General features: G+C 60.6%; 57 protein-coding genes (2 of these 57 only partly in view). 30 read left to right on the top strand and 27 right to left on the bottom strand.

The features are described from left to right. Together cysS and BRA42_RS09410 are read left to right on the top strand one after the other, a co-directional pair. Window positions 1-550, top strand: the end of a protein-coding gene (gene cysS, locus BRA42_RS09415) for a cysteine--tRNA ligase (protein WP_292407029.1). 710 nt of this gene lie to the left of the window's left edge; only the last 550 of its 1,260 coding nucleotides appear in the window; its start codon lies beyond the left edge, outside the window; its stop codon occupies window positions 548-550. A 240-nt stretch (window positions 551-790) separates the two neighbouring features. Continuing rightward, window positions 791-2,020 (top strand): trans-sulfuration enzyme family protein, encoded by a 1,230-nt coding sequence (locus tag BRA42_RS09410; RefSeq protein ID WP_292407025.1) that lies wholly within the window; start codon window positions 791-793, stop codon window positions 2,018-2,020. Window positions 2,021-2,088: 68 nt separating this feature from the next. Here the strand turns inward: BRA42_RS09410 and BRA42_RS09405 are convergent, their stop codons facing one another. Both BRA42_RS09405 and BRA42_RS09400 read right to left on the bottom strand, forming a co-directional pair. Beyond that, complete coding sequence (locus BRA42_RS09405) at window positions 2,089-3,552, bottom strand: RNA-guided endonuclease InsQ/TnpB family protein (RefSeq protein WP_292407023.1); 1,464 nt, start codon at window positions 3,550-3,552, stop codon at window positions 2,089-2,091. A gap of 256 nt (window positions 3,553-3,808) precedes the next feature. Then, complete coding sequence (locus BRA42_RS09400) at window positions 3,809-3,955, bottom strand: hypothetical protein (RefSeq protein WP_292407019.1); 147 nt, start codon at window positions 3,953-3,955, stop codon at window positions 3,809-3,811. Window positions 3,956-4,104: 149 nt separating this feature from the next. Between BRA42_RS09400 and BRA42_RS09395 the strand changes: the two genes are divergently transcribed. After that, on the top strand, window positions 4,105-4,965 hold the full coding sequence (locus tag BRA42_RS09395) for a methanogenesis marker 8 protein (protein ID WP_292407016.1): 861 nt from the start codon (window positions 4,105-4,107) through the stop codon (window positions 4,963-4,965). Window positions 4,966-5,026: 61 nt separating this feature from the next. Here BRA42_RS09395 and BRA42_RS09390 read toward each other — a convergent pair whose 3' ends face one another. The 14 genes from BRA42_RS09390 to cutA form a co-directional block, all read right to left on the bottom strand. Beyond that, window positions 5,027-7,492, bottom strand: a complete 2,466-nt coding sequence (locus BRA42_RS09390; protein WP_342772131.1) for a PAS domain S-box protein — start codon at window positions 7,490-7,492, stop codon at window positions 5,027-5,029. Between the two features lie 446 nt (window positions 7,493-7,938). Then, window positions 7,939-9,735 (bottom strand): ABC transporter ATP-binding protein, encoded by a 1,797-nt coding sequence (locus tag BRA42_RS09385; protein ID WP_342686063.1) that lies wholly within the window; start codon window positions 9,733-9,735, stop codon window positions 7,939-7,941. Next, window positions 9,732-11,546, bottom strand: coding sequence for an ABC transporter ATP-binding protein (locus BRA42_RS09380; RefSeq protein WP_342771337.1), 1,815 nt, complete (start codon window positions 11,544-11,546; stop codon window positions 9,732-9,734). Before BRA42_RS09380 ends, BRA42_RS09385 begins: the two co-directional genes overlap by 4 nt. Before the next feature lie 92 nt (window positions 11,547-11,638). Continuing rightward, entirely contained in the window at window positions 11,639-12,415 is a 777-nt protein-coding gene (locus BRA42_RS09375; RefSeq protein ID WP_342770806.1) for a class I SAM-dependent methyltransferase, read from the bottom strand. Continuing rightward, window positions 12,412-13,206, bottom strand: a complete 795-nt coding sequence (locus BRA42_RS09370; RefSeq protein ID WP_342686060.1) for a class I SAM-dependent methyltransferase — start codon at window positions 13,204-13,206, stop codon at window positions 12,412-12,414. Before BRA42_RS09370 ends, BRA42_RS09375 begins: the two co-directional genes overlap by 4 nt. Before the next feature lie 12 nt (window positions 13,207-13,218). Beyond that, window positions 13,219-13,389 (bottom strand): hypothetical protein, encoded by a 171-nt coding sequence (locus BRA42_RS09365; protein WP_342686059.1) that lies wholly within the window; start codon window positions 13,387-13,389, stop codon window positions 13,219-13,221. Continuing rightward, complete coding sequence (locus BRA42_RS09360; RefSeq protein ID WP_342686058.1) at window positions 13,364-14,005, bottom strand: ABC transporter ATP-binding protein; 642 nt, start codon at window positions 14,003-14,005, stop codon at window positions 13,364-13,366. Before BRA42_RS09360 ends, BRA42_RS09365 begins: the two co-directional genes overlap by 26 nt. Then, window positions 14,002-15,045 (bottom strand): iron ABC transporter permease, encoded by a 1,044-nt coding sequence (locus BRA42_RS09355; RefSeq protein WP_342770807.1) that lies wholly within the window; start codon window positions 15,043-15,045, stop codon window positions 14,002-14,004. Before BRA42_RS09355 ends, BRA42_RS09360 begins: the two co-directional genes overlap by 4 nt. A gap of 49 nt (window positions 15,046-15,094) precedes the next feature. Continuing rightward, complete coding sequence (locus BRA42_RS09350; protein WP_342770808.1) at window positions 15,095-16,261, bottom strand: ABC transporter substrate-binding protein; 1,167 nt, start codon at window positions 16,259-16,261, stop codon at window positions 15,095-15,097. Between the two features lie 613 nt (window positions 16,262-16,874). Further along, the gene (locus BRA42_RS09345) at window positions 16,875-18,038 is read right to left on the bottom strand and encodes an ABC transporter substrate-binding protein (RefSeq protein WP_342770809.1); all 1,164 of its coding nucleotides are present in this window, start codon (window positions 18,036-18,038) and stop codon (window positions 16,875-16,877) included. Between the two features lie 492 nt (window positions 18,039-18,530). Then, a complete protein-coding gene (locus BRA42_RS09340) occupies window positions 18,531-18,812 on the bottom strand; it encodes a DUF1894 domain-containing protein (protein WP_342771336.1) in 282 nt (93 codons plus the stop codon). Beyond that, on the bottom strand, window positions 18,797-19,267 hold the full coding sequence (locus BRA42_RS09335) for a DUF1890 domain-containing protein (RefSeq protein ID WP_292405302.1): 471 nt from the start codon (window positions 19,265-19,267) through the stop codon (window positions 18,797-18,799). Before BRA42_RS09335 ends, BRA42_RS09340 begins: the two co-directional genes overlap by 16 nt. Next, on the bottom strand, window positions 19,264-20,007 hold the full coding sequence (gene fdhD / locus BRA42_RS09330) for a formate dehydrogenase accessory sulfurtransferase FdhD (RefSeq protein ID WP_292405305.1): 744 nt from the start codon (window positions 20,005-20,007) through the stop codon (window positions 19,264-19,266). Before fdhD ends, BRA42_RS09335 begins: the two co-directional genes overlap by 4 nt. Then, window positions 20,007-20,324 (bottom strand): divalent-cation tolerance protein CutA, encoded by a 318-nt coding sequence (gene cutA, locus BRA42_RS09325; protein WP_292405309.1) that lies wholly within the window; start codon window positions 20,322-20,324, stop codon window positions 20,007-20,009. The genes fdhD and cutA overlap by 1 nt, the downstream gene beginning before the upstream one ends. A gap of 236 nt (window positions 20,325-20,560) precedes the next feature. On the opposite strand from cutA, the gene BRA42_RS09320 reads away from it, so the two are divergent. The 5 genes from BRA42_RS09320 to BRA42_RS09300 all read left to right on the top strand — a co-directional run bounded on the left by BRA42_RS09320 (window position 20,561) and on the right by BRA42_RS09300 (window position 26,076). Beyond that, window positions 20,561-21,709, top strand: coding sequence for an LL-diaminopimelate aminotransferase (locus BRA42_RS09320; protein ID WP_342770526.1), 1,149 nt, complete (start codon window positions 20,561-20,563; stop codon window positions 21,707-21,709). After that, window positions 21,706-22,998 carry a diaminopimelate decarboxylase gene (gene lysA, locus BRA42_RS09315; RefSeq protein WP_292405314.1) on the top strand — a complete coding sequence of 431 codons (1,293 nt, stop codon included), beginning with the start codon at window positions 21,706-21,708 and terminating at the stop codon, window positions 22,996-22,998. Before BRA42_RS09320 ends, lysA begins: the two co-directional genes overlap by 4 nt. A 16-nt stretch (window positions 22,999-23,014) precedes the next feature. Further along, a complete protein-coding gene (locus tag BRA42_RS09310) occupies window positions 23,015-24,298 on the top strand; it encodes a nucleotide-binding protein (RefSeq protein WP_342770525.1) in 1,284 nt (427 codons plus the stop codon). A 105-nt stretch (window positions 24,299-24,403) separates the two neighbouring features. Further along, a complete protein-coding gene (gene radA, locus BRA42_RS09305) occupies window positions 24,404-25,378 on the top strand; it encodes a DNA repair and recombination protein RadA (RefSeq protein WP_342770524.1) in 975 nt (324 codons plus the stop codon). Beyond that, a complete protein-coding gene (locus tag BRA42_RS09300; RefSeq protein ID WP_342770523.1) occupies window positions 25,372-26,076 on the top strand; it encodes a phosphoglycolate phosphatase in 705 nt (234 codons plus the stop codon). The genes radA and BRA42_RS09300 overlap by 7 nt, the downstream gene beginning before the upstream one ends. Here the strand turns inward: BRA42_RS09300 and BRA42_RS09295 are convergent. The 3 genes from BRA42_RS09295 to BRA42_RS09285 form a co-directional block, all read right to left on the bottom strand. Beyond that, window positions 26,052-26,309 carry a PRC-barrel domain-containing protein gene (locus tag BRA42_RS09295; RefSeq protein ID WP_292405327.1) on the bottom strand — a complete coding sequence of 86 codons (258 nt, stop codon included), beginning with the start codon at window positions 26,307-26,309 and terminating at the stop codon, window positions 26,052-26,054. The genes BRA42_RS09300 and BRA42_RS09295 overlap by 25 nt on opposite strands. Before the next feature lie 258 nt (window positions 26,310-26,567). Then, window positions 26,568-26,777, bottom strand: coding sequence for a histone family protein (locus tag BRA42_RS09290; protein ID WP_292386548.1), 210 nt, complete (start codon window positions 26,775-26,777; stop codon window positions 26,568-26,570). Between the two features lie 144 nt (window positions 26,778-26,921). Continuing rightward, window positions 26,922-27,800 carry a CBS domain-containing protein gene (locus tag BRA42_RS09285; protein ID WP_292405329.1) on the bottom strand — a complete coding sequence of 293 codons (879 nt, stop codon included), beginning with the start codon at window positions 27,798-27,800 and terminating at the stop codon, window positions 26,922-26,924. Between the two features lie 48 nt (window positions 27,801-27,848). Here BRA42_RS09285 and BRA42_RS09280 point away from each other — a divergent pair, with 48 nt between their 5' ends. Continuing rightward, window positions 27,849-28,814, top strand: a complete 966-nt coding sequence (locus BRA42_RS09280; RefSeq protein WP_292405332.1) for an NOG1 family protein — start codon at window positions 27,849-27,851, stop codon at window positions 28,812-28,814. Here the strand turns inward: BRA42_RS09280 and BRA42_RS09275 are convergent. Beyond that, entirely contained in the window at window positions 28,762-29,673 is a 912-nt protein-coding gene (locus BRA42_RS09275; RefSeq protein WP_292405335.1) for a presenilin family intramembrane aspartyl protease PSH, read from the bottom strand. The genes BRA42_RS09280 and BRA42_RS09275 overlap by 53 nt on opposite strands. A gap of 57 nt (window positions 29,674-29,730) precedes the next feature. On the opposite strand from BRA42_RS09275, the gene BRA42_RS09270 reads away from it, so the two are divergent. The 5 genes from BRA42_RS09270 (at window position 29,731) to BRA42_RS09250 (ending at window position 33,971) form a co-directional block, all read left to right on the top strand. Then, on the top strand, window positions 29,731-30,045 hold the full coding sequence (locus tag BRA42_RS09270; RefSeq protein ID WP_292405338.1) for a hypothetical protein: 315 nt from the start codon (window positions 29,731-29,733) through the stop codon (window positions 30,043-30,045). Window positions 30,046-30,094: 49 nt separating this feature from the next. Then, window positions 30,095-31,096, top strand: a complete 1,002-nt coding sequence (fen, locus tag BRA42_RS09265; protein WP_292405341.1) for a flap endonuclease-1 — start codon at window positions 30,095-30,097, stop codon at window positions 31,094-31,096. A gap of 343 nt (window positions 31,097-31,439) precedes the next feature. Continuing rightward, window positions 31,440-32,939, top strand: coding sequence for a DUF2193 domain-containing protein (locus tag BRA42_RS09260; RefSeq protein ID WP_292405344.1), 1,500 nt, complete (start codon window positions 31,440-31,442; stop codon window positions 32,937-32,939). A 15-nt stretch (window positions 32,940-32,954) separates the two neighbouring features. Beyond that, the gene (locus BRA42_RS09255) at window positions 32,955-33,170 is read left to right on the top strand and encodes a DUF2180 family protein (protein ID WP_292405346.1); all 216 of its coding nucleotides are present in this window, start codon (window positions 32,955-32,957) and stop codon (window positions 33,168-33,170) included. Between the two features lie 57 nt (window positions 33,171-33,227). Then, a complete protein-coding gene (locus BRA42_RS09250) occupies window positions 33,228-33,971 on the top strand; it encodes an MIP/aquaporin family protein (RefSeq protein ID WP_292405350.1) in 744 nt (247 codons plus the stop codon). Window positions 33,972-34,015: 44 nt separating this feature from the next. Here the strand turns inward: BRA42_RS09250 and BRA42_RS09245 are convergent, their stop codons facing one another. Further along, window positions 34,016-35,632 (bottom strand): thiamine pyrophosphate-binding protein, encoded by a 1,617-nt coding sequence (locus BRA42_RS09245; RefSeq protein ID WP_292405353.1) that lies wholly within the window; start codon window positions 35,630-35,632, stop codon window positions 34,016-34,018. After that, on the bottom strand, window positions 35,613-35,813 hold the full coding sequence (locus BRA42_RS09240; protein ID WP_292405356.1) for a rubredoxin: 201 nt from the start codon (window positions 35,811-35,813) through the stop codon (window positions 35,613-35,615). Before BRA42_RS09240 ends, BRA42_RS09245 begins: the two co-directional genes overlap by 20 nt. 318 nt (window positions 35,814-36,131) lie before the next feature. Here BRA42_RS09240 and BRA42_RS09235 point away from each other — a divergent pair, with 318 nt between their 5' ends. From BRA42_RS09235 to BRA42_RS09170, 14 genes are all read left to right on the top strand, one after another. After that, window positions 36,132-36,590, top strand: a complete 459-nt coding sequence (locus BRA42_RS09235) for a Na+/H+ antiporter subunit E (protein ID WP_292405359.1) — start codon at window positions 36,132-36,134, stop codon at window positions 36,588-36,590. Continuing rightward, window positions 36,587-36,850: a cation:proton antiporter gene (locus BRA42_RS09230; protein ID WP_292405361.1), complete on the top strand. Its 264-nt coding sequence runs from the start codon at window positions 36,587-36,589 to the stop codon at window positions 36,848-36,850. Before BRA42_RS09235 ends, BRA42_RS09230 begins: the two co-directional genes overlap by 4 nt. Next, window positions 36,838-37,152: a monovalent cation/H(+) antiporter subunit G gene (gene mnhG / locus BRA42_RS09225; RefSeq protein ID WP_292405364.1), complete on the top strand. Its 315-nt coding sequence runs from the start codon at window positions 36,838-36,840 to the stop codon at window positions 37,150-37,152. Before BRA42_RS09230 ends, mnhG begins: the two co-directional genes overlap by 13 nt. Further along, window positions 37,149-37,394, top strand: a complete 246-nt coding sequence (locus tag BRA42_RS09220) for a hydrogenase subunit MbhD domain-containing protein (protein ID WP_292405366.1) — start codon at window positions 37,149-37,151, stop codon at window positions 37,392-37,394. The genes mnhG and BRA42_RS09220 overlap by 4 nt, the downstream gene beginning before the upstream one ends. Beyond that, complete coding sequence (mbhE, locus tag BRA42_RS09215; RefSeq protein WP_292405369.1) at window positions 37,391-37,666, top strand: hydrogen gas-evolving membrane-bound hydrogenase subunit E; 276 nt, start codon at window positions 37,391-37,393, stop codon at window positions 37,664-37,666. The genes BRA42_RS09220 and mbhE overlap by 4 nt, the downstream gene beginning before the upstream one ends. After that, window positions 37,663-38,094: an MnhB domain-containing protein gene (locus tag BRA42_RS09210; protein ID WP_292405373.1), complete on the top strand. Its 432-nt coding sequence runs from the start codon at window positions 37,663-37,665 to the stop codon at window positions 38,092-38,094. The genes mbhE and BRA42_RS09210 overlap by 4 nt, the downstream gene beginning before the upstream one ends. Then, entirely contained in the window at window positions 38,091-38,468 is a 378-nt protein-coding gene (locus BRA42_RS09205; protein WP_292405376.1) for a cation:proton antiporter subunit C, read from the top strand. The genes BRA42_RS09210 and BRA42_RS09205 overlap by 4 nt, the downstream gene beginning before the upstream one ends. Next, window positions 38,465-39,970, top strand: coding sequence for a monovalent cation/H+ antiporter subunit D family protein (locus tag BRA42_RS09200; RefSeq protein ID WP_342770522.1), 1,506 nt, complete (start codon window positions 38,465-38,467; stop codon window positions 39,968-39,970). The genes BRA42_RS09205 and BRA42_RS09200 overlap by 4 nt, the downstream gene beginning before the upstream one ends. 1 nt (window position 39,971) lies before the next feature. Beyond that, window positions 39,972-41,462, top strand: coding sequence for a proton-conducting transporter membrane subunit (locus BRA42_RS09195; protein ID WP_292405382.1), 1,491 nt, complete (start codon window positions 39,972-39,974; stop codon window positions 41,460-41,462). Further along, window positions 41,459-43,258: a proton-conducting transporter membrane subunit gene (locus BRA42_RS09190; RefSeq protein WP_292405385.1), complete on the top strand. Its 1,800-nt coding sequence runs from the start codon at window positions 41,459-41,461 to the stop codon at window positions 43,256-43,258. The genes BRA42_RS09195 and BRA42_RS09190 overlap by 4 nt, the downstream gene beginning before the upstream one ends. Before the next feature lie 277 nt (window positions 43,259-43,535). After that, complete coding sequence (gene nfi / locus BRA42_RS09185; RefSeq protein WP_292405387.1) at window positions 43,536-44,252, top strand: deoxyribonuclease V; 717 nt, start codon at window positions 43,536-43,538, stop codon at window positions 44,250-44,252. Between the two features lie 158 nt (window positions 44,253-44,410). Continuing rightward, a complete protein-coding gene (locus BRA42_RS09180; RefSeq protein WP_342770521.1) occupies window positions 44,411-45,601 on the top strand; it encodes an FprA family A-type flavoprotein in 1,191 nt (396 codons plus the stop codon). An 87-nt stretch (window positions 45,602-45,688) separates the two neighbouring features. Next, window positions 45,689-46,711, top strand: a complete 1,023-nt coding sequence (locus tag BRA42_RS09175; RefSeq protein WP_292405393.1) for a phosphoribulokinase — start codon at window positions 45,689-45,691, stop codon at window positions 46,709-46,711. A gap of 83 nt (window positions 46,712-46,794) precedes the next feature. After that, on the top strand, window positions 46,795-48,252 hold the full coding sequence (locus BRA42_RS09170; RefSeq protein ID WP_292405396.1) for a TrkH family potassium uptake protein: 1,458 nt from the start codon (window positions 46,795-46,797) through the stop codon (window positions 48,250-48,252). A 25-nt stretch (window positions 48,253-48,277) separates the two neighbouring features. Here the strand turns inward: BRA42_RS09170 and BRA42_RS09165 are convergent, their stop codons facing one another. Then, window positions 48,278-48,898: a hypothetical protein gene (locus BRA42_RS09165; protein ID WP_292405398.1), complete on the bottom strand. Its 621-nt coding sequence runs from the start codon at window positions 48,896-48,898 to the stop codon at window positions 48,278-48,280. 229 nt (window positions 48,899-49,127) lie between these two features. Between BRA42_RS09165 and cfbC the strand changes: the two genes are divergently transcribed. Together cfbC and BRA42_RS09155 are read left to right on the top strand one after the other, a co-directional pair. After that, window positions 49,128-49,946, top strand: coding sequence for a Ni-sirohydrochlorin a,c-diamide reductive cyclase ATP-dependent reductase subunit (cfbC, locus tag BRA42_RS09160; protein ID WP_292405401.1), 819 nt, complete (start codon window positions 49,128-49,130; stop codon window positions 49,944-49,946). Next, the gene (locus tag BRA42_RS09155; protein ID WP_292405405.1) at window positions 49,906-50,985 is read left to right on the top strand and encodes a nitrogenase component 1; all 1,080 of its coding nucleotides are present in this window, start codon (window positions 49,906-49,908) and stop codon (window positions 50,983-50,985) included. Before cfbC ends, BRA42_RS09155 begins: the two co-directional genes overlap by 41 nt. A 126-nt stretch (window positions 50,986-51,111) precedes the next feature. Here the strand turns inward: BRA42_RS09155 and BRA42_RS09150 are convergent, their stop codons facing one another. From BRA42_RS09150 to BRA42_RS09135, 4 genes are all read right to left on the bottom strand, one after another. Then, window positions 51,112-51,282, bottom strand: coding sequence for a hypothetical protein (locus BRA42_RS09150; protein ID WP_292405407.1), 171 nt, complete (start codon window positions 51,280-51,282; stop codon window positions 51,112-51,114). Window positions 51,283-51,392: 110 nt separating this feature from the next. Next, window positions 51,393-52,118, bottom strand: coding sequence for a M48 family metallopeptidase (locus tag BRA42_RS09145; RefSeq protein WP_292405410.1), 726 nt, complete (start codon window positions 52,116-52,118; stop codon window positions 51,393-51,395). Beyond that, window positions 52,115-55,072 (bottom strand): type I restriction endonuclease subunit R, encoded by a 2,958-nt coding sequence (locus tag BRA42_RS09140; protein WP_342770520.1) that lies wholly within the window; start codon window positions 55,070-55,072, stop codon window positions 52,115-52,117. The genes BRA42_RS09145 and BRA42_RS09140 overlap by 4 nt, the downstream gene beginning before the upstream one ends. Further along, window positions 55,069-56,292, bottom strand: partial view of a restriction endonuclease subunit S gene (locus tag BRA42_RS09135; RefSeq protein ID WP_342771335.1) — the 3' portion only. The gene runs 114 nt beyond the window's last position; 1,224 of the gene's 1,338 nt are visible here — the last part of the coding sequence; its start codon lies beyond the right edge, outside the window; the stop codon is at window positions 55,069-55,071. Before BRA42_RS09135 ends, BRA42_RS09140 begins: the two co-directional genes overlap by 4 nt.

Genomic DNA, 56,292 nt, shown 5'->3' with positions numbered 1-56,292 from the left:
GGAATCGATGGAAGGAAAGCACCCGATGGTCAGGTATTGGATGCACACGGGATTCCTGACGGTCGAAGGGAAGAAAATGTCGAAATCGCTCGGCAACTTCATCACCGTCAGGGACGCGCTCAAGACCTGGAATAAAGACGTCCTGAGATATTATATTCTGCTGTCGCACTATCGGTCCCCGCTTCAGGCCACCGAAGAGGGAATAGCACATGCGGCGCGGGCGCTCGAACATATCCGTGCGGCTGCAAAAAAAGATGCCGGAGAGGACCGGGAAGGAAGAAAAGCGTTCATCGATGCCATGGAATCGGACCTCAACACACCGATGGCGCTCGCCGCCGTCCAGAAACTCGCCGCGAACGGGGATATCGGGGCTTTGAAAGAGTTCGGGGAGATCCTCGGAATAAATTTCCTGCGCGAGGCAAGCGTGCCCATACGCGTCCTTCAGGAGATCCGGGCGGAACTGCGCGCCAAAAAACAGTTCGAGGTCTCGGACATGATCCGCGAGCGGATGACGGCCGCCGGGATCACCGTAACCGACCCGTCGCTCTGATCGCGGTCCCGGCGGTGCGCCGCCGAACGCTGGCATCTCTTATTTCCCCATTGTCGGGCGCCCGGAACAGGACGCGGCAATAATTGCCCGAAATTGAGGAACTATCCCTTCTCCCTTCCAATACGGGAGTGTAACAACAAGCCTCTACCGGAATGCTCCGGGGATCTCCCTCCGGCGGCCCGTGATGATACTCGCGTGGCCGGCGGTTTTGGGCGAACGACTTTTTAGGATATGATACGAGTGACAGAAAAAAACACCCCCCACCGGGGACTTATGACCGACGCGGTCCATGCCGGGGAGACCCCCGATCCCGTGACGCGAGCGTCGGCTCCCGGCATCGTCACGTCGACAACGTTCCTCGCCGATGCCGGTGCTTCGTTCTCCGCCGAAGATTTCGGAGATGCAACTCCCTATCTGTACTCCCGCTGGAAGAACCCGACCGTGGATCAGCTGGAGCAGAAACTTGCCGCCCTCGAGGGGGCGGAGGCGGCCGTGGCGTTCGGAAGCGGCATGGCAGCCGTCACCGCGCTGCTCCTGTACAACCTCTCCGCGGGAGATCACCTCGTCATCAGCGACGTATCCTATGCCGCGACGGCGGAGATGACGAACGAACTCATCCCACGTCTGGGCATATCGGTCACGAAGGTCGACATGTCCGATCCGGAGAACCTCCGGGATGCACTCCGCCCGAATACCCGGCTCGTCTATGCGGAGACGCCGGCAAATCCGATCCTCCGTCTGACCGATATTGAAGCCGTCGCCGGCATTGCACATGAGAACGGGTCGAAGGTCGCCGTGGACGCCACCTTCGCCTCGCCCATAGGCATCCACCCGCTCGAACTTGGCGCCGACTATGTGATCCATTCCCTGACCAAGTACATCTGCGGGCACGGGGATGCCATCGGAGGTGCGGTTCTCGGGAACAGAAAAGACATGGCCGGCATCAGGAAAGAAGTCGAGATCCGGACCGGCGGAATATTAAGCCCGTTCAATGCCTGGCTCATCCAGCGGGGCGCATCGACCCTCCCCCTCCGGATGAAAGCCCACGAAACAGGGGCCCTTGCCGTTGCAAAGTTCCTGGAGGATCACCCGAAGGTGACCCGGGTCGTATATCCCGGCCTTGCTTCGCACCCCCAGCATGCTCTGGCGGCGCGCCAGCTCAAAAACTTCTCCGGTATGCTGACGTTTCAGGTAGCAGACGGTGCAAACGCTGCAAAGATCCTCGCCGACCGGCTCTCGATCATCCATTACGCCGTCTCGCTCGGCCACGTACGGAGCCTCGTCTTTTACCTTCCCACGGACGAGATGCTCCGGACCTCCTTCCGGATGACCCCGGCGCAGGAACGGTCGTACCGGGCGTTCGCGGGCGACGGGATCTTCCGGCTCTCGGTCGGTCTTGAGGACCCCGAGGACCTCTGCGCGGACCTTGAGTATGCCCTTGCAGGGGTCCCGTCAACTACCCCCCGCTAACGCAGCGACTGTAATTCTTGTCCAGCCAAACCAGGTCTGCTTGCAGGGGTCCCGTCAACTACCCCCCGCTAACGCAGGGGGCTTGCGGCTGGGGCCCCTTGCGGGGCACAGGGCTGCACTTTAATGTGTGCGAAGGTTGACGGTTCAAAAGACGTCCTTATTCGCACGGGACGGTTGACGCGGCCCCTACCGATTATCCGTGGGACCACGGAATCGCACCTAGCGGTGCTCACGCTCCCTTCGGTCGACGAATCCCTGGCTACTTTTCTCAAATGATTCAGAGCACCGTTGACGTCGGCATTGATCAGAGTATCCCGGGCACTCTGATACAACCCTCTCTTGACCCGCCGCGTTCTCCCGTAGGGAGGTTTCCGGATCGGGTCAAGGTTCAGAGCATCGACCTGCGAGGTGTAGGCTTCCGAGTGCGTATCGTCGAACCGGATCCCGAACAACTCGCACTTGCTCTTCAGTTTCTGCCGGAACTTGGGATAGGGGACCTGCACGAAGTTCTGGTTCCCCCGCTTGCCGTGATTGATCTTGTCCTTGATCCCGTCCCAGCGAGGGAGGATCACGGTGCCGATCCGGTGCTGGAGGGCATAGTTCACGATCCAGACTGCATATCGGTTCATCGCTTCCCCGATCCGGCAGTCCCGCTTTTTCAGCAGCCGGGCCTGCCGCTTCGTGATCCCACCGATTTTCTGCTTGTCCTTGATGCTCTGCAACCGCGCATTCTCCTTGTTGTACCACCGGTTAATTGACTTGATACGCTTACCGCCAAGAATGACGGCAGCCCCGGTGGCAGTGTCAACCATCGTCGCAAAGTTGGTGAGCCCGAGATCGATAGCGAGGTACTGGTTCGGATCAAGGTTTTGAGGCTGGTTCGGTACGGTGTAGCAGAACTCGATCTTGTACGCCTTCCCCCCGTTGACCGGCAGGATCGCGACTTCCCGGATCTGGTGCGGCTTGATGCACGGCGGGATCGGGAAGGTGAGTTCCTTCCCCGTCAGGCCATGCTGCTTCCTGAACGTGAGGGACATGCCGAGCGTCACGGACCCGTTGCGGATCGTCAGGTGCGCCCGGGGGAACGCCAGCTTGAACCGCCCATCTTTGGGGAGGTAGTGGGGAGGACTCGGACAGTACTCGAGCTGCCCCGTGCGATACAACTTCAGCAGTTCAAAGTAACTCTTGTATGCCTCTTCGACCGACCGGAGAGTCTGCTGGGCATTGTCGTTGTGCAGGAGGCCGAAGTTCTCGTTCGGCTTGGATTGAGCGTAGTTGCTGCACGCTTTGTAGGGGAAGTCCTTCTTCCGGGTAAACGGGAGGTAGGATCCGACCAGGATGTCAACCCCCGAGGTGAGATCCGGCCGGATCCCTTGAAGGATCTGGGTGTTTTCCTGGTGTGTAGCGTAGTGTTGCCGGACGTTGTACAGTCCTACGTTATACATGCTCTTGGCATGGTACGCGAGCGTATCGAGAATCTGGAACGTCTTCCGGGGAAGATGGAGATAATTGCTGACCACTCGCAGTGCCATTGATTCTAAGATTTGCCGCTCAGCGGTCTATAAGCTAACTCCCGCGGCGCGAAAGTGTACGGGGCTTGCTACGGGCAATTTCTCCCCCTGCTTGCGCAGGGGGCCTCCTTGCCCGACGAGGTGAATACGAAGGGTTGATCGAGACGCAGGCACGGGAATGGGGGATTCCCGTTGCCCCCCAGCCCGGTTTGCCAGCCTCACCTCTTCCCGGGGGCAATCTTTCAGAAAACGTCGGCGGACGGGACCGGCCCGTTGCTCAAAAACAGATCTGCAGTTCCATAAGTGCGATCGCGATGCTCACAACGATCACCGCCCCGTAGAAGACCACCGATCCGATCTCAAGCCAGGAGGTCCACCGGTTGCGTCTTTCAGCGGGGTCCGGACTGCCTCTGCTGCGGGTCATAATAGGTGGTTATGCCGGGTTCGACGATACTCCTTGGCGATGCGGCAATAATTGACGGCAATTTTCGGGGGGATCAACCGGTCAATTTGGCCGCGGGACCGAGCTTTTTAAACCGGGAAACGGATACCCCTACAGGCAGGCATCCTATCATGACAGAGGCACGTGACGAACATATTATAGAAGCGATCGGGAGGAGCCGCATCGTCATTCGCGGGGGAGAGGTCGTCGAGGTCGGCGAAGCGCGGATAAAAGAATGCCCCCTTGCAAAACGGTTTGCCCTTCCCGTTCCTGAAATCACGAAAGACGCCGTGAAAGCAAACATCGAGAACCGCATCAAGACCTGGGGGATGTGTACGCCGGAGCGGGAGGTGCTGGACACCCGGGAGTTCGTCGGGTTCGGGGCGTCCGAGATCCTGAGTTTCGGTCTTTTTGCCGGATTTATCGATGCGGTCGTCCTTGCCTGCGACGGTGCCGGGACCGTCATCGTGACAACACCCGCCCTCGTACAGGGGATCGGCGGGAGAATGTCCGGTCTCGTCGCAACAACCCCTTACCCGGAAGTGATCCGGCGAATCGAGGAGAGCGGCGGGGTTGTGATCGATAAGGCCCACGCACGCCTGGACCAGGCCGCCGGCGTCGAACGTGCCTACGAATTGGGGTATAGCAGCGTTGCGGTGACGGTCGCGCGGGCCGAGGATGCAAAGAATATCCGGAGGCTCTATCCGGACGCCGTCATCTTCGGGGTTCACGTCACGGGGCTGACCCCGGACGAAGCAGAGGTATTCGCCGCCTCGGCGGACATGATGACCGCCTGCGCCTCGAAGACCGTCAGGGAGATTGTCGGCCGGAACGCTTCTCTGCAGGCCGGTATCTCAATCCCGATCTTTATTCTCACGGCGAAGGCAAAGGACCTGGTCCTCGAAAAGATCCGCCGGAGCAGCGAGGGGGTGCTGATCAAACCCACGAGTCTCCCGGCGCTCGGGGAACGGCAGCCGGACCCGCTTGTCTGACAATCCAGAACCGCTGATGCCTTTGACTCCCCTCCCATAGGCGGGTCGCCCCGGGGAGGCTTTACCCGCCCTCCTCCCCGTCCGGGCGCTCGTCGTCGTCTTCGTCGTCCCCGGAGGGGAGAACTTCACGGAGGGTAAACCGGAACGCCGCGCCGAGATCCGGCCGCCCCTCGACCCGGTCTTCCACCCGGATAGTGCCGCCGTAGCGTTCGATGAGAGTGCGGACGATGAAGAGCCCGAGCCCGTCGCCGCACCCATCGACCCGCCCGCGCTCGAACCGGTGGAAGATCGACTCCTTCATCCCGTCCGGGATGCCCGGCCCGGTATCCTCGACCGAGACCAGCACGCTCTCGCCGTCATACTCTTCTACCCGAATGGCGACCCTGACACCCGATCCGCCGAACCTGACGGCATTCCTGATGAGGTTCGTGAACACTTCCGGGAGGAGGTCGTCCCCCCAGATCTGACAGGAGGCGCCGCCGAACTCAATCGTAACACCCGGGAAGGCCGCCGCTTCCTTCCGGATGACGGCGCCAAGGTCGACCGGCCCGATATCGGGCGAATCATGATGGATGCGGCGGATCGTGGTGACGTTGCCGATGATCTCGGCGCTCTTGCGGATGCTGCTCTGGAACTTTCGGGCATACGGTGCAGCCTCTTCCCCGAGCGTCTCGAGGAGGAGATCGGCGTAGAGGCTGGAAACGTTCTCGGCATTCTTGATGTCGTGCGTCATGATGTCGAGGTAGAGGTTCGCCTCCCGGTTTGCCGCTTCCAGTTTCTTGTGGAGCATGCCCTTCAGGATGCCCGACCCGATCTCTTTACCTATCGTCTCAAGGAGCGTCCTCTCTTCGCGAGAGAAGGACTCCTTTTCCCTGCTCGCCACATAGACCGCCCCGACAACGACCGATTCGGCGATGAGAGGGATACACGCGAGCGCCGAGACTTCGAGCTCTTCGAGCAGCCCCGCCTCGATGGCGTTCTGGTCGGACTGCCGCTCGATGTAGCGGGGCTGGCCTGCGATGAAGATGAAGTTGAACGGCCAGTGATGGACCCGGAGGATGCGGTTTTGAGGCATATACGCCGGCGGCACGCCACGCTGATACTGCAGCAGGGCCCTTTTGCGCTCGGCATCGAGCATATAGACGATGCCGACGTGGAGACCCATCAGTTCAAGCGTCTTATCGAGCGACTCCTCCAGGAGTTCGGCAAGGGAGAGGGAGGAGGCAGAGACACTGATGATCCGGTTGAGTACCATGAGTTGCTTGTTCCGGACCCGGATCTCTTCTTCGGCACGTTTGCGCTCGGTGATATCCATCACGCTGGCAATCGAGCCCCGGAACCGGCCGGACCCGTCGGTGAACGGGGACACAAACACCAGTGCGGTGATGCGGGAGCCCTCCTTCCGGACGAAGTCGCACTCGAACTGTTCCCGGCTGCCGCCCTTCAGGCGACGCAGGCGGTCCTGCATCACGGCAACACAGGAAGGAGGAAGGTATGAATAAAGCGGCGTCCCAATCATCTCTTCCGGGGCATAGTCGAGCATCTCCGCCATCCGGGGGTTGACAAACGACGTGCAGGCATCCGGATCGGACACCCAGATCCCCTCGCTGAGGCTCTCCACGACGAACCGGTATTTCTGCTCGCTCCGCCTGAGCGCCTCTTCCGCCCGCTTCCTGCCGGTAATATCGAGAATCCCGGCAATACAGCCCCCGAAAGCGCCGGCGGCGTCGACGACCGGCGACGTGACCGCGAGCACGTGGACGCATCTCCCGTCGCTATGGCGGAGATCCAGTTCGAACTCACGCCCCTGATCGATCCCCCGGCAGAACGGGTTCTTTGCGGCCGGGTCGGGAACGCCTGCGGGATCGAAGAATCCGGCGACCGGCAACCCGACCAGGCGCGCCGCCGGATAACCGAGGATCTCCTCCATACGCGGATTTGCGAAGGTGATGATACCGGCCCTGTCCACGGTGAGGACACCCTCGTTGAGGTTCTCGACCAGCCTGCGGTACATCGCTTCCGAGTGCTGGAGCGCACGTTCCGCCTGCACACGCTCCTTCGCGTACCTGACGGCCCGACAGAGCAACTCCGCATCCATCTTATCTTTGACCAGGTAATCCTGCGCGCCACGCTGCATCGCACGGAGTACGGCGGGATCGTCGCCTTCCGCGGTCAGCACGATGATCGGGGTATCGGGCGCCGCTTCCCGCAGCCGGTCAAAGACCGCCGTCCCGCGGCCGCCCGGGAGGTCGAGGTTAAAGAGCACGACTCCAGCGCCCCCCTCCGATATCGCGGCAAGCCCGTTTTCGGGGTGTTCGCAGTGCACCAGTTCAATCTCGCTCCCGCATTCCCCGAGCATCTCCCGGATGCGCCGGGAGTCGCCGGGGCTCTCCCCGATCAACAGCACCCTCAGCGGTCCGCTCAGGGTCTCGCTCATATACAGGGCCCGATACCCGTCCGCATCAGCCGTCAATTCAGATATCCCTGCTGAAGTCGGTTGCCGCCGCGTTTCACGATCATCTGCCATGAGGATGTTCTCCGGACACGCATTGCTCTGTTCTTCCGTATGGGGGACCGGCAGACCAGGGATATCCCGGCGGGATACGACCCGACCGCATCCCTGGCGGGCAAAATCTGCGATCCATTCTCTTAATAGTAGGTACCGTTCTGGAGGATTTATACCTCCTTTTTTTAATCTCTGGAGTGAGAGAGCCAGACGGGGAGATCTCCCCCACGGATGGATCGTGTCCCTTTCCATCTTCGAACCCGGGTCGAAGAACTCCGCACCCTCCTTTGTCGAGAAGGCATCTCTGGAAACAATTGGAATACCAGGGCTGGGTGTTCTCAACGGTCCCGGATTCGCGGAATGGCGGCGATGGAGGAAACCCGGCACGTCAATGCCCCGATAGCGATAGACCTGCTGACTTACGGAATATTCCGGGATGACCCTCTGATAAATACCGGCGCCCGGTTTTACGGCGCTCCATCTACCGGCTGCGCAATCTCGACCTGAGACGCCATCAAGCGGGAGAAGGCCCCGCCGCTCTCCATCAATTCATCGAACCACCCTGTCTCCGCAACCTGCCCCTCTTCCAGCATGATGATCCGGTCGGCAGACCGGATCGTCGAGGGCCGGTGCGCCACAATGAGTGTCGTCCTCCCCCGGCTGACCTCCCTGACGGCTTTGCGAACGTTCATCTCCGACTCGGTATCCAGGCTGGACACGGCCTCGTCCATCACCAGTATGGGAGCGCCCTTCAGGAACGCCCTCGCGATCGCGATGCGTTGCCGCTGTCCGCCCGACAGCGTGGCCCCCCGCTCCCCAAGCACCGTGTCCCACCGGTCGGGCAGCGCCGTGATGAAGTCGAGAGCGAAGGCTCGACGAGCCGCATCTTCAACTTCGGCGTCCGTGGCGTCGCCGCGACCGATGCGAATATTCTCCCTCACGGAGATGTTGAAGAGATAAACGTCCTGCGGGACGTAGGCGATCATGCCCCGAAGATATTCCTGCGGGAAGTCGCGGATGTCGTGGCCGCCGACCCTGACGGAGCCGGCCGTCGGGTCCCAGAGTCTCAGCAGCAGGTAGGTACACGTCGACTTCCCGGCGCCGGAGCAGCCCACCAGGGCGACGGTCTCTCCCGGCGACACCCCGAACGTCACTCCCCTCAGCACTTCGGGCAGCTTCGGAGCATAACGAAAACGGATGTCCTCGAAATTGATCGTCGGAACGATCGGCCCTCCGGGCGGGGACGCGACACGGTCGATCACCGTGGGCTGCGTGTTCATTATGTCCATGACTCGTTCGGCCGCGGCGGACGTCTGGCTCAGCTGCCGGGCGATGTTCATCAGGTGCATGACGGGCATGAACGCCATCGCCGCAAGGACCGTGGCGGCCGGATACAACGCCATATCCATGTGCCCCTGCGTCGTCAGCCACCCGCCCAGCGCGACCGTGACGATCATCCCCGCCGCCAGCAGGGCGTCGCCGGACCCGCGCTCCAGGCCGCTGCGGCCTTCATAGGAGACGTATGCGTCCGAGTATCGCTGCTGGCCGGTGTCCAGCCGTTTTGTCGCCTGCTCCATGGCCCCGAAGGTCACGATCTCCCGGAGGCCCTGCACGCCGTCGATCACGTCCGCGCTCATCTCCCCTGCGGACGCCCGATACTCCCGGCCCTGCTCCTCCGCCCGCCGGGCGAACCAGTCGGGTACGGTCACCGCGGCAACGAGGAACGGTGCCAGTGCAATCATGAGGCTCCAGTGGATCGCCCCGATGACGAGCAGCGTGATGGGAGTCACCACGATCGCCTGCAAAAATTCCGGCAGCGTGTGTGCGATGTAGAGTTCGAGCAGGTTGACGTCGGAAAGCGCCGATCTCGCCAGATCCCCCGATCGCCGCTCGATCACGTATGCGGGCGCGAGTTTGTCGAGTTTCTTGTACAGCGCTTTGCGGATTTCAGCAAGCGATCGGAAGGCTATGACGTGGGACCAGTAGATGTTGACATTCGAGAGAATAAACTGCATGACGGTGAAGAGGACAAGCAGGGTGATCGTCATCCATTGATCGGCGATCGCGGCTCCCGTGAGCACCGCGCCCACCAGGTATGCGCCGGCCAATGCCGCCAGTATGCCGAGCGTCTGTATGATCACGCTGGCGATCCGTACTTTTTGCAGGGGCAGCCGGTATGTGCCCAGCAGGCGATCTATGACCCGGACTTTCCGGAATACCCGGCCGACGGGCAGGCTGTGATCACCGTGGTGCTCGTGGCTCATACGCATTCCCCCTCGGCCATGAGCAGAGCGTGGTAGTTGCCGTTGCAGCGGCTGAGGTCGGTGTGGGACCCCGACTCGACCATCCGACCCTTCTCCATCACGTAGATCCTGTCGGCGTCGCGTACGGCCGAGAGCCGGTGAGAGATGACGATGGTCGTCCTGTCGCGGGAAACCCGGTCGACAGCCTCCCGGATCAGGGATTCATTGGCGACGTCCACGCTGGAGGTCGCCTCGTCCAGCACGAGGACGGGTGCGCCCTTCAAGACGGCCCGGGCTATGGCAATGCGCTGGCGTTCGCCGCCGGACAACTTTACGCCCCTCTCCCCCACCACGGTATCGTAGCCCCGGGGGAGCGCGGCGATGAACTCGTGGGCCAAAGCGGTTCTGGCCGCGCTCTCCAGGTCCTCCCGGGAGGCGCCCGGCTTTGCCAGCAGGAGGTTGTCGCGTACGGTGCCGTGAAACAGGTACGTGTCCTGGGACACGACGGAATACATGGCACGCAGGTGTTCCGGCCGGATGCGCCGGATGTCCTCGCCCCCGAGCCGGATCACCCCCTCCTGAGGATCGAAAAACCGCAGCAACAGCGACGTCACCGTCGTTTTACCGCTGCCCGAGCGGCCGACAATGGCCACTTTTTCTCCGGGCTGCACGGCAAACGAGAGGTTGTCCACGGCGGGAGCATCCCCTTCCCGGTACCGGAACGTGACGCCCTCAAAGACGATCGCCGGCTCCAGCTTCTTGGGGGCGACGGGATCGGCCGGCGCGGGGGCAGGGGGGACGGCCTCGAAGATATCGAGAACCCCCTCGGCAGCGCCCATGCCTGCAAACGAGAAGTGGATCGTCTGCCGGAGATCGGCCACCGGCCGCAGCGCTTCCCTGACCAGGAGGAGCACGAAAAGCAGGCCTCCTGCCGAGAGGCTGCCTGCATCCATGCGCAACGCGCCGATCACGATAGCCACCGTGCCGCCTATCGCCGCGATCAGCCCCAGGGGCACGCCCCAGAGGACCTCATCCTTGAGTATGCCGATCTCCGCATCGTACAGGGTGTTCGTCTTCCGGTACAGCTGCTCGCCGTGCCGCTCGCTGGCGTTGAACGACTTCAGCGTGACGATGCCCTGGATGTTGTCGACGTATTCCGCGAAGAGACGCGGCATGGCGACAAACCAGACGCGGATCCCGGACCCGACTCCCCGGTAGATGGCGAGCGGCTGGAGCAGCGAGGCGACCATCATCGCCCCGACGACGAGGCCGATGATCACGTCGACGTAGAGCAGGATCGCCATGATCGAGAGGCCTGCCAGGGACGACACGATCACCTGCGGCAGGAACCGCCCGTAATAGTTCTGAAGGGCTTCCGCTCCGTCGACGATCGTCGCCTGCACGACGCCGCTCTTCTGGGTGAGCATCCAGCCCGGGCCGAGTTCGTACAGCTTGCGGTACATGCGCCGGCGGAGCGATACGGCAATGTTGGTCGCGGCCCTGGCTGCTACCCGGTCGTTGGCCCAGATCATCGCCCACCGGAGGGCAATGACGAGAGCCAGCCCGGCAAAGAGGGGTATCGATCCGGCAATCGGCCTGCCGGAGAAGACGGCCTCGATGATGAGCGCGATGAGAACGCCCTGGGCTATGTAACTCGATGCGATCAGGAGGCCGAGCGCAATGACGCTCCACAGCCTGCCGTACTCTCCCCTGCCCATCGCCAGCACCCGGGGGTCGAACAGCCGCATGTGGCCGGCGCCGCTCGTCACCGAGAGTCCGCGCCTGGATTCTACCTTCGTATACTCTTCGACGATCTTCGACTCTTCAGTCATCCCGTACACCTTTCGCGCCGGACGTCGTCCGGCGAAATCACTCCGTGAGGTTGTAGGAAATGCGGGCGGCGATTACCGAAACCCGCGATCGTTCATTTCGTGCCGCAAACAGCATAGTAATTGTACTTGTAACTGATCTTATACCGAAACGGCATGTGCCTTTTCTGGATCTCGATCAGGTCGGCCAGGTTCTCCGTCCCGATACCCCGTAGCCCGGCATTCTCCATGTACGCCCGGATCGTATCCGCCGATATGCCTCTCGAGTGGGGTAACGTCGAGTTCAGTTCTGGCGAATACCTGTCCTTTGATATGTCGTTCCTTTCGACGACCAGGATCAGGAAGTCCCCGATCTTCCGGCGCAGGCGCGTCTCCAGACTGCCGTCGTTCCATAAGCTGTCTACGATCGCCAGCGTTCCCCCCTCCTTGAGTGCCCGTGTCCAGCCGGTTACCGCGTTCTGGGGGTTCGGCAGCGTCCACAGCACGTGTCTGGTCACGACAGCGTCGAACGAGCTGTTTTCGAAGGGAGGGGTCTCGGCATCGCCGATCATGAACCTCGCGTCGACTCCGCGGCCGGCCTGCGCCATCGCCTTTGCTTTCGATGCGGCCCGATCGAGCATTTTTTCAGAGAGGTCGATGCCCGTCACCGTATGACCCATCCCGGCAAGCAGCAGGCTGATCTCCCCCGTGCCGCACCCGACGTCCAGCACGTTCAGCCGCTCCCCGGGGAGGATCCGCTCAAACAACGCCTTCCAGAAGGCGACCTCTTCATCGCTCTTGATGCCGTGACCGTGATAGTTGTCGTACCGCTGCGATGAGTAATCCCATCGTTTCGCGATCTCGCCCTTGATCTGGTCCTCGCTTAACGTCATGTTTCATCATCCTCGTCGTGGTTCTTCGGGGTAATGCCCGACACCAGGTAAGTCGGGTGATCATTGGCATATTTCATGTACCAGGGCAGCCGTCTTCTCTGTGCAACCCTGATCGGCTCGAGGTCGGTAACGGTGATGCCGGTCGCGCCGGCCCCGGACAGATATGCGACGATCTGCTCCTTCTCGACCCCGTGCGGGTTCGGGAGGCCGGCGCTGACGTCTTCGGTGTAGTCATAGGTAAAGGGGTTCTTACCGTACCTGACGAATCGGTAGGTGTGGTAGGTCGCCGCAGAGACCTTCGGAAGCAGGCCTTTCGTGACCCATTTGCCGTCGATGATGACGATCGTCCCGCCCGGCCTCACGACCCTCACCCATTCCCGCACCGCTTTTTCCGGGTCGACCATCGTCCACAGGACATACCGGGCGGTGACGCAGTCGAAGGTTCCGTCCTCAAACGGGAGGTTCTCCACATCGCCCTCCAGGAACCTGACGGCCGAACCGCCGGCCAGTGCCTTCTTCCTGGCGACCTCCATCATCCCCCGGCTGAAGTCGACGCCGGTGACGCTGTAGCCCAGCTCCGCCAGCAGCAGCGCGATGACTCCGGTTCCCGTGCCGACGTCCAGTATCTTCTTCGGCCCGGACCCGATCGCCCGCGATAGATTCTCTTTCCACAGGAGTCTCTCCTCATCGCCGCCCGATCCCGGCGCCGTGTCGTAGAACCGGCTCCCGTAGTCCCAGTACCTTCGCACTCCGTTCTTGACCCTTTCCGGTTCTTTCCTATCCGTTTCCATGCTATCAACTCATCATTTTCCGGAACCGCACCTTCTGACGGAATTGATCGGTATGACCTGCGGTATCCCTTCATCGTCGATGGTCACCCGGGCATTGACGCCGTAGACGTTCCGGATCATCTCTTCCGTGATCACCGACTCCGGACTTCCCGTCGCCTCAACCATCCCGTAGTTCAGCAGCACGATCCTGTCCCCGTATCTCGCAGCCAGGTTGAGGTCGTGCAGGGCGACGACCGTCGTCATGTTCGTGTCTTTTTGTGATCGTCCTGATCAGGTCGAAGAGTTCGAGCTGGTGCTGGAGGTCCAGCGAGTTCGTGGGCTCGTCCATGAGAAGGACCGCCGGTTTCTTGGCGATCGATTGGGCGATGGAGACCATCTGTTTCTGCCCGCCGCTGAGCTCGTTCAGGGGCACCTTCGCCAGCTCTTCGATCCCCAGATTTTCCAGCGCATCCAGCGTCAGCGAGAGGTCTTCGTCGGTGACCGTCCAGCTGAGCGAGTTCAGCCTCCCCAGCAGGACCGCCTCGAACACGGTCAGCGCCGCGTTGCTGGAAGAGTCCTGGGGCAGATAGCTGACGGCCTGCAGGAGATCGTCGTTTCCGTATGCCTTCAGGTCTTTCCCGTCCAGCAGGATGGATCCTTCCGGCTTCAGTATCCCGCAGAGACACCTCAGCAGCGTGGACTTCCCCGCGGCGTTCGGCCCGATGACCGCCGTGACCATCGGCTCGGCAATGATGCACACATCGTTCAGGACCGGGTCGGCCCTGTAGCGAAACGACAGGTGCTTTGCCTCCAGCTTCACCAGTATCCCCTCTTTCGCGAAAAGATCAGCCAGATAAAGAACGGTATCCCGATGAACGACGTGAGGACGCCGATGGGAAATATGATGCCGGGCACGACGAGTTTGCTCAGGATCGAGGCGATAGAGAGCATGAGGGCCCCGAACAGGGCGGAGAGCGGCAGAAAGAACCGATGGTCCTCGCCCACGAGCATCCGGGAGATGTGCGGCACAACAAGGCCGACAAAGCCGATGCTGCCAACGAAGGCCACCGCTGTGGCCGTGAGGACCGAGATCAGGACAAAACCCTTCAGCCGCAGCCGCTCAACGTTGACCCCGAGGCTTTTTGCCTTATCTTCCCCCATCCGGAGCGTCGTGAGTTTCCAGGTGTCGATCATGACCACCGGGACGACCACCAGCAGGATCACGGCCATGATGCCGAGTTTGGTCCAGGTGGCCTTCGTCAGGCTGCCGAACATCCAGAATACGATCGCCTGGATCTGCTCGGGGTTTCCAAGGTACTGCATCAGCATCAGCAGCGAATCGAACATGAACAGCACCGCGATCCCGGCGAGCACGATCGTCTCCGTCGACGCCCTCTTCAGCCGGGCCGCCGCGTAGATCATCATGCAGCAGAGGAGGGAAAAGACGAAGGCGTTGGCCGGGACCAGCACCGTCTCCGCGAACGGTACCACGCCTACGCCGAGCACGACCGCCAGCGCCGCGCCGAACCCCGCAGCCGACGATATGCCCAGCGTGTACGGGCTCGCCAGCGGGTTGTTCAGGATGGTCTGCATCATAGCACCCGCCATGCCGAGCGCCGCACCGATCACGACGGCCATCAGGGCGACGGGCAGCCGGAACGTCCAGACGATGGCATAGAGGGATGAATCGCTTGTTCCGGGAGAGAGGATCGTCGAGACGACGCTGTCAAGGGACAGGGAGGCCGGTCCCGTCATGACGTCGACGATGACGGCAAGAACGATTACGGACGCAGTCAGAAGCAGGAAAAACAATTTTTGTCCCGCTATCTCACCGTATATCGACTTCGCCTCGACGTTCATGTTTTAACGCTTCTCCTCAAGACAACACGCCTCGCCCGCACATGCCCTTTCAGGAATAGCGATAGACGAACGTGCCGCTGTAGTCTACGGGCATGAACCTATCGTGGTACTCCCTGAGGACCGCATCCGGGTCGACGTCCCCGAACAGGTCCGGGTAAAACCACTTGGCGAAGGCCTCCAGCGCCGCGAAGTTGTAGATGCTAAAGCAGTAGCCGTGATAGATCCCGTAAACCTCGTGATTTTTAACGGCGTTTATCGTGTCCCACCCGGGACGCTGAACGAACCCGGTCATGGTGCTCCGGGCCACCTCCGGCGTCGTGGTGTATCCGAGCTTCAACGAACCGGGGGTAGACCAGTTCCTGCCGGTCAGTATGATGGTGTCGGGATTCCGGCTGATGAGATACTCCGGGCTCAGCGCCTTGCTTGTACCGGCCAGAAGAGGTTCCGCGATGTTCTTCCCGCCCGCCTTCTTCACGATCGAGCCCCAGCTCACGTCGCCGTAGGAGATGCCGTAGTCTGAGGGGTCCTTGCTCGCACATTCGATGTAGACGCTGGGCCCGGTTCCGTTAACGGTAGCCAGGCGTGAGTACACGATGCCGGTCTGCTCGTTGTAAAAGTCCACGATCTCTCGGGCCCGATCTTCTCTATCCAGGATCTTTCCCAGCAGCAGCATGCTCTTCGTGGAGTTCACCATCGGGTCCATGTAAAAGTCCACGAAGACCACGGGGATTCCCGCCAGCTCCAGTTTGGCCAGAGCATCCCTGGTCGCGTCTCCTGCCCACATGAATTGCCAGTTATGCATGATGACGACGTCGGGCTTGAGCGAGATCACCTTCTCGATGCTGAACGTACCGTCGTCCAGCGACCCGACATCCGGTATCTCGGCCAGCTGCGGATACTTTGCCACGAACACAGCGTATTCGTCCCCGGCGTTCTGCTTGATATCCCTGTCCCAGCCGACGATCTTCTCGGCGAAACCGTCCCCTACGATCGCCGCGAGTTCGGCCGTCTTCGAGGACTCCGTCAGTACGATCCGTTCCACCGGAGCGTTCAGCGTCACCGTCCTGCCGGTCATGTCCGTGACGGTCAGCCCGGATTTTTCCGTGCTGTCGACAGGTTTATCGAACGTATTCCCGTATACGGCAAACCCTATCGCAACGACGACCACAATCACGACGCTAACCACCGCGATTATGCTGTAATTGATTTTAACCATGAGATCACCACGATATCGATTGATATTCCGACCGTTGTGAAAGCTGACGGCAATTTGCTCGATTCGCTTGCCCGTCCTAGTATATCAAAAGAAGAGTATTAATATTTTTTGTATAAATAACAAAATGTATTGGAAATGATTATTATATTATCCTATAATATCATTGATTATTCAATAGTTCATATCAACGATGCCTCCGATAACGGCTGAGATCATCCTTCATCGATACAACCAAAACCGGCGGAGCAGGAACAATGGCCCGGTCAACCGGAGAGATGAAAAACACCCGAAGCAGGAAGACCAGGCAACTTCGATCCAGAGACTTATAAGAAGCACTCTGCGGCGGAACACTTTTCAGCGGATCGAGGCAGTTAAGAAGATCGCTCCATACTACAGGCGATACGAAAATCCATACCCGGGACTGATTCGCCCGGATGCACCGCCATGATCGGGAGAGCGCTGGGATGACCTCGATGAGAGCGATTGCGGACGCGATCAAAAGCAGGAAAGAGAATCTCTTTCCCGCGACCCCATCGTATATCCATTTTGCCTTGAATTTCATTTTTAACGCTTTTCCTCAAGGCAGCACACTTCGTCGGTACGCACGTGCCCTTCAGTAATAACTGCAGACGAACGTGCCGCTGTAGTCGATGGGCATGAACCTATCGTGGTACTCTTTGATCGTGGCATCCGGGTCGACGTCCTTGAACTCCTCCGGATAGAACCACTTGGCAAAAGCTTCCAGCATTATGAAATTATACACACTGAAGGTGTAGCCCTGATGAATGGCATAGATCTTTTGGTTTTTGACGGCATTGATCGAATCCCATCCCGGGCGCGCCAGGTATCCGTCCATCGTCCTCCGGGTATCCTCCGGCGTTGATGTGTACCCCATCCTTATCGATCCCGGCGTAGACCAATTCCTGCCCGTCAGTATGATGATATCCGGGCTCTTGCTGATGAGATACTCCGGGTTGAGTGGTTTGCCGCTTTTTCCTAATAACGGCTCGGCAATATTGTCGCCGCCGGCTTTCTTCACGATAGATCCCCATCCCGCATCGCCTTCAGTTATATCGTACTCGGACGGGCCCCGATATCCTTGTTCGACGTATACGCTGGGTTTGGTTCCGTTCATGGTAGCCAGGCGGGAATAAACGGCATCGACATGGTTATTGTAAAAGTCCACGATCTCTCGGGCCCGATCTTCTCTATCCAGGATCTTTCCCAGCAGCAGCATGCTCTTCGTGGAGTTCACCATCGGGTCCATGTAGAAGTCCACGAAGACCACGGGAATTCCCACCAGCTCCAGTTTGGTCAGGGCATCCGCAGTCGCATCTCCGGCCCATGTAAATTGCCAGTTATGCATGATGACGACGTCGGGCTCAAGCGAGATCACCTTCTCGATGCTGAACGTACCGTCGTCCAGCGACCCGACGTCCGGTATCTCGGCCAGCTGAGGATACCTGGCTACGAACATGGCGTATTCGTCCCCGGCGTTCTGCTTGATATCGTTGTCCCAGCCGACGATCTTCTCGGCAAAACCGTCTCCTGCGATCGCCGCGAGTTCGGCGGTCTTTGAGGACTCCATCAGCACGATCCGCTCAACAGGACTGTTCAGCGTCACCGTCCTGCCCTCCATGTCCGTGAGGGTCATCCCGGATTTTTCCGGGCCGGCAGGTTTATTGAACGTATTCCCGGATACGGCAAACCCTATCGCAACGGCGACCACGATCACGATGCTGATCGCCACGACTGTGCTGTAATTGATCTTTACCATGAGATCACCACGATATCGATTGACGTTCAGCCGTCATAGGGGCTGACGGCAATTTGCTTATGATGCGCTTGCTTTCCCTGATGTAGGGACAAAGGGCATTAAAAACTTTCATATAATTGTCAAAACGTGTTATTAATTTAAATATGGATATGTTTTAGTGTTATATCCATAGATTGTCTCGGTAAGATGCTTTTTTAAAACGTAACGGGGCTAGACGTTGCAGGTGCCCGGTCACGGCATCGACAAAAAGGGTTTGCACCTGCAGATCAACCGACCATCTCCGCGCCCGAAAGACTGCGGTATTTATATCGCGCGGCACTGGCTCAGCCCCAGACAGTCCCGTTCGGAGTGGTTCACTCAAACCGGTCGTCCGAGGTTCTGATCGGTATGGCTACGATGAACTGTTTTCAGGAGGATCGCTCCACGGTCCAGACGATGTGAGTACTCGTCTCCGGGACGGGTTCGTGAGCCACCCCTAAAAATTGAAGCGGGTTACTTCCCCTTCCTCTTCCGCAGCCGCGCGATCTCATCGCCGCCCGGAACCTTTACCACAAACGTCCCATGGCAAGGCTTGGTGTAGGGGAATATGAGGTGCTCGCCCTCCACGCCGACGTAGAGCGGCGCGACGCCGATGATGTGGACGTCAAATATCTTGTAGCCCGGCTCGACCTCGTAATACTCCCGGACGTTCTTCTTGATATACTCCCGCGCCTCCCGGAAAGAGGTCTGGGAGAGAACGACCTCGGGTTTCATCGCTTCTAGACAGCCGCCCATTGCTGCATCACCTCGTCGAGTTTCCGCCGTAGCGGCATGGGGTTGTGCACGGCCCGCGCCGCGACGACCTCACAGGGGAACTCGATCTCTCCGGCGAGTTCTTCCGCGTGTTCCCCGAAGATGAGCGCATACAGCCGCGCCTTCGAGATGTAGGCCATGGTGCCCGCGTAGGCAACCCCGGAATCGTTGTGGATGAAGACGAAGCAGAGGTCGAAGTCACGCACTTTCCCCGTAATTTCGTCGATCGTGTCGTCAAGGTCGTTCATCTCCGAAAGGTAGTGCCGGCCCGGGTCGGCCGTTTCTATCAGTTTCCTGGCCGCCGCCGTCCCGGCAACCACCGGCCGGACGCCACGCTGCTTCAAGCCGTATGCGAGGTAGAGCGCCACACTCGTCTGGACGGGCACCTGCGGGCACCCGAGCAGGATCAGCGCCGTTTTTTCGTCGTTCTCCGTCATGATCTCTCCAGTGTTCTCAGGACCTCGGGCACCCGTTCCGGGTGCGTGTAGATCGTGAACCGCTCTCCCCGCGAGAAGCAGACCAGCGTGATCCCCGCCCGCTCTGCCGTCTGGATGCCGCGGTCGGTCGAGGCGGCGCGGGAGACGATGACCGGGATCCCCGCGTTCGCCGCCTTTGCAACCATCCCCGCAGGCTGCCTTCCCGTACACCCGAGGATGCAGGTCGAGCGGTCCAGCCCCCGGAGGGCCGCGTAGCCCACGACCTTGTCGACGGTGTTGTGCCTGCCGACGTCGCATGCCCGGGTGATGAGTTCGCCGTTGCAGAAGAGGACCGAACAGTGCACGGCGCCGGTCTTTTTCCAGGTATCGGACTCGACCGCCGCCGTGACTGCACGGATACCGTCCGCCGTGACGGTGATCGACGAGGCGACCGGTTTGGGCTCGCCGAGCACGCGGTAGCCGCCGGACGACTCCACCTCCAGCCGGATCTCCTTCCCGACCGGGGCGGTGATGTGCACGTCCTTCCCGGAGACCTCCACCGAACTGATGGTATCGGTCAGCCCTTCGCAGATGACGAACCCGGCTGCGAGGTCATCGAGGCGGTCGGGGCTTGCCACCAGGGTCGCGAGGTACTCCCCGTTCAGGAAGAGCCGGACGTGGTCTTCGAGGGTGATGTCGTCGTGGACCTCGTGCGCGCCGCCACCCGTCACCTGAATCCCGGTGCGACCGACGGTCTCCATCAGGATGTCTCCTCCCGGACCCAGTCCAGGTACGGGGCGTAACCGCCGACGATGGGTATGGCGATGATCTCGGGGAGGTCGTAACTGTGAAGTCCCCGGACCCTGGCGATGAGCGGGTCGAGCAGGCGGTACTGTGTCTTGACGATCAGGAGTTGTTCCGGCTCGCTGGAGACCCTGCCCTCCCACCGGAAGCAGGACCGAACAGGGGTAACGTTCACGCAGGCGGCCAACCGGGCATCGACGAGCGCCCTCGCCATCGTCTCCGCTTCTTCGGCGGGGACCGTGCAGAAGACTACAACATACTCCGGGAGAACCATGATGTTATCTTCGTAGCGTCCGTATTTAACCGTTCTCCGGCGCCCGGGCCGAGGGGCCGGAGCCGTGCAATGACCCCGGCTTCGGGGATGTCGCCGCCGCGCGTGGGTTCGTATGCGGGACGTGGGTCCCATTGGAGGTCCGGATACGGCGTCGGGCCGTAAGACCGCAACGTGTCACCGGTCCGCGGGGCCCGGGCAAGAAATTAGATAGGGTTCCGTGCGCAATACTCAGGGTAATGTACGCAAGACGCATGGATCACCTTCCCCCGTACCTTTTTGCACGCATTGACGCGATGAAAGAGGAGAAAATGCGCCAGGGTGTCGACGTCATCGATCTCGGCGTCGGCGACCCCGACCTCCCCACTCCGCCGCACATCGTGGAGGCGCTCTGCACCGCGGCCCGTGACCCGAAGAACCACCATTACCCCTCCTACACCGGCATGCTCGCCTACCGCGAGGCGGTGGCAGAGTGGTATCGCGGCCGGTTCGGGGTCGACCTGGACCCGAAGAAGGAAGCGCTCGCGCTCATCGGGTCGAAGGAAGGCATCGCCCACATCGCCGAGGCGTTCGTCAACCCCGGCGAGGTCGTCCTCGCCGCCGACCCCGGCTACCCCGTCTACAAGACCTCCACCCTCTTTGCCGAGGGAAAGGTCTACGAGATGCCCATCCGGGCGGAGAACAACTTCCTCCCGGTGCTTGAGGATATCCCCGCCGACGTGGTGAAGCAGGCGAAACTGCTCTTCATCAACTACCCGAACAACCCCACCGCGGCGACGGCGCCGCTCTCGTTCTTCGAGGAGGTCGTCGAGTTCGCGCGGGAGCACGAGATCGTCGTCGTCCACGACAACGCCTACTCCGAGATCACCTTCGACGGCTACCGGGCGCCCTCGTTCCTCGAGGCCGACGGCGCCATGGAGGTCGGGATCGAGACGCACTCCCTCTCAAAGACCTACAACATGACCGGGTGGCGCATCGGCATGGCCTGCGGGAACCCGCAAGTAGTCGCCGGGCTCGGCCGGGTCAAGACCAACGTCGACTCGGGTGCGTTCGACGCCATCCAGCACGCTGCGATAACCGCGCTCACCGGCCCCCAGGACTGCGTGCGGGAGGCCTGCTCGGTCTACCGGGAGCGCCGGGACGCGCTCGTTCGGGGACTCTCCGAGATCGGATTCGACGTCCGGGCACCGAAGGCCACCTTCTACGTCTGGGTGCCGGTCGACGACTGCATGGCGTTTGCCGCAAAACTCCTCGACCGGGCCGGGATCGTCGCGACTCCCGGAGTGGGCTTCGGCCGGAACGGCGAAGGGTTCGTCCGGTTCGCCATTACCCGGTCGATCGAGCGGATCAACGAGGCGGTGGACCGGATGCGGGGGCTCGGCCTGTGATCCTCCCCTCCCACCTCTCCGTCAGGAACGGCCGCCTCCGGATCGGCGAGCACGATACGGTTGACCTTGCCGACCGGTTCGGCACCCCGCTCTACGTCACCGACGAGGAGCGGATACAGGACAACTTCCGCCGCCTTTCGGGCGCCCTCACCGCGCGCTATCCGAAAGTCCGGGTGCTCTACGCCGCAAAGGCGAACGGCAACCTTGCGGTCTTCCGGACCCTCGCATCGATGGGCGCCGGGGCCGACGTCTTCTCCGCCGGGGAGGTCGCGCTCGCCCTCGCGGCGGGAATGCCTCCTGCGTCGCTCCTCTTCAACGGGAGCTCAAAGACCCCCGCCGACCTCGCTCTTGCGGTCGAGAAAGGCATCCGGGTCTCGGTGGACTCGCCCGACGAGCTCCGGCAGCTCGATGCCGCGGCCGGGGAGGCGGGAAAGACCGTCGATATCGCGTTCCGGGTCAACCCGGCGATCGACGTCCCCACCCACCCGAAGATCGCCACCGGTCTTGCGACAAGCAAGTTCGGCATCCCGGCGGGGCAGATCCTCCATGCCTACCGGGAGGCGCTCTCGCTCGAGCATACGAACCCGATCGGCATCCACTGCCACATCGGCTCGCAGATCCTCGCCGTGGAGCCCTTCGCCCATGAGGTCAGGGTCCTGATCGACGTCGCCCGCGACCTCATCGATATCGGCGTCGAACCCTCGTTCATCGATATCGGGGGAGGCCTCGGGATTCCCTACCGCCGGGAGACCGAACGGGCCCCGACGCCCGAAGACTACGCAGAAGCGGTCGTGCCGGTCTTCCTCCGGGGCATCCGGGAACTCGGGATCGAGCCCGAACTCTGGGTCGAACCGGGCCGATGGCTCGTCGCCGACTCGACGGTCCTCTTAACCCGGGTCAACTCAGTCAAGACCGCGCACAAAACCTTCGCGAACGTCGACGCCGGGTTCAACCTGCTCGTCCGGCCGACGATGTACGACGCCTACCACGAGGTCGTGGCGGCAAACAAGGCGGACGCCCCCGCCGCACGAGAGTACTCCGTTACGGGGCCGATCTGCGAGACGGGTGATATTCTTGCTAAAGATCGTCTGCTTCCCGAGCTGGCGGCCGGGGACATCATCGCGGTGCTGGACGCCGGTGCCTATGGGTTTGCCATGTCGTCCCAGTACAACAGCCGCCCCCGGTGCGCCGAAGTGCTCCTCGCAGGGAAGAAGGCGGCCCTGATGCGCCGGGCCGAGACGATCGACGACCTGACCGCCCCGATGGTGAGACCCTCCTGGCAGGCGTAAGGCCGGAGCGGCTGCCGTGAAGTTCCACTATCTTCTGGTCGACGACCTCCTCTCAGAGAAGGAGTTCGAGCACCGGGTTCTCGATAAGGTGGCGGAGTCGGGGGACCTCCTGGACGAACGGACGGCGGCGATGCTGGTCGTCAAAGAGATCGGGCGGGCGCACGTCCGGATACGCGATCTCGCCGCGTCTCCGAGCCTTGTCTGCTTCTTTGCAAAGGTGCTCGCCGTCGAGGGACCCCGGGAGTTCGAGCGGCCCGACGGCACGGCCGGCCTCGTCGCAAACGTGATAGTGGGCGACGAGACCGGCAGGGCCAGGCTGACACTCTGGGACGAGAAGGCCGGCGGCGTCCAGGAGATCGAGGCAGGAGACGTGCTCGAGATCCTCGGCCGGCCGAAGGGCGGGGGAAAGGTCCCCGACGTCACGGCCGTCGCGGTCCAGGAAGCGGCGTGCGAGATCGCCTGCGCGGAGACTGAACCCTCGGTACTTCCCGGACCGGGAGAAGATCTCGAAGTCAGGCTCATCGCCATCGGGAGCCCGCGGACGTTCAGGAGGCGCGACGGGAGCCCGGGAGAGATGATCGATGCGGTTATCGGGAATGAAGACGGCATCTTCCGGCTCGTCGCCTGGGCTCCTGATGCCCTGCTCGGGGTCGAGGCGGGAAGAAGCGTCGTCATCCGCGGCGCCGTTCTCCGGGAGAGCGACCGGGGCGTCGAGTACAGCCTCGGCGAGTCGGCATCCGTCTCGTACATCGACCGGGAGATCGCCGTCCCGACGGATGCCGTCGCGGACGTTGAGGAAGGAGGGACGTATTCGCTCGCCGGCACGGTTGTCCGCGTGCAGCCTCCTCATTCGTTTGTCACCCGGAGCGGAAGGACGTCCAGTGTCCGGAACCTTCTCCTCGCCGACGAAACCGGCGAGGTCCCGGTCGTCGTCTGGGGCGAGAGAGCAGACGAACTTCTGGCACCCGGCGACCGGATCGAGGTCTACAACGGTGCGGCGAAGCGGGGGCGGTACGGCGACCTCGAGGTGCACCTCTCGTGGGGAAGCGCTCTCGTCGTCCTCGCAAAAGAGGAGAAAGACGTGGAGGTAGAAGGGACGATCATCGCCACCCGGCAGGGGACCGCTCTTGAAACCGGCGACGCCTGCTACCTCCTCGCCGGGCCGTTGCCCGTCGGCTGCATGGTGCGCGCGAGAGGAACCGTGCATCGGGGCGTGATCACTTTGGACCACCTGGAGCCTGTGATTCCCGATCGGGAAGAACTGCAGCGCCGTCTGGATCGTCTCTCCCGGAAACCCTGATCCCGATCTTCACTTTCACCCCGCACGGCAAGCGACCTTTATGTCTCCCGCTATAGACTCTTAGTGTAACACAACAAGACCACGAGAGATCAAGTGAGGAATGAGATGTCAGAGATTGATCTTGAAGATTTACCCGGTGTCGGGACCACCACTGCCGATAAACTTCGCGAGGCCGGATACGGAACCGTTGAGAGCATTGCAACGGCCACAACGTCGGATCTCGCCGAAGCGGCCGAGATCGGCGAAGGGACCGCAAAAAAGGTGATCCTCGCCGCCCGGAAGATGGCGGATATCGGAGGCTTCAAAACAGGCCGGGATATCCTGGATAAGAGAAAAGATATCAAGAAACTCAAGACGCTGGTCCCCGAGTTCGACGAACTGATCGGCGGGGGTCTTGAGACGCAGGCGATCACGGAGGTTTACGGAGAATTCGGGTCCGGCAAGAGCCAGATCGTCCACCAGATGGCCGTCAACGCCCAGCTCCCGGAGGAACTCGGCGGCCTGCACGGGGGGGTCATCTACGTCGACACCGAGAACACGTTCCGCCCGGAACGTATCGAGCAGATGGTCAACGGCCTCCCGGAAGAGGCGGACATCGGGCCGCTCGAGGAGATCCTCGAGCGGATCCACGTCGCCCGGGCGCACAGTTCCGATCATCAGATGCTGCTCCTCGAGACCGCCCGGGAGCTCGCAAACGACCTCCGGACCACCGACTACCCGGTCAGGCTCTTCGTCATCGACTCGTTGACGTCGCTCTTCCGCTCGGAGTATGCGGGGCGCGGCACCCTCGCCGCCCGGCAGCAGAAACTGAACCGCCACATGCACGACCTCCTGAAACTGATCGACGACCACAACGCCGTCGGCCTCGTGACCAACCAGGTGATGTCGAACCCGGCCGTCCTCTTCGGCGACCCCACGAAACCGATCGGCGGCAATATCGTCGGGCATACCGCAACCTTCCGGCTCTACCTCCGTAAGAGCAAAGGGGGCAAACGGGTCGCCCGTCTGGTGGACAGCCCCAACCTCCCCGAAGGTGAGGCGGCGTTCATGGTCGAGCAGGCGGGGCTCAAACCGTGCTGAAGGCACTCGTTACGGACGTCGACGGCACCATCACCGACCGGCGGCGGCGCATCAACACCGCGGCCGTCGAGGCCGTCCGGACGCTCGTCGACGCCGGGATCACGGTGGTGTTTGCAAGCGGCAACATCGTCTGCTTCATGGACGCTCTCTGCAAGATGGTCGGGACGGACGGGACCATCATCGGCGAGAACGGCGGCGTCTACCGGAGGGGGTTTCCCGGCACTCTCCGCATCGCCGGCGACAGGGAGGCCTGCCTTGCAGCGTTTGAGGAACTCAAAGACTATTTCGCACGAAAAGACGTCGAACTCGAACCTTTCGGCGCACAGTACCGGTTCGCCGATGTGGCCTTCGCCCGAAACATCGATCCCGACGAGGCAAAAGCGGTCATCCGTGACCGCCGCCTCCCCGTCCGCGTGCTCGACACCGGGTTTGCAATCCACCTTCAGGCGCTCGGCGTGAGCAAGGGGACGGCGATGCGGGAACTCGCCGGCGAGATGGAGTTATCCCTCGCGGAGATACTGGCCGTCGGGGACTCGGAGAACGACATCGAGATGCTCAAAGCCGCCGGGATCGGTGTTGCTGTTGCAAATGCCCCGGCAGAGACCCGCTCGGCGGCGGACCTGGTCACCGAAAACGCCTACGGGGACGGGTTTGTAGAAGCGGTGAAAAAGTATTATCCCGATCTCTTCAGCAGGTAGCGGTCGACCACAATATAGTCTTTTATGTCCTTCACCGACTCAAACGGCACGAGCATCCGATCCCCGTCCATCCGGTAGCCGTCCGTCCTGAACGTATCGTCCGGTTTGACGATCAGGTCGACGACCTGCCCCGTGCTGAGGTCGATCATGATGTTCTTGATAACGCCAATGAGCATGCCGTCGTTACTCATCACCCGCTTTCTCGCAAGGGCGCGACTGAAGGTTTTACTCATACAGAACCGTGGGGTGTTTGTACTATATAAACATTCCAAATACCCCGAAATCCCGAAAAAACCCGATTAATGGATTTTTCACCGGGAAGAACGTCGCTGTCGCCCGGGTTCAATCGTTCCGGGGGCTGCAGCCGCATATCGGCCGGCGCGGAAAGGCCGCGAATCGCACCCGTACCCCGTTGTTTGACGCACAATGCCAGCGGACGACCCCGCAGAGAAGGCTCTTCAAACCGGACCGGAAAAGAGAAAGTAGGGTTTTCATCTTACGGTCTCGGCCGCCATCCGGACATCGGTGGCCTTGACCGTCTTTCTGCCCGCATGACCCGCCAGTTTGATCGCTTCTTTCGCGATCCTCGACGCGTACTGTTCCATCAGTTTTGCAAGCTCTTCGTTGGCATCGGAACTCACCCGCTCCGCGCCGGACTTTTTCACGATTCTGCCAACGGGTGCCAGAGGTATATCAGTCATGATCTCATTTCCCCCTTTTCATTGAGTTCTGTGCAATGTACTCTCACACAGAACTCGTTTGACAGAAGCACCATAGGTGCTCATATATAAATAGTTATCTGTCACCAGAGGGGTTCGAGGGCGAAATTCAGAACGGGGAGGGTATCAAAGTGAGGGAAAGACCCGAATAATATCGGTCTGAGTAACAATCCCGATGGGCTTACCGTCCTCGACCACAATCAGCCTCCCGATCTCCCGTTCCTTGAACCGGCCCACGAGTTCGTAGAGCCGGATCGACGACGGCGCTTTCACCACATCGGCGGTCATGACTTCTGAGGCAGGCGAATCCAGCGTCAGGCCCTCATCCAGGCCCCGGGCGATATCGCTCAACGTCACGATGCCCGCGAGGCGGCCGTCCTCCATCACCGGCGCCCCGTGAATGCGGTGCGTATTGAAGAGGCGGACGGCATCCCGGAGGGTGGCGGAGAGCGGCAGGGTCAGGAGCGGTGTGCTCATATAGTGCTTGATCGACTGTTTCGGGAGGGATATCATCTCCGAGACGCTGATCAGGAGCGCCTGCAGGTTCTCGTCCATCCCGTAGACCTCGCCGCGGACAAGCAGTTTGTTCACCGGCGTGGGTCCGATCGAGACCATATCCCCCACGCGGAAGAGTTTCACGCTCCCGATGATCCTGACCTCGGCATGACAGAGGTCCGGGTGGCAGAGTGTGGTAAAATCGAGCTCCGCGACCCGTACACCCTTCACCTTCTCGCCGTCGCGGAAGATCGGCACCTCGAACTGGTGATCGAGGTCCCCGAGGTTCAGCTCTTTGTACGCACGTGCCGTCGGGCTGTAGCCGCCTTTGGGGCCGGGCACACCGTCGACAAGCCCGAGCGCCTTCAACGCCTGCATCTGGTTGCGGACGGTGCCGGGGTTGCGCTTCAGCACATCCGCGATCTCCTCACCCTTTATAGAATGAGAAGACTGATGATATAGAGTAATCAGGGTTATCAGGATATCCTTCTGAATGGGAGAGAGATCCATAATCATCAGTCATGATACGTTGTTTATATACATTAGGTTGTGCGTACCGTGGAGTTTGAAACTATCCCGACCGTTCCGACGGCTGATGAAGTGCTCGATCGCAGTCTTCGCAGGGCGGCAGCCAAAAAGAAGTTGAAGACCAACGTCGACCGGGCGAACGAGGAGTTCGTGAGAGCGGCTGCGAAGTCAATCCACGACAAGTTAAAAAGCGCTGTCAGCTCGTTCCCGAGTTTCGAGCGCCTCCCTCCCTTTTATCAGGAAGTGGCCGATATCCTCGTCTCGCTCGACCGGCTGAAGCAGTCCCTCGGGGCCGTCACCTGGGCGGCCGACCAGGTCTGGACCATCGGGTCCGGATACACCCGCAGCATGCGGTCCGCAGAAGATACGGACCAGAAACGGCGGCAGGCCGTCGCCCGAATCGCCTCAATCGTCCACCAGGTGGAAGACGACCTCGCCTTTCTCAACGAAGCCCGGAACATCCTGCGGAAACTTCCGCACGTGACCGAGGGGGAGTTCACCGTGGTGGTGGCGGGGTTCCCGAACGTCGGAAAATCCTCGTTTATCAGGTCCGTCTCAACGGCGGACCCCGAGATCGCCGCTTACCCGTTCACCACCAAGGGGGTCATCGTCGGTCACCGGGATATCGGGAAACGCGACCGCATCCAATTCATCGATACGCCCGGCGTCCTCGAACGGCCGGCGGACGAACGGAACCCTATCGAGCGGCAGGCGGTAAGCGCCATCATCAACACGGCCGACGTCGTGCTCTTCATTCTGGACGCAAGCGAGCACTGCGGCTACGCGCTCGACGACCAGCTCCGGCTCCGCGACGAGATCTCCCGGCTCGTCGACGTGCCGGTGGTGACGGTTGTAAATAAAGCGGATATCCGGGGGCTCGAAGGCTGTCCGGCGATGTCCACGCTCACCGGCGATGGCGTGGCGGCGGTGCTCGACCTCCTGCTCACATACCGAAAGGAAGCCACGAAAACGAGCCTGCGAGAGCCGCTCCAATGATAAAACCTGCAATCGCGCCCCCGTTTAAGAAGGGGAGCCCGGCCTGAGGCTTTCCTTTGTTGACAACATAGAGGAGCACGGCGAGGCCGGCAAGGGAGCCTGCCATCGCGCCGATGGTCGGGGCGGAGAGGGCCCCGACGACGGCGGGCGCACCCGCAAAGACGTGCGACGACGCCACAAGAATGGAGGGCATAATGAGGTCGCCCATACCCATGACAAACGCGCCGCGCTCCTCCCCCTCACCCATGCTGATGCTCTCGCGCCGGAACGAGTAGTCCGCCCGCTTCGGCACCACGACCATGATGGGGGCTTTCGTCGCGAGAACCCCTTCGGCAAGCGTGATCATGTGTTTTGTCCGGTAGACCGAGATGGCATCGTAGACCGCGAGCAGCACGAGCAGCACGAGCACCGGCAGGATAGCGAGAGAGACCCCGAAAATGGATGCAATGCCCGCGGAAAGCAGCACCCCGAGGATATCGACGACATACCATTCCGGGTAGAGGTAGAGGAGCGCCGTCGCCGCTCCGGCAACGGCGAGCGTCCCGACGGCCGCGGCATCGGTGGGCCCGAGCGCACGCAGGAAGAGCGCCCCGAATATGTAGAGGAACGTCAGGAATATGGAAGCGCCGATGAGGACGGAGATGAAACGCCGCCCCCCCACCCGGATCAGAAGGAGCAGGAACAGGGTGAATGCGAGCAGTATCCCGATGAAGATCAGGGGGTTTGCAACCGACTCGGGGTCTTCAAACGCCACAAGCCCCGCCGCCTGCATGGGGCGGATGAGGACGATGACGATGATCTGGACGGCAAAGAGCATGATGGGCATCCCGAGAAACGGCAGCCAGTCGCGTATCTGCATCACAAAACTCCATTCATTATAGGTAGGTTAATTAATGCATCCTCATTACTTTAAATTATGGAGTTTCGCGAACTCATCGGCGACATTGTTCTCACCATCGTGATGGTGGTCTCCACCGTCGTGCTGGTGATGCGGTTCTGGCAGGACCTGATCATAGCGGTTGCGGCGACGCTTATGATGCTCTCACTCGGGGGGCTGCTCATCTCTCTCGGCATAAAGATTCTGAGCCTCGAGAAGAGCGTCGTGCAGCGAGAGCGCACCATGCGCGTGAATATGGAGGAGATGGGAAAGACAATGAGCGCCAAGTACGACAATACCGTGAGTCATATCGAGGAGATCGTCGACGGGCTCTCCCGGCGGATGTATCGGTGAACCGGATCGCCAACTTAATGGTCTCTCCCCCTCTCATGAGTAGGTAAGCATGGGCGTTGCTATCCGCGATATTCTGGCAGACTGTAAAGAGACGTTGACGTGGAGCGATCTTTCCGGCACCGCCGCGGTGGATGCCCACAACGCGCTTTACCAGTTCCTCTCGATCATCCGGCAACCGGACGGCACCCCGCTGATGGACGGTGCCGGAAGGATCACCTCGCACCTCTCCGGCATCCTCTTCCGGACGGTAAACTTCCTGGAAAAAGGCATCAAGCCGGTCTACGTCTTCGACGGAAAGCCGCCGGAGTTCAAGCAGGAGACGATCGAAGAGCGGCGGGCGGTCCGCGCCAGGGCCGACGAAGCCTGGAAGGCGGCGCTCCGGGAGGGGGATATGGAGGAGGCATATAAGCAGGCGAGCGCATCCGCCCGGATCGACAACCATATCATCGCGTCGTCCTGTGAACTCCTCGACCTGCTCGGGATCCCCCGGGTGCAGGCACCGAGCGAGGGTGAAGCGCAGGCGGCCCATATGGTGCAGAGGGGGAGCGTCGCCTACGCGGTCTCGCAGGACTACGACTCGCTCCTCTTCGGTTCTCCGGTGCTGGTGCGGAACCTCACGGTCAGCGGCCGGCGAAAGACCAGAGGGCGGACGATTACGGTGGAACCGGAACGGATCGTCCTCTCCTCCCTCCTCGACCGCCTCGGCGTTACCCGGGAGCAACTCGTCGAGATCGGCATCCTGGTGGGCACGGACTTCAACCCGGGCATCCGGGGCGTCGGCGGCAAGACGGCCTTGAAGATCGTGAGAAACGGTGAGTTTGAGTCAGTGATCGCGGAAAAACAGCCCGATTTTGACCCGGAACCGGTCCGGGACTTCTTCCTCGACCCGCCGGTCGCCGACGACTACACCCTCGAGTGGAGGCCGCCGGATGTCGGGGGGGTTGTAGAGATGCTCTGCGGGCGCTACGACTTCTCCGAGGAGCGGGTCGAAAACGCTCTCGCCAAGGTCTCGACGAAGGCGACGCAGAAGACGCTGGACGCCTGGTTCTGATACGCCCGAGCAGACCCGATAATCGGAAGACTCGCTCTATCTTTGGATATGGATTTTCCCCGAAGACACAAGAGATATATGCGAGGAGGACGCAGTATCTCGATTGACGGGTCTCTACCGGTATTTCGAAGAGGATAGAGGATGCGAGGACCAACAGTGAGCCGATGTATCCCTAACTACCGTTCAAACGTTCCTGACCGCAGTTAACCGCGGACTTCCCGGATCATCAGGCCCCGTTCCGGGATTGCGCCAGCATTTGTACCCCCCTCGCATCGGAACCGTTCTGTCAGATCCGGCGGCCCCGCAAGGGACCGCCGTAAGGAGAATCAACAGGTGACTTCGTATGAGAGAACTCTACGAGAAGATGATAAATGAGGCCATGGCCGCCCAGCGGGCGGACGTGGATACGGTAAAGGCAAAACGCGGCCAGAAGTTCGTCATAGAGGACACGAAACCCTACGTCGACGTGGCCAGGAAGATGACGGCGATCGGCGACCAGAGCCGGGCGGTCATCGACCTGCACAAGAACTCGGTGATCGCGCACTACGAGACCCTCAAGGGCCTCACGACGACGGTCCGTCCCGAAGACGACCCGTTCGTCGAGCATTATCAGACACCCGTGGTGCTCGAGGTCCTGAAAAGTCAGGATGAGGCGTTCGCAAGAAGCGTCGATACTTTCGTGCAGGCAATCGCGGATGCGGAGGCCCGGATCGGCCTTGAGGCGGTGCGGCACTACGGCGGGTTCTACGGCCCCACCTGCGTCGTCGACTTCGCTCTGATCCCGGGGAGCACGAGCAACGTGGTGAACCGGGTGCTGCAGAAGACCGATATCCCGGTCGAGCACAAGCGAGCGATCCTCGCCGCCAAGTCGTGGGGCATGAACACCTCCTACGGCTTCGGAGACGCCTTCGCCCATGCCCTCGAGGCGAGGGCCACCCCCACTGAAGCGACGGCTAAAGAGATCGCGACCATGCAGAAGATCTACCGCGAACCGGTCGAAGCCCAGGCGGAGTTGATGGATGAGGCCGGGATGACCTCCTTTGATCAGCGGAAGTACATGAGCGAGTACCGGCGGCGGATGGAAGCGACGATCAAGGCTGCAATCGACGACGGCGTCCACTACGGCAACATCCTGACCATTCCCGCCTACGGCGTCGGCGACGTCGCCCACCACATCGCGCAGACGACCTTCAACATGTGTAAGGACGACGTCGTGATGGCGGTGATCGAGGCGGTCACCGGGGTGATGGAGTCGACGCTCAAGAACTCGCTCGACTCCTACAAGAGTTACTGGGACGTCCTCTCGGTCGCAACCGGAGCATCGGCGGCTGCAACCGAGTATATCCTCCAGCTCGACGCGTTCAACGCACCCATGATCGTCGACCTGCTCACGAAAAGGTTCCACAACTACGTCCAGCGCTACCCGGCCAGGGGAGCGGCGGCAGAACTCCATAACTGCGACTTCATGGACATGATCTATCGCGGCTGGAAACTCCTCGACAAGGCACAGCGGAACGCAAACGGGTCCGGTGCGGAATTGGTCCCCAGGGTCGGCAGTTACCCCGTCGACCTCTCGCCCATCCGCGCAAACGAGGTGCTGATGAACCCCCAGCGCTACGCCTATGCGGCCTGTGCGATCTCCGTCCGGTTCTCCGCCCTGATGCGGCTTGCCGACTACCCGTGCCTCCTGACGAGCGAGCCCGTGACCGCGACGATGATGACGAACATCATCGCCCTCGAGAAGGACAAGGCGGCCGCCCCGGTGCGGGCCTGCAAGAACTGCGCCACGGCGTGTCTGGTCGACCAGCGGCAGCGGTACTGTCAGTGGAAAGAGGCGGTCTAGGAGGAATGAGTCGCCATGAAGTGCTACTACTGCGCCCTTGAGGGGAAGGAGAGCGAGGCGGTGGCGATCTGCATCGTCTGCGGGATGGGGCTCTGTATGGACCACGCCATCCGGAAGGACGTCGATGTCTGGGAGGGAGGCTACCCGCTCCCCAGCAGGCGTGTGAAGGCTCCGCTGCCGCGGATCCTCTGCCCTGCGTGCTATGCCGCCCTGTATGAGAAAGGGAAGTAAAGCACACCCCGGACCTTCTTGGCCGAATCTCCAAGCACACACCTATCCGGTGATATCATGACCGCATCTCTTGGAAAACGATTCGTCGCCGAAGCCGTCGGCACATTCATCCTGGTTTTCTTCGGAGCCGGTGCAGCCGTCGTCACGCTGATGCTCGCCGCGGGAACTTCGCCGCCGAACGCCTTCAACGGCGGAATCGGGGCGCTCGGAGGGCTCGGGGACTGGCTCGCCATAGGACTTGCCTTCGGTATCGCCATCGCGGGGGCCATCTATGCCCTCGGGCGGGTATCGGGGTGCCACATCAACCCGGCGGTGACGATAGCGCTCTTTGCGACCCGGAGGTTCCCCGGACGCGATACGGGCGCGTACATCGTCGCCCAGTTCATCGGCGCAGCGGCTGCAAGTCTCCTCTTTGCCTGGACCGTCGGCCCGGACGCCGTCACTATCGGGGGCCTCGGGGCAACGGCCCCCTTCCCCGGCATCGGCTACCTGCAGGCGATCGTCATCGAGGCTATCGGAACGTTCCTCTTAATGTTCGTCATCATGGGCGTTGCCGTCGATGAACGGGCCACGCCGGGCTTTGCCGGTCTCGCGGTGGGCCTTACGGTCGCGGGCGTCATCACAACGATCGGGAACCTGACCGGCGCATCACTGAACCCCGCCCGTACATTCGGGCCGTACCTCGGCGACTGGCTGCTTGGGGGATCGAACCTCTGGGCATTCTTCCCGATCTACATCGTCGGCCCCATCGTCGGTGCGGTGCTCGCGGCGTTCCTCTACGACTACCTCGCCGGCGAGTAACCCAAACCCTACTCCTCTTTTCGCACTTTCCCCCGGCCGAGAACTCACTCGAACCGCTTCGGGTCGGTCTCGATATCGATGAGGGCGGGTTTGTTCATCTGCAGTGCAGCCAGAACGGCGTCCCGGAGTTCCTGCGGCCGGGTCACCCGTATCCCGGCACCGCCGCAGGCTTCCGCGTACGCGGCGAAGTCGGGGTTCGTGAGGTCGGTGCCGTAGGGGGGATAATCCGCTTCCCGCTGCTCCTCCCGGATCATGGCAAGCTCGTGGTTGTTCAAGACCGCCACGACGATGGGAAGGTCGTACCTGACCGCCGTGGCGAAGTCGGCCATGACCATGGAGAACCCGCCGTCCCCGGTGATGCAGACGACGGTCGCATCAGGGTAGGCCAGTTTCGCTGCAAGCGCCCCGGGGAGCCCGAACCCCATCGTCCCGAGGTAGCCCGACATCGCGAACCGCTGCCGCTTCATCCGGAAGTTCCGCCCGAACCACCACTGGTTCTCCCCGACATCGAGCGATACGACCGCATCCTCCGGCAGGGTCTCGGAGAGGACCTTCATGATGTAGGGCGGGCGGATCGGGACGGCTTCCGGGTCGGCCTCCCGGTCGAGCCGGTCCGACCACGCCTGTTTCTGCTCCGCGAGCCATTGCCTGACCGCCGGGTCCTCTCGCGGCCGGACCCGCTCGCGGATCCGGGGCAGCGCGATGGTGCAGTCGCCCCAGACCCCGGCCGCGAGCGGGTGCTTGCCGAGCTGGAGCGGGTCGATATCGACCTGGACGGCCCGCTTCTCCGGGGGGATCCCGGTGAGGTCGGAGAAACTCGCCCCGCAGGCGATCACGAGATCCGAGGCCGCGACAAGCGCCCGGGCGTGAGGCGTCCCGAGGGGGCCGTGCACCCCGGCAATCCACCCGTTATCGTCCGGGAGGATCCCCTTCGCCCGGAACGTGGTGACGATCGGCGCCTGGATCACCTCTGCAAGATCGAAGACCGCCCCGGCCGCACTCATGGCCCCGAACCCCGCGAGGATCACCGGCCGTGCGGCGCCGTCGATCGCCGCCGCCGCCCCGACGGCCTCGTCGGTCGGCGCTACCCTGGCCTCCGGGAGGCAGGTCTCGCGCTCGCAGTAGGCCAGTTCGAGCGGCTCTCTCTGGACGTCGTTCGGGAGCGAGAGTTGGGCGACACCGCGGGCGACGACGGCGTAGCGCAGGGCGCGGGTGAGGAGTTTGACCGCCGTCGTCGGGTCGGCGACGGTGTTGTTGAAGACCGCAATCGGCCGGAAGAACGCGTCCTGGTCGATCTCCTGGATGCCGCCGGGGCCGGCGTACTGCGTCTTCACCTGCCCGGAGAGCGCAAGCACGCTCGCATGGTCCTCTTTTGCGTCGTACAGGCCGGTCGCGAGGTTCGTCGCCCCGGGTCCGGCGATGGTCAGGCAGACCGCGATCTTCCCCGTGAATTTGTTGTAGGCGGACGCGGCGAGGGCCGCCGTCTGCTCGTGCCGGACGACGATGTACCGGGCGTTTTCGTTCTTCCTGACCGCGTCCACGAGCGGGAGCGCCGACGCCCCGGGAATGCCGAAGTACAGGGTGATCCCCCATGCCGCGAGTTCCGCGACCAGCACGTCGGCCACGGTCATGGTGGCCCCTTCAAAGGTAGTCTTCTTCATCCGTCTTCACCTCTTCCTCTTCGTCAACCCGCACAAACGCCCCCTTCCCCACGGTGCAGCGGGGACACCGCCAATCGTCCGGGAGGTCCTCAAAGAGCGTGCCCGGGGGTATGCCGGCGGCCGGGTCTCCGGCCTCCTCATTATACTCGTAATCACAGACACTGCACACCCATCGCGCCATACCGCTCACGTCCCGATGGCGACTCCTGCTGTACCCCATCTTCACATATAAAAGGCATCGCCCCCGAGGGCAGGCCCGGATGAGTCCGGGTGCAACGGTTCGGGATCGTTGCGACCGAGGAGTTGGTTCATCCGGAGCCATGTGAAACGCTGAAAGGGAGGAATCGAGCGATCGCGAACGAGCGCTTGAAGCGGCGGGGGATACTATTATAAGCAATACTCCTCAAGTTTAAAGAAACACTACTCCGGAGGGTATGAATTGTCTTCAAATACCGGCAAAACGTCAGTTACTCGCTATATCACAGTATTTTTAATACTGATGATCTTCTGGTATGTCCTTTCCGGGTATCTGGATCCCTTTCATATAGGTGCCGGCATCATCTGCTGCAGCATCGTGACGCTCATCTCCGGGGATCTCATCTTCAGATCCGACCGAAGCCTCATTCTATCCGCACGTACGTTCATCCGATTCATTCTCTATATCCCCAAATTGATGCTGGCTATCCTCTATGCCAACATCGATGTCGCATACCGGGTCCTCCACCCGAAGATGCCGATCGATCCCGGGATGATCACCGTCGATACGCCGTTCACAAACGATATCCTCAGAACATCGTTTGCAAACGCAATAACCCTGACTCCGGGGACGGTGACGGTCGACGTAACGGGCGGGACTTATCTTGTGCATGCCCTCGTCCGGGAGGCGTCGGAAGAAGAACTCCTCGAAGGGAGGAGTATGCAGAACGATCTGGCACGGATCTTTGGTGAGGCACCGTGATCGATATCTTCCATGCCGGTGCGATCGTATTGATCCTGACGATCTTTCTCTGCCTCTATCGCGTACTGGCGGGTCCCGGTGTGGAAAACCGCCTTATTGCGGTAAATACCATCGGAACAAAGACGATCATCCTCCTTGTCCTCATCGGTTTCATCTATGAGCGGCCGCTCTTTGTGGACATCGCGATCGTCTATGCGATGATCAACTTCATCGCGACCCTTGCGATCGCCAAGTACCTCGGGAGAGGATGCATCTGCTGAATACATTAGCCCTGATCTTCATCGTAATCGGCCTCTTCTTCATGGTCGTCGGTGCCGTCGGCCTTGTCAGGCTCCCCGACTTTTATACCCGTGCCCACGCAAGCGGCAAGTGCGATACCCTCGGCGAGGGGATGATGCTGACCGGTTTTATCCTGTATGAGGGGATGACCCTGATTGCGGTGAAACTGCTGCTCCTTGTGGTCTTCATCTTCATCACGTCGCCGACGGCGGTTCATGCTCTTATGAATTTTGCCCACATTCGGGGGGTTAAACCATGGAAGAAGGGGGATGAACGGCGATGATCTGGGAGCTCGACTTCGCCCTCCTCCTCTTTATGATCTGCTGTGCAATCGCCGCGATCACGGTGCGCGACCTCCTCCATGCAACAATAATCCTTGCCGCATACTCATTGGCCATGGCGGTACTCTGGTCGGTGATGAACGCCGTCGACGTCGCCTTCACCGAGGCCGCAGTAGGGGCCGGGATAACCACCGTCCTCTTTATCGCAGCTATAGCACGAACGAAAAGGAGTTCATCGGATTGAGGGCAAAAGCTCTGCTTGCGGTTCTCCTCATCGGCATCATCCTCTTCTGGGCAATCGAGGATATGCCGGCATTCGGCGATCCGCAAGCTCCGGCCACTCAATACACCGGGGAACTGTATATCAATTCGGTTCTTCCGGATATCGGGATTGAAAACATCGTCACCGCAATACTTGCCAGTTACCGTGGATTCGATACACTTGGAGAGACTGTGGTGATCTTCACCGCAGGGATATCGGTCGCCCTCCTGCTCAGACGGGGTGGGCAGTTATGAGAGAGAACGTCGTCATCAGGACCGTATCGCGGCTTGCGGTCCCGTTTATCCAGGTCTTTGCACTGTACGTCATCGTGCATGGTGCATCGGGGGCAGGCGGCGGGTTCCAGGGAGGAGTTGTCTTTGCTTCGTCATTCATCCTGATGACCATCGCCTTCGGCCTTTCCAGTGTCAAAAAGCGGTTTAACAACAAATGGATCATGATCTGCTCGATCATCGGGATCACCATCTATGCCGGTATCGGGCTCCTCTGCCTCATCCTGGGAGGAAATTACCTGGAGTACGGAATAATCGAGGCAACACTCGGTATACCGCACCTCCATGGGTACCTCCTTGACGCAGTCGAGGTCGGGATCGGGATCACCGTGATGGCGGTGATGACATCGATCATCTATGATATGGCCGAGCGAAGGGGAGAATCTCCATGATAGAAGCGTTCTACGAACTCTTCCTCTCGCGGTACAACTACTGGATGGCGATCATCCTGATGCTGATCGGGCTCTATGCATTGATCGCAAAACAGAACCTGGTGAAGAAGCTCATCGGACTCAACATCTTCCAGACCGCGATATTTCTCTTCTATATCTCGATTGGCGAGGTGGAAGGAGGCACTGCACCGATCTACCTTCCCGAAGGGGTGGATGCCCTCTACGTCAACCCGGTTCCGCACGTGCTTATGCTGACCGCTATCGTCGTCGGGGTGAGCGTAACTGCGGTTGCCCTCTCGCTCATCGTCCGGATCTATGAAGAGTACGGGGTCATCGATGAGGATGAACTGATGCAGGCAGTGAGGAAGCGATGACGGTGATCGACCATATTCCGGTCCTCATGATTGTCATCCCGATCCTCGCGTCGCTCCTGACACTCCTGGCCGGATGGTATGACCGGAGGTTTTGTTACCCCATATCGCTTATAACGGTCCTCTTCCAGTTTGGATCCGCAATCGCCATCCTCCTGCATGTGATGCAGGAGGGAACGATCCGGTATAGTGTTGGAGGGTGGGCGCCGCCGCTCGGGATCGAACTCGTCGTCGACGGTTTCAACAGTTATATCCTGGCAGCGATCATGCTTCTTGCCGCGGCAACGGCAGTCTATGCAAGAAGAAGCGTTGAAACAGAGATAGGACCGGAGAAGACGGTCTCATTCTATGTGCTCTTCCAGCTCCTCATAACCGGCCTTGTCGGCATGACGATCACAGGCGACATCTTCAACCTCTATGTCTTCCTTGAAATATCGTCGATCGCCGCATACACCCTGATCGCTTCAGCCCGAAGGCCGCGCGCGTACGTGGCAAGTTTCAACTATCTCATCCTCGGGTCGATTGCAGGAGGGTTCATCCTCCTCGGTATCGCGAACCTCTATGCCGCGACCGGGACGCTGAATATGGCGGATATTGCTCAGCTGCTCCCTGCATCATACGGGCTTGCAACGGTTCATGCCGCATTCCTCTTCCTGGTAATCGGGTTCTCCATCAAAGCGGCGTTCTTCCCGCTCCATCTCTGGCTCCCTGATGCGTATGCAGAATCACCCTCTGCGGTGACGGTCCTCCTCTCGACCGTGATGGCGAAGGTGAGTATCTATGCGATGTTCCGGATCCTCTTCTCGGTCTTTACTACAGCATACATCATCGATACCTTCCCGGTGACCGGGTTCATCCTCTTCATCGCGACGGTTGCGATCGTTGCCGGTGCGGTTCTCGCTATCGCACAGAAGGATCTCAAGCGGATGCTCGCGTACTCAAGCGTCAGCCAGGTCGGGTATATCATGTTTGCACTCGGCGTTGCAAACCAGATCGCGCTGGAAGGGGGTCTTCTGCATATCCTCGGCCATGCCGTGATGAAAGGCTGCCTTTTCATGGTCGCGGGGCTGATCATCTACCGGATGGGGACATCGCGGTTGAGCGAGTTGAAGGGCGTTGCAACGACGATGCCGATCTCCTGTGCCGCATTCGCCCTTGCCGGTGCATCGATGATCGGCATTCCCCCCACGATCGGGTTTATGAGCAAATACTACCTCGTCCTCGGGGCGCTTGAAGCCGGTCACTGGGTCTATGCAGCCGTTCTCCTGTTAGGATCGCTCCTTGCGGTCGGGTACATCTGGCGGTTCATCGAGACCGCATACTTTGGAGGCCTTCACAGCGACCACAACGAAGCTCACCCCCGCACCGCAGCACGGGAAGGGCCCCTCTCGATGCTCGTCCCGATCGTCGGCCTCGCTCTCCTCTGCCTCTTCCTCGGCATCTTCGTCGAGGGCGTGATGGAGGTCGTCGGTCCTGCCGTCTCAATTCTCCTTGGGGGAGCCTGATATGGCAGATATAAACGGGGTGCTCCCGGCGGTAACCATCGCCGTTCCTCTATTCGCGTCGGTGCTGATACTGATAGTCGGAAGACATGAGAACATCCGGGAAGCGGTCACGATCATCGCCGCAACAACGATGCTCGGATCCGTCCTTGCGATGCTCCCCGAGATCCTATCGGGCAGTCGGATCACAATCTCGCTCCTGCCGATGGTGCCCGGCGGGGATTTCGCTCTCAGGGCAGATGCCTTCGGGATGGTCTTTGCCCTGACGGCAACCGCCCTCTGGCTGTTGAATTCGTTCTATGCGATAGGCTATATGCGGTTATTGAAGGAGCACGCACAGACGAGGTTCTTCTTCTGTCTTGCTGTCGCGATAGCTGCCGCAGTCGGGATAGCATTCTCACAGAACCTCCTGACGCTCTTTATCTTCTATGAGATCCTGACGATCATCACCTATCCGCTGGTTGTTCATACCGAGACGCCTGCAGCAATGAAGGCAGGCAGGAAGTACCTGGCATACCTCCTCATCGGCGGCATCTTCCTCCTCGCCGCAGTCATCCTGACCTATACCCTCACGGGAACGACCGAGTTTGTACCCGGGGGATTCCTGGCGGGTTCCGGATCAGCCCTAACCCTGCAGATCCTCTTCCTCCTCTTTATGGTCGGGTTTGTGAAGGCGGCATGGATGCCTCTCCATGGCTGGCTCCCTGCAGCGATGGTCGCCCCGACACCGGTGAGCGCCTTCCTCCATGCAGTCGCCGTCGTCACAGCGGGAGTCTTCGGGATCGTCCGGATCGCCGGATGGGTCTACGGCATGGACCTGATGGCGTCCCTCGGCCTCGGCACGCTCCTCGCCGTGATCGCCTCGTTTACGATCATCACCGCATCACTCTTCGCCCTGACCGAGGACAACCTCAAACGAAGGCTTGCCTACTCGACCGTGAGCCAGCTCTCCTACATCCTGCTTGGCGTCTCCATGCTCTCCATCGCCGGGATGACCGGGGCGATGGCACATATCCCCATCCATGCGTTCCTCAAGATCACCCTCTTCTTCGTCGCAGGAGCGGTCATCGTCTCTGCCGGGAAGGAGTGCATCTCCGATATGAAGGGTATCGGCAGGAAGATACCGGTGACGGCTCTGATGTTCTCGGCTGCTGCGATCGGGATCTGCGGCCTGCCTCCGCTTCCCGGGATAATCAGCAAGGTCTATCTTGCGCTCGGGGCGGTGGAAGGCGGCATGCCGATCCTTCTGCTGGTCATCGTCACCAGTGCGGTCCTGAATGTCGCATACTTCTTCCCGATCATCTATACAATGCTCCTGGACCGGCCGGATGACGAGCACTCACTCGATTCGGTCTCAGAGCCTCCTCTCGTAATGCTCGTTCCGATCATTCTGACGGCGGCGATATCGGTTTTCATCTTCTTCTTCCCATCGACGCCGTTCATGGACCTGGTTGAGATCGCACTCGCCGAGATCATGCAGCAGGTGATTCCATGATCGAGATACCTCCGGCATTCATCTACCTTATCGGCCTCCTCCTGCTCCCTGTCATCACCGGGCCGGTCAGGAAGGCATGGACACTGCTTGTCGGCGCTGCCGGCTTCATCCTGGCCCTCTCACTCTCGTCTGCGGCGCCGGAGATGGTGATCGGAGTCGTCCCCGGCATTGAGACGATCCTCCTGACGTCCGATCCGATGCGGCAGATCGCGGGCGGCATCTTTGCTTTCTCAGGATTGATCACGCTCATCTATGCAGTATACCGCGATCTTCCGACGGCGGAAACGATCGGCATTCTCGCGTCGATCGCAGCGGCAATGGGGATCGTCTATGCAGGCGACTTCATCACCGTCTTCGTCTTCTGGGAGTTCCTCGCCGTTGCGTCACTTGCTATCATCTGGTCTTCGAAGGCGCCCGAATCATCCGGTGCAGGCTACCGGTACATCCTTTTCCATATCTTCGGGGGAGCATGCTTCCTCGGCGGGATCGTGCATACGGTGGCCACAACCGGGAGTGCCGCCATCGGCCCGGTGGGGGATGGAGCCGGTCTCCTCCTTATGCTGGTCGGGATTGGCGTGAATGCTGCGTTCATTCCTCTCCATACCTGGGTACCCGATGCCTATCCAAGGGCATCTGTTGTCGGGTCCGTCGCCCTCTCCATCTTCACAACAAAAGCGGCGGTCTTCCTCCTCGCTGCAATAGGGGGATGGGGGGTTGCGGTTGCGTATATAGGGGGAGCAATGGCACTCTACGGGGCCATCTATGCCCTCATGCAGGATGACATCCGCCGGCTCCTCGCGTATTCGATCGTCAGTCAGGTGGGCTACATGGTCGCGGCAATCGGCGTGGGTTCGGTTGAGGGGCTTGATGCAGGGCTTGCCCATATGGTAAACGACATCCTCTTCAAGTCGCTTCTCTTCATGGCGGCGGGTGCGGTCATCCTCAGGACGGGGTCACACCGGCTCTCGGATCTCGGGGGCCTGGGAAGGACGATGCCCATAACCGCCCTCTGTGCCGTCATCGGTGGTCTCTCACTTGCGGGACTGCCCGGCCTGAACGGTGCGGTCAGCAAAGGGATGGCGATCGAGGCGGCAGGCGGGGTGCCGTATCTCTCGCCCGTCCTCCTTATCTCAGCAGTCATAACCGTCGTCTACGTCTCCCGGTTCCTCTACTTCGTCTTCTTCCGATCGACCACCGGAACGAGGGAGGGGCTCCTCCCAAATGATCCGCCGACCCCGATGCTGGTTGCGATGGGGGCAACCGCCTTCCTCTGCCTTGCAATCGGGCTCTTCCCGCACCTCCTGACGGATCTTCTGCCCGGCGGAACGGATGCCCACGCGTTCGCCTCATCGTACCTGCTGGAGTCGGCTGCCATCTTTGCCGCCGCAGGGGCGCTCCTGTTCGCGGTGCGGCCGCTCAGGGTCCCATGGCGCGGGGTCGAGACCGATATCGACGCCCTTTATGTCAAGGCCGGAGATGCGATCGTCTGGATCTCGGCAAATCCCCTGGTGCACACCGCAGACAGGATAGAGAGGGGGGTTGAGAGCCTCGCAACGTCCCTCGGGCTCATCTCGGAAAATCCGCTCGTTGCCAGTCAGATCGCCGGAAAAACCCTTAAACTGCCGTTTGTACGGGCGTTCTCCGATCGATCCAGGTCGGAAGCGTACGAGAAAGAGCTCTCCCTCTTGAAAGACTGCTATCCGGATGTTCAGGTCAACATCTGGGGTGGCGGCTACGGCATCATCTTCATCAGCATCGTCGCGTTTCTGTACTTTATTTTTTACATGATGAGATGAGGGGACTCCCTTCACCGCTGCCCCGATGCGATCTTCCCGACCCGGGGTCTAGCGCCGGTTGTGCCCGCCGGCGGCGTCTCCAGCTCCCGGCGTCCTCCGCAACTTCTTCCCCTCAGCCGGCTACCCGCTGCAATGGTCACTTTTTCGGGGAACCTTCGCATCCCGGAGCCGCTTCTGCCTGCCCATAGTCCCCGGTCCGCACAGATGCCGCACTCCACCACCAGGAGATAATTAGTTGTTCTATCCGGATCCAGAGGCATGCGATTGGGAGACGATCATGGAGATCAGAGAGACCCACTCCTTCGACCTGACGCCGGGCGAGGCCGTCCGCCTCCAGGAGAAACTGCGTGCCCGGATCAGCTTCTCCGGGGATCTCGATGAGGTCTCCCTTCTCGCCGGCGCCGACGCCTCCTACGTGAAGGGTTCTAACGAGATCCATGCAGTCGTCGTCGTCCTCCGTTACCCCGATCTCGCCGCCGTCGAGCGGGCCTCTGCCTCTATCGAGACGTCGTTTCCCTACATTCCCGGCCTCCTTGCTTTCCGGGAAGGCCCCGCCCTCCTTGAGGCGTTCCGGAACCTGCGGTCAGAGCCGGAGGTCATCTTCTTCGACGGGCAGGGGGTCGCTCACCCCCGGGGGCTCGGTATCGCAAGCCACATGGGCGTCCTGCTCGACCGGCCCGCCGTCGGGGTTGCAAAGAGCCTCCTTCTGGGAACAGCGGCGGAGCCGGGAGCCCCCAGAGGCTCAACGAGCCCGATACTCCGGGGCGGCGAGACGATCGGAATGGCGGTGCGGACGAAAGAGAGGACACAGCCGCTCTATGTCTCGGTAGGCCACCGGATCGATCTCGTACAGGCCGTCGACCTCGTCCTCGCAACCTCCCGGGGGTACCGGCTCCCGGAACCGACCCGGCAGGCCCACCTCTATGCAAACGCCGTCCGGAGGGAGAGGAACGGAAAGGGCGGGCAGACCTCCCTCCCCTCCGGAGGTAGGTAGAACGAAACCGTTATCATCGTTCGGACCGGATAAGCGTTTATCGACCGGCACGGTAGGAAAAAATCACGGCCGGTTGCAGCCCACGGAGCGTGAAAGATGTCAGGAAATAATCCACAAACCCTGTATAGCGGCCGGAATGCACGAAGGGGAGGCAGGAGATGACCCCGCGTGAGATGGCCCCGGGCGTCTTCTCCGTCGGGGCCGTCGACTGGGACCGCCGGATCTTCGACGAGCTGGTCCCGACCCCCCACGGCACTTCCTACAACAGTTACCTGATACGGGGCAGCGAAAAGACGGCGCTGATCGACACCGTCGACCCGGCGACGTTTGCGGACCTCACGGCGAATCTTGAGCGGCTCGGTGTCGAAAAGATCGACTACATCATCGTCAACCATGCCGAGCAGGACCATTCGGGCTCGATACCGGCGATGCTCGACCGGTTCGAAGGAGTTAAACTGGTGACGGACCAGAAGTGCCGCGACCTCCTGATCGATCTCCTCCGCATCACGGAGGACCGGGTCGTCGTCATCGGCGACGGCGATACGCTCACCCTCGGAGACCGGACACTCGAGTTCATCATCGCCCCCTGGGTCCACTGGCCGGAGACGATGCTGACCTACCTCCGGGAAGACAGGATCCTCTTCTCCTGCGACCTCTTCGGCTCGCACTATGCCACGAGTTCCCTCTACGTCCCCGACGAGGGGGCAATCTACGAGTCCGCAAAACGCTACTACGCCGAGATCATGATGCCCTTCCGGGCAAGCATCAAGGGGCACCTTGAAAAACTCGCGACGCGCGAGATCGCCCTGATCGCCCCAAGTCACGGTCCGGTCTACGACAGGCCGGCGTTCATCATGGACGCCTACCGGGACTGGACGGGCGACGGCGTCAGGAACGTGGTGGTGCTCCCCTACGTCTCCATGCACGGGAGCACCCGGGCGATGGTCGACCACCTCATCGCCGCCCTGGTGCAGCGGGGCGTTATGGTGCAGCCGTTCAACCTCACGAAGACCGATACCGGTGACCTTGCAAAGGCTCTGGTGGATGCCGCGACGGTCGTGATCGGGGCACCGACGGTCATCTTCGGCCCTCACCCGCAGGTGGTCTCCGCGGTATACCTCGCAAACCTCCTCCGCCCCAAGACCCGGTACGCAACGGTGATCGGGTCCTACGGCTGGGGCGGGAAGACGGTCGACACTATAAAAGACATGCTCGGGCGGCTCAGGGTCGAGTTCCTCGAACCGGTCTACGTCCAGGGTTACCCGAAAGAGGGGGACTTCGCAGCGCTGGACCGGCTCGCCGACGAGATCAAAAAGAGGCATGAGGAGGCGGGGATCATCCCTGCCTGAGGGTTCCGACCGAACCCACTTCATCGTTTTTGGTCCGGCACCGAACTCTTAAGAGTGTGGAATACCGACCAGTATTTGAGCTGCCTTATGCCCCCGTCCGATTTCAAGAGAGTCATTGCAGAGTCGCCCTACATCTTTATCATTGGCGTAGCGGGAGACAGTGGAAGCGGAAAGACCACCTTCACCCGGGCCATTCGAGAGATCTTCGGCGAAGACCTCGTCTCCACGATCACCATCGACGACTACCACCGTTACGACCGCCGGGAACGTAAAGAACTCGGGGTCACGCCGCTCGTCCCCGAGGCGAACCGGTTCGACCTGCTGGAGGAGCACCTCGGAGAACTGAAGGCGGGAAAGACGATCCAGAAACCGGTCTACAACCACGATACCGGAAGATTCGACCCACCGGTAGCCTTCAAGCCCACGAAGATCCTGATCTTCGAGGGCCTGCACCCTTTTATCACCCAAAAGATGCGGGACCTGATCGACTTCAAACTCTACGTGGACCCGGACCCGGATGTCAAACGCGCCTGGAAGATCAAGCGCGACGTGGAACGGCGGGGGTACTCTCCCGAGGCGGTCGTCCGGGAGATGGCGGAGCGCGAGCCGGACTACGAGCGGTACGTCGCACCGCAGTGCCGGTTTGCGGACGCGGTCATTAAAATCGCCTTCTCGAAGTACGGCCGCGAGGCAAGCGAGAAGAAGAACGTCTACCACGTCACCCTCTGCCAGAGCAAACTCGAGCGAAGCATCCGGGATGTCGATCTCTCCATCGACCTCTTCCCGCTCCTCTCGCTCTCGCAACGGAACTTCATGGTCGAGTTCACCACGGAAGATATCGGGGGGAAAGCGATGGGTGCACTTGCATTCGACGGGGAATTGAACGACGCGGTAGTGAGAAAACTGGAGAAGAACATCGAGATCCAGACGCAGGTGCAGCCCATCGACCTTGTCGGGAGCGACGGTTACCTGACGGCCGGTGATGTAGCCCAGCTCATCCTCGCGTGGCGGATCATCAACCGGCGCATCTTCATCGAGAGCGCCCCGGAGACGGGCGGGGGAGAGAAGACGGCGTTGACTGGAAACGGCGGGTGTATGTGCGGCCGATGAGGGGCCCGGGGCCGGCAGGACCCGGAAGCGATAAACGGCCGAACAAGAGAAAGTAGATAAGAACGCCCGGAGAACGTGTATCGATGGATAGCCTCGAGCAATTCTCGACCATCGCGCCAGACATCGGCAACATCTTTCGTTATATAAGCATCGCCACGGCGATGCCGCTGGTCGTAGCGGTGATCTACCGGGAGTGGGATATGATCCTGCCCATGGTCTCCGTCCCGGCAACCCTTTTTCTCCTCGGGGCGCTTCTTGTCCGGGTTCCACGAGAGAACCGTGAGGCTCCTCTATCCGCTGCCCTTATGGCGGTCGCCCTGATCTGGCTCGCCATCGCACTGGTGAGCGCCCTGCCGTTCAGCCTCGGCCTCGGTGTCTCCTACCTCGACGCCGTCTTCGAGGCGATGTCGGGGTGGACCGATACGGGCATAACCATGATGCAGTCGGTCGAAGACCTGCCCCGGACGCTCCTCTTCTGGCGATCGCTGATGCAGTGGCTCGGTGGCCTCGGGATCGTCGCTTTCACCATCGCGATGGCCTCAAGGACCGGGCTGACCCAGTTCCGCCTCTATCGTTCGGAAGGACGTTCGGAGGCGCTGATGCCGAGTGTTGTCGCAACGGGCATGGAGATGTGGAAGATCTATCTTATATTGACCGCAGCCTCAATCGGACTTATCCTCCTATCCGGTGTATCCCTCTGGGACGCGGTGAACATCGCCCTTGTCGCGATCTCCACCGGCGGGTTCACAGTCCACTCGGAAGGGATCCTCTTCTACAACAACTCGCTCCTTGAGGTCCTCATCATTCCGGTCATGATCGCCGGCGCCCTGCCGTTCAAACTCTTCTACCTTCTCTATCGCCGCAAAGGCGTGAGATTTTTCGACGACCAGCAGGCACGCCTCCTTTTCATGCTCATTGCGCTCGGGATCATCGTGATCGCGTGGGATCTCATCACGCTCAGCGCGACGGACATTTCCACCGCCATCCACCAGGCGCTCTTTATGTCGGTCGCCGCAGTAACCAGTACCGGGTTCCAGATCGCGTCTCCGAACGAATGGGCGAGTGTGACGGTTCTCTTCCTCTCGATACTGATGCTGATCGGCGGGGCTTCGGGAAGCACCGCCGGCGGTATTAAACTCTCCCGGGTGGTCCTCGGCTTTCAGAGCCTTGTCTGGTGGTTCCGACGGATGTTCGTATCCGGGAAGGTGCTCGTGCCCTTCAAGTACGACGGCAAGGTGATCCCGAAGAACGTCGCCGACCTTGAGATCTCCCGGAACATGCTGACCATCATGCTCTATATCCTGATCATCTTCATCGCTACGATACTGGTGATGCACCTGCAACCGACATCCTTCGACTCGAGCAACGTGCTCTTCGAGGTCGTCTCCGCGATGTGCAACTGCGGCATCTCAACGGGATTTATCACCCCCGATATTGACGCTCCGGCGAAAGTCCTCTACATCCTGCTCATGTGGATTGGACGTCTCGAGGTCATTCCGGTGATCATGCTCGTCCTGGGCGTCTTCAAGCGGTATGAGTGAACTATAAAAAAAGAAAGAGGGCCGGTTACCCGGACTGGCGATGCATGTACAGGTCGTCCACCGTCGCCCGGTCCCCGCCGCTCTCGACAAGCAGGTCCATGTAGGTATAGACCTCGGGAGCATCCTTCTTCAGGAGCTCCGGGGAGACATGGTAGAGCATGAAGGCATCGGCAAAGAGTGCCGCCTCCCTCTCCTCGCCGGAGGGAAGATCAAGATGCCCCAGATAGGAATCGGGGTTTACATCCAGTGTCGGGAAGACCGTGCTCTCGTTAAATCCCATGGTGTGGTAGACCCGATACCCGACCTGCTGGACAAAGACCTCATCGGCCCGCGCCGCGTCCCTGTCCGAGCGGATATATATTGCGTTCTCCTCGGGGATGTAGAGGCCGTTCATGTTCCCGGGCGCATCCGGCTGCTTGAATAACTCATTCTTGCTGTCGATGTAGACGGTGGTGTTCTCCATAAACTCATCCCGGAGTTTGGTGCTCTGCTGCAGCACCAGCGCCTCTGCAAGTGCCGCTTCGGTGCCGTTCCCGTCCCTGTTTTCCAGATGGAAACCGGTGACCGGGCTCGCCGAAAAGATCGAACAGACGACGGCAATGAGGATTACCGCCGCAATCAACCGTGATCGAAATCCTGGGTCCATGGTTCACTCTCCTCGCTCTTAACAGATGTTTCAAACAGTTTGTTATATACTTTTCTAATGATAAAAATCCATATATATCCCCAGGATTATTAATCTGCAACCAGAAACCGAACGTTTGACCGGGAGGAGTCCCGTGACGCATGAGCAGGATCGCAACAAAGTATATATGGTTGATCGGTGAGGATACTGCCCGACATCTAATTACCCATGCGAGCGCATAGGTAAAACAATGAAACAGATCGCCCTCTACGGGAAGGGAGGAATAGGGAAATCCACGACCGCAGCAAACCTATCGGCAGCACTCGCCGGGGAAGGGCTCGATATCCTGCAGATCGGCTGCGACCCCAAGCATGACAGCACCCGCATGCTGATGCACGGCGCCTGGATACCGACGGTGCTCGACCTCATCCGGGAGCGCGGAGATGCAAGCATCACGGTCGACGACGTGGTCTACCGGGGCTTTGGGGGGGTGCGCTGTGTGGAGGCCGGCGGGCCCGAACCGGGGATCGGATGCGCGGGAAGGGGCATCATTGCGACTTTCCAGCTCCTCGAGCGCCTGGAGGCCCTCAAAGGAGACATAATCATCTACGACGTCCTCGGGGATGTCGTCTGCGGCGGGTTCGCGATGCCGATGCGGGAGGGATACGCGCAGGAGGTCTACCTGGTCACGTCCGGGGAACTGATGTCCCTCTATGCGGCAAACAACATCGCGAAGGCCATCACCCGTCTCTCGCGCCGGGCGCGGAGCAGGTGTACGCTCGGCGGCGTGATCTGCAACGCAAAGAACATCGAAGGCGAGCGGGACCTGGTGGAGGAGTTCGCCCGCCGGATCAACTCCCGGCTCATTGCCTATGTCCCCCGCGATCGGACGGTACAGATCGCGGAACTGAACCGGCAGACGGTCATCGAGTACGCCCCCGAATCGGACCAGGCAGCGGTCTACCGGGACCTTGCACGCGCAATCCGCGGGAACGAAACGACGAGCATCCCCACGCCCCTCGAGATGGATGAACTCGAATCCTTCGCCCTCGAATTCGTCCAGGTTTGAGGGGTGCACCCTGACCGGAGCGCTTTCGGTGCTCACAGAGGTACGGGACGCCGTCTGCATCGTTCACGGCCCGTCGGGATGTGTACATCACAACTTCTCCCTTCTTCACGCCACCCTCCTCGCGAACGACCGGCTCGAAGTCCCCCGTCTCCTCTCCACCGGCCTTACGGAGAACGATATCATCTTCGGGGGCGAAGAGGCGCTGGAAGAGGCCATAGCGCGGGGGCTCTCGCTCTCCCCCGCGCCCGCTGCCGTCTTCGTCCTCTCGACCTGCATCGTCGAGACGATCGGGGACGACACCGAGGCGGTCTGCGCGAAGGCCCGGGGTGTCCCGGTAATCGCCGTGCCGACCGCAGGGTTCCTCGGCGGGGTCTTTGAAACGGGGGTCAAAAACGCCCTCTCTGCCGTCGCCTCGCTTGCCCGGCCCGCTCCTGCCGCCGAAAAGACCCTCTCGGCAAACCTGGTCGGAGAGAAGAACCTGGAGTACGGCGTCGACGAGAACGCGGCCGAGATCGCACGCCTTCTTTCCCGGCTCGGCATCGGCATCAACCTCCGGTTCGTGCGGGGGATCGGGACGGAGGATGTCGGGCGCCTCGGGTCCGCCGCCGTAAACGTCCTCCGGGAACCTGCCCTCCGGCCGGTCGGAGAAGACCTCAGACGAAGGTTTAACACGCCCTACGTGGACTCGTTCCCTGCCGGACTTGCCGGAACGCGCCGGTTCCTCGAAGAAGCGGGCCGGGTCTGCGGCATCGACGCTTCGGCCGCCGTCGAAGAGGAGCGTGCCTATCAGGCGGAGATGCTTTCGCGGTTTTCCGAGATCGCGGGCAGCAGGGTATGCTTCCGATCCCCCCACCCCATGCTCGAGACGGACCCGGATGCGGTGGCCGTCTGCACCGAGTGCACCGAGGCCCTCAATCTTACCGTCGACCCGGACGGGGCCGCCATACCGTTCCCGTACCCGGCGCCCGTCGGGACCGCCGGGACCCGGCGGATGCTGCATCGGTGGAGTGTGCTGATCCGGGGGAAGGAGCGAAAGTGAGGTACCGGAAATGCACGGGATGAAGTGCATCCTCGGCGATATTCGTCTCGATCCCGGACTCGAGCATCGTCGCGGCAAGAGGGCGTCCCGGAAGTGAGACATGCTGATGGGCCCCGATCTCATGGGCTAGAAGACGAACTCGCTGCCGTAGTCGACCACCGTCCAGCCGTCAAAGTCCGGAGCGCCCGGAGTGAACCGTAGAAAACCTCCTGCCGACATCGAGTTTGCGCCCTTCCCGGTCACGACCGCCGAAAACCCCGGGAGGTTCGCACCGCGACAGAGTAGCGCATCTCCCATCACCAACACGCCGTAGCGGGGTCTTTTGAGATGCGCCGATTCTCCGGGACATCAGTGTCGAAGAGGCAGGCGAGCGGCGGACTACCGGCCATCAGGTCCTTCCTCACACCTCACAGTACGTACCTCCATCCCTCCTTCCGCAGTCTCTCTTTCCGGATCTCATAGTCCGGCATCGCCAGCCGAAGCAGGTCCCAGAACTCGGCGGAATGATCCCTGTGCCGCAGGTGGCAGAGTTCATGGGCCACCACATATTCAATCTGAGCCGTCGGCGCCATGACAATCCGGAGATTGATGTTGAGCACACCATCCTTCGTGCAACTTCCCCATCGCTTCAACTGATGCCGGATCGTCACCTCCGGAGGGTCAAGGTGGAGCCTTCGAGCATAGACGCGCACCACTTCGCGCACCTTCTGCAGGGCGTGCTCTTTGTACCAGGTATGGAGAGCGCGCCTGACCAGATCCCTATCTGGGTGCACGCCGTCGGGCACCGTCACCTCGAAGTAGCCGCCCATGAGTTTTGCAGACGCGTTCTCCCCGGCGACGGTTATCCTCAGCCTGTACTGCCTGCCCAGATAGAGAAACGTCTCTCCGCTGACATACTCCTTCATGGCATCGATCATGGCAAAGTGCTCAAACGCTCCAATCTGCTTCAGGATCCAGGGGGTTTTTTTCTGGACAAGACCCTGAACCGTCTCCAGGGGTGTGCCGGTCGGAACCGTCACGACCACACTCGTATCCGGATAGACCGCAATCGTCGCATCCTTTCGCCCGGGACTAAAGGAGACGGTATACTGGATCGTCGTCGTCCCGAATTGTATGGTCTCTGCCCCCGTCATCCCCGGTACCTCCGTGCGGCCAGTTCGACAAGACGAACGGCCATATCCTGAATCTTATCCGATGGATATCCGACCGCTCTGAGCACCCTCTTGATCCTCTGGCGCATCACCCGCCTGGTGTCCTCTTTCTGCTGCCAGTCGATCACTGTATGCTCTTTTAGGATCGCACAGATCTCTATAGCCGCCTCCTTGAGGGGTTCAGGGTTATCGATATCTACTGCCATCACTTGATAGAAGGGGGCGACCTCCGGGTCGAGGCCCAGGACTCCGGCGTGCCTTTGCGGGTGCCGGGCGTCGTCGAGAACAGCGGTGAGGCGGGCGAGACGCTCGGTGCTGGTGATCTGCTGGTGCCTGTACTCCTCCAGAATCCTGTTCAGGCGATCCAGGAGACCCTCGTAGAAGACCGGGTCCTCGTCGAGTTTGAGGTGGATCTCGTGTTTGACGGCGTGCTCGATCATGCTCGCCTTGGCGTCGTCCGACCGGAGTCTTCCCACTTCCGTCTCAAAACCTGCCGAGTAGAGGGGTATCGGCTCGGAGATCCTGAGAATGCCGTCGGCTCTGAGATGGTCGTCAATGAATTTCCGCACCTTTGCCCCGAGGTCCTCGACCGGGTCGTCCTCCTCGCTGAATATGTTCCGTGCCCCTATGCGGATATCGGCGAGCCATCTGAGGTCCGGAACATAGCGCAGAGCTTCAGGATCGGGGAGGAGCATATCGAGGTATTGTGAAAATTGTTTGAATACGTGGTCAAAGGAGATCCGCAGATCCTCGGGTTTGAGGTAGAGGATGCAGGCCTGTTTATAGTCTTCTTCCGCGCTCCGCTGTGGAACGGGCGCAAAAAAGTTCATGGCGGCGCGGTGGGCTGCCTGAAGATGGGGAAGGATCTCCCTTTTGAAATCCAGGTGGATCATTCCCTCAACGTCATCATCGTCATACATCCCGAGGGCATCCCGGAGGGCGCTACCCAGTCCCCAGTAGTCGACCACGAGGCCGTACTCCTTGCCCTTCTGCCGGCGGTTCACCCGGCCTATAGCCTGGAGGAGGGTATGCTCTTTGAGCGGGCTGTCGAGGTACATCACCTGCTCCCGCGGAGCATCGAAGCCGGTGAGGAGTTTGTCGCAGACGATAATGATCTTTGGGTCTTCCTCCTCTTTGAACCGGCGGATGATCTCCTGCTCCTCGGTCTTTGAGGTGTGGTAGAGTTTGTACTGCTCCTCGTCGTTGTGCATCGTGGAGATGAGGACAGCACAATCTTGCCTGCCGAGGGTTTTGAGTGCTTCCGTATAACGGACTGCCCCGAGACGGTTCGGGGCGACGATCTGGGCCTTGAAACCGTTGGGCTCGATATGGGTCTGATAGTGGAGGAGCAGGTCCTCACAGATCTTTCCGATTCGATCGGGCGCGACGGCGATGGCTGTCCGGGTAACGTACTTTCTTATGAGGCTCGCCCGCTGTTCATCGGAGTAGCCGGAAAAAAGGCGTTCTGCGAGTTCTTTTATGTTGTTGCCGGTGATGGAGAGCTGGGGCAGCCTGCTCTCGTAATAGATCGAGACGGTGTTCCTGTCGACGACCGACTGCTTATGATCATAACGGTCGATGCAGGGACCGAACTCGGCAAAAGTGTCACGCTTCTTCTGAGAGACGGGGGTGCCGGTGAAACCGATGAAGCAGGCGTTCGGGAGGGCTTTGCGCATGTTGGCGGCCAGGATGCTGTACTGGCTGCGATGCGCCTCGTCGACGAGGACGAAGATATTCCTCTCGTCGGTGAGAGTGGGATAGACTTCTGCGGCGTCCTGGAACTTCTGGATGGTGGTCATGACCGTCTGACCGACAGGATGAGAGAGGGTTTCCTTGAGGGCGGCGGCGCTTGTCGCGTTGACGGGGTTCGGGAAACCGCAGTGGAGGAAAGTGCCATGAATCTGGTGATCGAGGTCGGTCCTGTCGGTGACGACGACAAGGGTCGGGTTGGCAAGGGCCTTATTCCGCCGGAGTTTGACGGCGGTGAACTCCATGGTGAGACTCTTGCCGCTTCCCTGCCAGTGCCAGACGAAGCCGCCCCTGCGCTCAGGTGCGGTGACCTGCGCGAGAATCTTGTTGGTTGCCCGGAACTGCTGGTACTTGGCCACTTTCTTGACCACCCTGCCGTCCTCGCGTTCGAAGACGATGCAGTTCCGGATGAGATCGAGGAGGTTTTCCTTTGAGCAGGTACCGAAGAGCAGGACGTCCTGCGAGGTGGGGAGCCTGCCGAGGATGAACGTGAGATCTTCGAGGGTCAACGGCCAGGGATCCTTCCACTCCGACCAGTGGCGCAGGGGGGTATAGTTGGTCCCGAATCTGGCGACGGTGCCGTGTGTGGCGATGAGAACCTGGGCGGTTCTGAAGAGCTTCGGACAACCCTGATTTCTGAACCCGGAATCGATCTCCTGATAGCGGTTGAGCTGCCTGAGGGCCTCAGCCATTGCCCTGGTAAGGTAAGGGCTCTTGCACTCGATGACGCCGATGGGAATACCGTTCGTGAACAGGACGATGTCGGGGATGCATTCGGTGTAGTGCTCGACGGGGTACTGCCTGACGGCGGAAAAGTCGTTGTTCTCGATCTTCTCATAGTCAATGAGCCGGACGGTCCGGCTCCGCTCGCCCCAGCCGTCGCCGAGGTCCTGCTGGACGGTGGTGCCGAGGTCGAGCATGGCATGGACCTTTTCGTTGGCTCCGAGGACGGAGGCGGCCGGGATGTTGGTGATCTGGTAGACGACCCGGTCGATGTTCTCCTCCGAGATCCAGAGGTTGAGGTCCCGGATCTTCTCTCTAAGGAGGACGGTGAGGACCGGCTCCTTGCGGGAAGGGCGGAGGGTGTCGGCCTCCCGGACGGTGCGTTCGGTCCAGCCGAGGTGACGGGTGAGGACCTCGACGGCAGGGTCTTCGACCTCCGTCAGTTCTCTGGGGTCGCGGGTCATGGAGTGTGCCCCGGGGGAAGATCGCACGCAGTCACGCGTTCGGGACCGGGGCAGGCTGTCCCGCCAGCGCCATTCGGGGGCACCCGCACCCGCCCGGTGAGGAGATCCTGCATCAGGCCCTTTTTGAGGGTCTGGAGGCGGTCGCGGTGTTCGCGCTCGGCCGCGAGGTCGCGATCGACGGCGGAGAGGATCGCGGCGATGCGGTGCTGTTCGGGGAGAGGAGGGACGGCACAGAGTAATTTGTGCACAAAATTTCGATTTATTCCGGGAATTGATAACGCATCACTCTGGTATGCTGCCAGATGTAGTCTCAAAAAGTAACTGATAAATTTGGGGTCATTACCTTTGAAATTACAAACATATAACGTCGTATTAAGAGGCCAGAAATCTCTTTCAATGAAGAAAACCTCTCCAAGAGTTCCATAGCGCCCCGTCACAACGCCGGGCCCGCAAACTTTTGCTTCCTGATGATAGCCCGATATACCGGAAGAGGAGATAACAGGGACGTTTCCAGCAAGTCTTTCATCCGAAGGAAGATCATAGCCTCTTTTAAGAGTGATTACATCGCCCATAGTTTTAAACTCCCAGGGTTCTGGGAACTTAAACGTCGTCGAATTAATCGTCTTTTCGCAAAATATGTCTGTCTCCTCTGACCGTACCCTCCCTTCCTCGTCGATACCCTTCGTGAGGAGGTCCTGCATGAGGCCCCGCTTCAGCTCTTCAGTCTTTGCGATGACCTCGTCGGTGGCGGCGATGGCGGCGTCGACGGTGGAGAGGACGGCGGCGATACGGTGACGTTCTCCCGGTTTAGGGATTGGGCAGAGATGATGAGTGAACAGATCCTTCGATACCCTCTGTTGTCCGGCTGAACCGGTAAAATAGCGGATTGCCTCGCGCCTGAACGAAGATGAGCGAGAGAGTTGATAGATAAATTCTGCGTCGCTCGGGTCGATGGGACGAAGCACATGGAATTCAGTACTCCCAAAGCCCACGCCATTTTTCAGATTGCCGACCAACGCCCCTTTTCCATTCTCCATACAGGGTGTGATCTTCGCAATTAGGATGTCACCGTCAGCAAAGACAGTGTAGCCGTTTCGAACTTCAGCATATGGCTTTATCTCCATCGTACAGATCCTGCCATCTTCTCCGACGTTTCCCATAGAAAGGAAGAAGATTTGGGAGTCTTCCTCCAGATGCGATATGTCAGTGCGTGGGTTCAC

It is taken from the genome of Methanoculleus sp. UBA374 (assembly GCA_002508705.1).
GTDB classification, from domain to species: Archaea; Halobacteriota; Methanomicrobia; order Methanomicrobiales; family Methanoculleaceae; genus Methanoculleus; species Methanoculleus palmolei.
The sequence above is the reverse complement of the archived record's forward strand: the minus strand, read 5'-3'. Positions and strand labels throughout refer to the sequence as shown.

Bases quoted from the DNA above. Each gene is read 5' to 3' on its own strand.
- BRA42_RS09405 (WP_292407023.1), bottom strand. From the start codon at position 3,552: ATGGCACTGCGAGTGGTCAGCAATTATCTCCATCTTCCCCGGAAGACG.
- BRA42_RS09400 (WP_292407019.1), bottom strand. From the start codon at position 3,955: ATGACCCGCAGCAGAGGCAGTCCGGACCCCGCTGAAAGACGCAACCGG.
- BRA42_RS09395 (WP_292407016.1), top strand. From the start codon at position 4,105: ATGACAGAGGCACGTGACGAACATATTATAGAAGCGATCGGGAGGAGC.
- BRA42_RS09390 (WP_342772131.1), bottom strand. From the start codon at position 7,492: ATGGCAGATGATCGTGAAACGCGGCGGCAACCGACTTCAGCAGGGATA.
- BRA42_RS09385 (WP_342686063.1), bottom strand. From the start codon at position 9,735: ATGAGCCACGAGCACCACGGTGATCACAGCCTGCCCGTCGGCCGGGTA.
- BRA42_RS09380 (WP_342771337.1), bottom strand. From the start codon at position 11,546: ATGACTGAAGAGTCGAAGATCGTCGAAGAGTATACGAAGGTAGAATCC.
- BRA42_RS09375 (WP_342770806.1), bottom strand. From the start codon at position 12,415: ATGACGTTAAGCGAGGACCAGATCAAGGGCGAGATCGCGAAACGATGG.
- BRA42_RS09370 (WP_342686060.1), bottom strand. From the start codon at position 13,206: ATGGAAACGGATAGGAAAGAACCGGAAAGGGTCAAGAACGGAGTGCGA.
- BRA42_RS09355 (WP_342770807.1), bottom strand. From the start codon at position 15,045: ATGAACGTCGAGGCGAAGTCGATATACGGTGAGATAGCGGGACAAAAA.
- BRA42_RS09350 (WP_342770808.1), bottom strand. From the start codon at position 16,261: ATGGTTAAAATCAATTACAGCATAATCGCGGTGGTTAGCGTCGTGATT.
- BRA42_RS09345 (WP_342770809.1), bottom strand. From the start codon at position 18,038: ATGGTAAAGATCAATTACAGCACAGTCGTGGCGATCAGCATCGTGATC.
- BRA42_RS09340 (WP_342771336.1), bottom strand. From the start codon at position 18,812: ATGGGCGGCTGTCTAGAAGCGATGAAACCCGAGGTCGTTCTCTCCCAG.
- BRA42_RS09335 (WP_292405302.1), bottom strand. From the start codon at position 19,267: ATGACGGAGAACGACGAAAAAACGGCGCTGATCCTGCTCGGGTGCCCG.
- fdhD (WP_292405305.1), bottom strand. From the start codon at position 20,007: ATGGAGACCGTCGGTCGCACCGGGATTCAGGTGACGGGTGGCGGCGCG.
- cutA (WP_292405309.1), bottom strand. From the start codon at position 20,324: ATGGTTCTCCCGGAGTATGTTGTAGTCTTCTGCACGGTCCCCGCCGAA.
- BRA42_RS09320 (WP_342770526.1), top strand. From the start codon at position 20,561: ATGTACGCAAGACGCATGGATCACCTTCCCCCGTACCTTTTTGCACGC.
- radA (WP_342770524.1), top strand. From the start codon at position 24,404: ATGTCAGAGATTGATCTTGAAGATTTACCCGGTGTCGGGACCACCACT.
- BRA42_RS09295 (WP_292405327.1), bottom strand. From the start codon at position 26,309: ATGAGTAAAACCTTCAGTCGCGCCCTTGCGAGAAAGCGGGTGATGAGT.
- BRA42_RS09290 (WP_292386548.1), bottom strand. From the start codon at position 26,777: ATGACTGATATACCTCTGGCACCCGTTGGCAGAATCGTGAAAAAGTCC.
- BRA42_RS09285 (WP_292405329.1), bottom strand. From the start codon at position 27,800: ATGGATCTCTCTCCCATTCAGAAGGATATCCTGATAACCCTGATTACT.
- BRA42_RS09275 (WP_292405335.1), bottom strand. From the start codon at position 29,673: ATGCAGATACGCGACTGGCTGCCGTTTCTCGGGATGCCCATCATGCTC.
- BRA42_RS09270 (WP_292405338.1), top strand. From the start codon at position 29,731: ATGGAGTTTCGCGAACTCATCGGCGACATTGTTCTCACCATCGTGATG.
- fen (WP_292405341.1), top strand. From the start codon at position 30,095: ATGGGCGTTGCTATCCGCGATATTCTGGCAGACTGTAAAGAGACGTTG.
- BRA42_RS09260 (WP_292405344.1), top strand. From the start codon at position 31,440: ATGAGAGAACTCTACGAGAAGATGATAAATGAGGCCATGGCCGCCCAG.
- BRA42_RS09255 (WP_292405346.1), top strand. From the start codon at position 32,955: ATGAAGTGCTACTACTGCGCCCTTGAGGGGAAGGAGAGCGAGGCGGTG.
- BRA42_RS09250 (WP_292405350.1), top strand. From the start codon at position 33,228: ATGACCGCATCTCTTGGAAAACGATTCGTCGCCGAAGCCGTCGGCACA.
- BRA42_RS09245 (WP_292405353.1), bottom strand. From the start codon at position 35,632: ATGAAGAAGACTACCTTTGAAGGGGCCACCATGACCGTGGCCGACGTG.
- BRA42_RS09240 (WP_292405356.1), bottom strand. From the start codon at position 35,813: ATGGCGCGATGGGTGTGCAGTGTCTGTGATTACGAGTATAATGAGGAG.
- BRA42_RS09235 (WP_292405359.1), top strand. From the start codon at position 36,132: ATGATCTTCTGGTATGTCCTTTCCGGGTATCTGGATCCCTTTCATATA.
- mnhG (WP_292405364.1), top strand. From the start codon at position 36,838: ATGCATCTGCTGAATACATTAGCCCTGATCTTCATCGTAATCGGCCTC.
- BRA42_RS09220 (WP_292405366.1), top strand. From the start codon at position 37,149: ATGATCTGGGAGCTCGACTTCGCCCTCCTCCTCTTTATGATCTGCTGT.
- BRA42_RS09210 (WP_292405373.1), top strand. From the start codon at position 37,663: ATGAGAGAGAACGTCGTCATCAGGACCGTATCGCGGCTTGCGGTCCCG.
- BRA42_RS09205 (WP_292405376.1), top strand. From the start codon at position 38,091: ATGATAGAAGCGTTCTACGAACTCTTCCTCTCGCGGTACAACTACTGG.
- BRA42_RS09200 (WP_342770522.1), top strand. From the start codon at position 38,465: ATGACGGTGATCGACCATATTCCGGTCCTCATGATTGTCATCCCGATC.
- BRA42_RS09195 (WP_292405382.1), top strand. From the start codon at position 39,972: ATGGCAGATATAAACGGGGTGCTCCCGGCGGTAACCATCGCCGTTCCT.
- BRA42_RS09190 (WP_292405385.1), top strand. From the start codon at position 41,459: ATGATCGAGATACCTCCGGCATTCATCTACCTTATCGGCCTCCTCCTG.
- nfi (WP_292405387.1), top strand. From the start codon at position 43,536: ATGGAGATCAGAGAGACCCACTCCTTCGACCTGACGCCGGGCGAGGCC.
- BRA42_RS09180 (WP_342770521.1), top strand. From the start codon at position 44,411: ATGACCCCGCGTGAGATGGCCCCGGGCGTCTTCTCCGTCGGGGCCGTC.
- BRA42_RS09175 (WP_292405393.1), top strand. From the start codon at position 45,689: ATGCCCCCGTCCGATTTCAAGAGAGTCATTGCAGAGTCGCCCTACATC.
- BRA42_RS09170 (WP_292405396.1), top strand. From the start codon at position 46,795: ATGGATAGCCTCGAGCAATTCTCGACCATCGCGCCAGACATCGGCAAC.
- BRA42_RS09165 (WP_292405398.1), bottom strand. From the start codon at position 48,898: ATGGACCCAGGATTTCGATCACGGTTGATTGCGGCGGTAATCCTCATT.
- cfbC (WP_292405401.1), top strand. From the start codon at position 49,128: ATGAAACAGATCGCCCTCTACGGGAAGGGAGGAATAGGGAAATCCACG.
- BRA42_RS09155 (WP_292405405.1), top strand. From the start codon at position 49,906: ATGAACTCGAATCCTTCGCCCTCGAATTCGTCCAGGTTTGAGGGGTGC.
- BRA42_RS09150 (WP_292405407.1), bottom strand. From the start codon at position 51,282: ATGGGAGATGCGCTACTCTGTCGCGGTGCGAACCTCCCGGGGTTTTCG.
- BRA42_RS09145 (WP_292405410.1), bottom strand. From the start codon at position 52,118: ATGACGGGGGCAGAGACCATACAATTCGGGACGACGACGATCCAGTAT.
- BRA42_RS09140 (WP_342770520.1), bottom strand. From the start codon at position 55,072: ATGACCCGCGACCCCAGAGAACTGACGGAGGTCGAAGACCCTGCCGTC.